This is a genomic window from Rhizobium sp. 05L429 (assembly GCF_056397645.1).
Genome location: NZ_JBFTNV010000020.1, coordinates 1 through 55,959 on the forward strand (window position 1 = coordinate 1; position 55,959 = coordinate 55,959).

Annotated in this window: 52 protein-coding genes and 2 pseudogenes (1 of these 54 only partly in view); 29 read left to right on the plus strand and 25 right to left on the minus strand. The window is 57.7% G+C overall.

Annotated elements, in window-relative coordinates:
* Positions 1–147: 147 nt before the first annotated feature.
* Entirely contained in the window at positions 148–1,512 is a 1,365-nt protein-coding gene (locus AC1DNW_RS20635) for an O-antigen ligase family protein (protein ID WP_115037137.1), read from the plus strand.
* A gap of 77 nt (positions 1,513–1,589) precedes the next feature.
* On the opposite strand, the gene AC1DNW_RS20640 is transcribed toward AC1DNW_RS20635, so the two are convergent.
* Entirely contained in the window at positions 1,590–2,711 is a 1,122-nt protein-coding gene (locus AC1DNW_RS20640; protein WP_477854210.1) for an endo-1,4-beta-xylanase, read from the minus strand.
* A 145-nt stretch (positions 2,712–2,856) separates the two neighbouring features.
* On the opposite strand from AC1DNW_RS20640, the gene AC1DNW_RS20645 reads away from it, so the two are divergent.
* A complete protein-coding gene (locus tag AC1DNW_RS20645) occupies positions 2,857–3,828 on the plus strand; it encodes a glycosyltransferase family A protein (protein ID WP_113296360.1) in 972 nt (323 codons plus the stop codon).
* 141 nt (positions 3,829–3,969) lie between these two features.
* Here the strand turns inward: AC1DNW_RS20645 and AC1DNW_RS20650 are convergent, their stop codons facing one another.
* The 4 genes from AC1DNW_RS20650 to AC1DNW_RS20665 form a co-directional block, all read right to left on the minus strand.
* Entirely contained in the window at positions 3,970–4,977 is a 1,008-nt protein-coding gene (locus tag AC1DNW_RS20650) for a polysaccharide pyruvyl transferase family protein (RefSeq protein WP_113296361.1), read from the minus strand.
* A 36-nt stretch (positions 4,978–5,013) separates the two neighbouring features.
* Positions 5,014–6,156 carry a glycosyltransferase family A protein gene (locus AC1DNW_RS20655; RefSeq protein ID WP_113296362.1) on the minus strand — a complete coding sequence of 381 codons (1,143 nt, stop codon included), beginning with the start codon at positions 6,154–6,156 and terminating at the stop codon, positions 5,014–5,016.
* A 58-nt stretch (positions 6,157–6,214) separates the two neighbouring features.
* On the minus strand, positions 6,215–7,675 hold the full coding sequence (locus tag AC1DNW_RS20660; RefSeq protein WP_113296363.1) for an oligosaccharide flippase family protein: 1,461 nt from the start codon (positions 7,673–7,675) through the stop codon (positions 6,215–6,217).
* Positions 7,676–7,994: 319 nt separating this feature from the next.
* Entirely contained in the window at positions 7,995–9,029 is a 1,035-nt protein-coding gene (locus tag AC1DNW_RS20665) for a glycosyltransferase family A protein (RefSeq protein ID WP_113296364.1), read from the minus strand.
* 288 nt (positions 9,030–9,317) lie between these two features.
* Between AC1DNW_RS20665 and AC1DNW_RS20670 the strand changes: the two genes are divergently transcribed.
* The gene (locus AC1DNW_RS20670; protein WP_477854211.1) at positions 9,318–10,226 is read left to right on the plus strand and encodes a metallophosphoesterase family protein; all 909 of its coding nucleotides are present in this window, start codon (positions 9,318–9,320) and stop codon (positions 10,224–10,226) included.
* 14 nt (positions 10,227–10,240) lie between these two features.
* Here the strand turns inward: AC1DNW_RS20670 and AC1DNW_RS20675 are convergent, their stop codons facing one another.
* From AC1DNW_RS20675 to AC1DNW_RS20690, 4 genes are all read right to left on the minus strand, one after another.
* Positions 10,241–10,729: a hypothetical protein gene (locus AC1DNW_RS20675; RefSeq protein WP_477854212.1), complete on the minus strand. Its 489-nt coding sequence runs from the start codon at positions 10,727–10,729 to the stop codon at positions 10,241–10,243.
* A gap of 432 nt (positions 10,730–11,161) precedes the next feature.
* Positions 11,162–11,815 (minus strand): hypothetical protein, encoded by a 654-nt coding sequence (locus AC1DNW_RS20680; RefSeq protein WP_113296366.1) that lies wholly within the window; start codon positions 11,813–11,815, stop codon positions 11,162–11,164.
* 94 nt (positions 11,816–11,909) lie between these two features.
* Positions 11,910–13,121 carry a polysaccharide biosynthesis/export family protein gene (locus tag AC1DNW_RS20685; protein ID WP_477854213.1) on the minus strand — a complete coding sequence of 404 codons (1,212 nt, stop codon included), beginning with the start codon at positions 13,119–13,121 and terminating at the stop codon, positions 11,910–11,912.
* Positions 13,122–13,372: 251 nt separating this feature from the next.
* Positions 13,373–14,824, minus strand: a complete 1,452-nt coding sequence (locus tag AC1DNW_RS20690; protein WP_477854214.1) for an O-antigen ligase family protein — start codon at positions 14,822–14,824, stop codon at positions 13,373–13,375.
* A gap of 128 nt (positions 14,825–14,952) precedes the next feature.
* Here AC1DNW_RS20690 and AC1DNW_RS20695 point away from each other — a divergent pair, with 128 nt between their 5' ends.
* The 4 genes from AC1DNW_RS20695 to AC1DNW_RS20710 all read left to right on the plus strand — a co-directional run bounded on the left by AC1DNW_RS20695 (position 14,953) and on the right by AC1DNW_RS20710 (position 20,235).
* Positions 14,953–15,735, plus strand: a complete 783-nt coding sequence (locus AC1DNW_RS20695) for a transglutaminase-like cysteine peptidase (protein ID WP_477854215.1) — start codon at positions 14,953–14,955, stop codon at positions 15,733–15,735.
* A 316-nt stretch (positions 15,736–16,051) separates the two neighbouring features.
* A complete protein-coding gene (locus AC1DNW_RS20700; protein WP_477854216.1) occupies positions 16,052–17,782 on the plus strand; it encodes a type I secretion system permease/ATPase in 1,731 nt (576 codons plus the stop codon).
* 10 nt (positions 17,783–17,792) lie between these two features.
* The gene (locus AC1DNW_RS20705) at positions 17,793–19,097 is read left to right on the plus strand and encodes an HlyD family type I secretion periplasmic adaptor subunit (RefSeq protein WP_477854261.1); all 1,305 of its coding nucleotides are present in this window, start codon (positions 17,793–17,795) and stop codon (positions 19,095–19,097) included.
* Between the two features lie 181 nt (positions 19,098–19,278).
* Complete coding sequence (locus AC1DNW_RS20710) at positions 19,279–20,235, plus strand: rhizobiocin (RefSeq protein WP_113508582.1); 957 nt, start codon at positions 19,279–19,281, stop codon at positions 20,233–20,235.
* Positions 20,236–20,312: 77 nt separating this feature from the next.
* On the opposite strand, the gene AC1DNW_RS20715 is transcribed toward AC1DNW_RS20710, so the two are convergent.
* Positions 20,313–21,353 carry a substrate-binding domain-containing protein gene (locus AC1DNW_RS20715; RefSeq protein ID WP_113508583.1) on the minus strand — a complete coding sequence of 347 codons (1,041 nt, stop codon included), beginning with the start codon at positions 21,351–21,353 and terminating at the stop codon, positions 20,313–20,315.
* 292 nt (positions 21,354–21,645) lie between these two features.
* Here AC1DNW_RS20715 and AC1DNW_RS20720 point away from each other — a divergent pair, with 292 nt between their 5' ends.
* The 6 genes from AC1DNW_RS20720 (at position 21,646) to AC1DNW_RS20745 (ending at position 27,791) form a co-directional block, all read left to right on the plus strand.
* The gene (locus tag AC1DNW_RS20720; protein WP_113296371.1) at positions 21,646–22,680 is read left to right on the plus strand and encodes a Gfo/Idh/MocA family protein; all 1,035 of its coding nucleotides are present in this window, start codon (positions 21,646–21,648) and stop codon (positions 22,678–22,680) included.
* Positions 22,681–22,691: 11 nt separating this feature from the next.
* A complete protein-coding gene (locus AC1DNW_RS20725; RefSeq protein WP_477854217.1) occupies positions 22,692–23,594 on the plus strand; it encodes a sugar phosphate isomerase/epimerase family protein in 903 nt (300 codons plus the stop codon).
* Between the two features lie 64 nt (positions 23,595–23,658).
* Positions 23,659–24,891: an ABC transporter substrate-binding protein gene (locus AC1DNW_RS20730; protein WP_113296373.1), complete on the plus strand. Its 1,233-nt coding sequence runs from the start codon at positions 23,659–23,661 to the stop codon at positions 24,889–24,891.
* A gap of 106 nt (positions 24,892–24,997) precedes the next feature.
* Positions 24,998–25,900, plus strand: coding sequence for a carbohydrate ABC transporter permease (locus tag AC1DNW_RS20735; RefSeq protein ID WP_113296374.1), 903 nt, complete (start codon positions 24,998–25,000; stop codon positions 25,898–25,900).
* Positions 25,897–26,724 carry a carbohydrate ABC transporter permease gene (locus AC1DNW_RS20740; protein WP_007823322.1) on the plus strand — a complete coding sequence of 276 codons (828 nt, stop codon included), beginning with the start codon at positions 25,897–25,899 and terminating at the stop codon, positions 26,722–26,724. The genes AC1DNW_RS20735 and AC1DNW_RS20740 overlap by 4 nt, the downstream gene beginning before the upstream one ends.
* A complete protein-coding gene (locus AC1DNW_RS20745; protein WP_477854218.1) occupies positions 26,721–27,791 on the plus strand; it encodes an ABC transporter ATP-binding protein in 1,071 nt (356 codons plus the stop codon). Before AC1DNW_RS20740 ends, AC1DNW_RS20745 begins: the two co-directional genes overlap by 4 nt.
* Positions 27,792–28,219: 428 nt before the next feature.
* Here AC1DNW_RS20745 and AC1DNW_RS20750 read toward each other — a convergent pair.
* Together AC1DNW_RS20750 and AC1DNW_RS20755 are read right to left on the minus strand one after the other, a co-directional pair.
* Positions 28,220–29,838: pseudogene (locus tag AC1DNW_RS20750) on the minus strand (DHA2 family efflux MFS transporter permease subunit).
* 1 nt (position 29,839) lies between these two features.
* On the minus strand, positions 29,840–30,985 hold the full coding sequence (locus AC1DNW_RS20755) for an HlyD family secretion protein (RefSeq protein ID WP_477854219.1): 1,146 nt from the start codon (positions 30,983–30,985) through the stop codon (positions 29,840–29,842).
* Between the two features lie 158 nt (positions 30,986–31,143).
* On the opposite strand from AC1DNW_RS20755, the gene AC1DNW_RS20760 reads away from it, so the two are divergent.
* Positions 31,144–31,590, plus strand: a complete 447-nt coding sequence (locus tag AC1DNW_RS20760) for a DUF2231 domain-containing protein (RefSeq protein ID WP_113508589.1) — start codon at positions 31,144–31,146, stop codon at positions 31,588–31,590.
* On the plus strand, positions 31,590–32,936 hold the full coding sequence (locus AC1DNW_RS20765; RefSeq protein ID WP_477854262.1) for a PQQ-dependent sugar dehydrogenase: 1,347 nt from the start codon (positions 31,590–31,592) through the stop codon (positions 32,934–32,936). The genes AC1DNW_RS20760 and AC1DNW_RS20765 overlap by 1 nt, the downstream gene beginning before the upstream one ends.
* Before the next feature lie 353 nt (positions 32,937–33,289).
* On the opposite strand, the gene AC1DNW_RS20770 is transcribed toward AC1DNW_RS20765, so the two are convergent.
* Positions 33,290–33,523 (minus strand): DUF6894 family protein, encoded by a 234-nt coding sequence (locus AC1DNW_RS20770; protein WP_113309657.1) that lies wholly within the window; start codon positions 33,521–33,523, stop codon positions 33,290–33,292.
* A 119-nt stretch (positions 33,524–33,642) separates the two neighbouring features.
* Between AC1DNW_RS20770 and AC1DNW_RS20775 the strand changes: the two genes are divergently transcribed.
* The 3 genes from AC1DNW_RS20775 (at position 33,643) to AC1DNW_RS20785 (ending at position 35,073) form a co-directional block, all read left to right on the plus strand.
* On the plus strand, positions 33,643–34,362 hold the full coding sequence (locus AC1DNW_RS20775; protein WP_477854263.1) for a Crp/Fnr family transcriptional regulator: 720 nt from the start codon (positions 33,643–33,645) through the stop codon (positions 34,360–34,362).
* A 46-nt stretch (positions 34,363–34,408) separates the two neighbouring features.
* Positions 34,409–34,630, plus strand: a complete 222-nt coding sequence (locus tag AC1DNW_RS20780; RefSeq protein ID WP_477836602.1) for a hypothetical protein — start codon at positions 34,409–34,411, stop codon at positions 34,628–34,630.
* Positions 34,631–34,770: 140 nt separating this feature from the next.
* A complete protein-coding gene (locus tag AC1DNW_RS20785) occupies positions 34,771–35,073 on the plus strand; it encodes a hypothetical protein (protein WP_477854220.1) in 303 nt (100 codons plus the stop codon).
* Between the two features lie 6 nt (positions 35,074–35,079).
* On the opposite strand, the gene AC1DNW_RS20790 is transcribed toward AC1DNW_RS20785, so the two are convergent.
* Positions 35,080–35,322, minus strand: a complete 243-nt coding sequence (locus AC1DNW_RS20790) for a DUF6074 family protein (protein ID WP_113296384.1) — start codon at positions 35,320–35,322, stop codon at positions 35,080–35,082.
* A gap of 224 nt (positions 35,323–35,546) precedes the next feature.
* Between AC1DNW_RS20790 and AC1DNW_RS20795 the strand changes: the two genes are divergently transcribed.
* Positions 35,547–36,326 carry a DUF1194 domain-containing protein gene (locus AC1DNW_RS20795; RefSeq protein WP_113296385.1) on the plus strand — a complete coding sequence of 260 codons (780 nt, stop codon included), beginning with the start codon at positions 35,547–35,549 and terminating at the stop codon, positions 36,324–36,326.
* A gap of 16 nt (positions 36,327–36,342) precedes the next feature.
* Here AC1DNW_RS20795 and AC1DNW_RS20800 read toward each other — a convergent pair whose 3' ends face one another.
* Together AC1DNW_RS20800 and AC1DNW_RS20805 are read right to left on the minus strand one after the other, a co-directional pair.
* Complete coding sequence (locus tag AC1DNW_RS20800; protein ID WP_477854221.1) at positions 36,343–37,263, minus strand: TIGR03571 family LLM class oxidoreductase; 921 nt, start codon at positions 37,261–37,263, stop codon at positions 36,343–36,345.
* 73 nt (positions 37,264–37,336) lie between these two features.
* Positions 37,337–37,648: a hypothetical protein gene (locus tag AC1DNW_RS20805; RefSeq protein WP_477854222.1), complete on the minus strand. Its 312-nt coding sequence runs from the start codon at positions 37,646–37,648 to the stop codon at positions 37,337–37,339.
* 256 nt (positions 37,649–37,904) lie between these two features.
* Between AC1DNW_RS20805 and AC1DNW_RS20810 the strand changes: the two genes are divergently transcribed.
* Together AC1DNW_RS20810 and AC1DNW_RS20815 are read left to right on the plus strand one after the other, a co-directional pair.
* Positions 37,905–38,051 carry a DUF1127 domain-containing protein gene (locus AC1DNW_RS20810; protein ID WP_113296387.1) on the plus strand — a complete coding sequence of 49 codons (147 nt, stop codon included), beginning with the start codon at positions 37,905–37,907 and terminating at the stop codon, positions 38,049–38,051.
* A gap of 565 nt (positions 38,052–38,616) precedes the next feature.
* A complete protein-coding gene (locus AC1DNW_RS20815; protein WP_113309594.1) occupies positions 38,617–39,510 on the plus strand; it encodes a helix-turn-helix domain-containing protein in 894 nt (297 codons plus the stop codon).
* 48 nt (positions 39,511–39,558) lie between these two features.
* Here the strand turns inward: AC1DNW_RS20815 and AC1DNW_RS20820 are convergent, their stop codons facing one another.
* Positions 39,559–41,688, minus strand: coding sequence for a TonB-dependent siderophore receptor (locus AC1DNW_RS20820; protein ID WP_477854223.1), 2,130 nt, complete (start codon positions 41,686–41,688; stop codon positions 39,559–39,561).
* 329 nt (positions 41,689–42,017) lie between these two features.
* On the opposite strand from AC1DNW_RS20820, the gene AC1DNW_RS20825 reads away from it, so the two are divergent.
* From AC1DNW_RS20825 to AC1DNW_RS20845, 5 genes are read left to right on the plus strand one after another with little or no spacing between them, the layout of a single operon-like run.
* Positions 42,018–43,034, plus strand: a complete 1,017-nt coding sequence (locus tag AC1DNW_RS20825; protein ID WP_477854224.1) for an iron-siderophore ABC transporter substrate-binding protein — start codon at positions 42,018–42,020, stop codon at positions 43,032–43,034.
* Positions 43,031–44,074, plus strand: coding sequence for a FecCD family ABC transporter permease (locus tag AC1DNW_RS20830; protein ID WP_477854225.1), 1,044 nt, complete (start codon positions 43,031–43,033; stop codon positions 44,072–44,074). Before AC1DNW_RS20825 ends, AC1DNW_RS20830 begins: the two co-directional genes overlap by 4 nt.
* Positions 44,071–45,111, plus strand: coding sequence for a FecCD family ABC transporter permease (locus tag AC1DNW_RS20835; RefSeq protein WP_477854226.1), 1,041 nt, complete (start codon positions 44,071–44,073; stop codon positions 45,109–45,111). Before AC1DNW_RS20830 ends, AC1DNW_RS20835 begins: the two co-directional genes overlap by 4 nt.
* A complete protein-coding gene (locus AC1DNW_RS20840) occupies positions 45,108–45,950 on the plus strand; it encodes an ABC transporter ATP-binding protein (protein WP_477854227.1) in 843 nt (280 codons plus the stop codon). Before AC1DNW_RS20835 ends, AC1DNW_RS20840 begins: the two co-directional genes overlap by 4 nt.
* Positions 45,947–47,011, plus strand: a complete 1,065-nt coding sequence (locus tag AC1DNW_RS20845) for a DUF2218 domain-containing protein (RefSeq protein ID WP_477854228.1) — start codon at positions 45,947–45,949, stop codon at positions 47,009–47,011. The genes AC1DNW_RS20840 and AC1DNW_RS20845 overlap by 4 nt, the downstream gene beginning before the upstream one ends.
* Positions 47,012–47,270: 259 nt before the next feature.
* Here the strand turns inward: AC1DNW_RS20845 and AC1DNW_RS20850 are convergent, their stop codons facing one another.
* Both AC1DNW_RS20850 and AC1DNW_RS20855 read right to left on the minus strand, forming a co-directional pair.
* Positions 47,271–48,200 carry a lytic transglycosylase domain-containing protein gene (locus AC1DNW_RS20850; RefSeq protein WP_113508602.1) on the minus strand — a complete coding sequence of 310 codons (930 nt, stop codon included), beginning with the start codon at positions 48,198–48,200 and terminating at the stop codon, positions 47,271–47,273.
* Positions 48,201–48,293: 93 nt separating this feature from the next.
* The gene (locus AC1DNW_RS20855; RefSeq protein WP_113296396.1) at positions 48,294–48,557 is read right to left on the minus strand and encodes a DUF982 domain-containing protein; all 264 of its coding nucleotides are present in this window, start codon (positions 48,555–48,557) and stop codon (positions 48,294–48,296) included.
* Positions 48,558–48,875: 318 nt separating this feature from the next.
* Between AC1DNW_RS20855 and AC1DNW_RS20860 the strand changes: the two genes are divergently transcribed.
* From AC1DNW_RS20860 to AC1DNW_RS20870, 3 genes and pseudogenes are all read left to right on the plus strand, one after another.
* A complete protein-coding gene (locus AC1DNW_RS20860) occupies positions 48,876–49,649 on the plus strand; it encodes a siderophore-interacting protein (RefSeq protein ID WP_477854229.1) in 774 nt (257 codons plus the stop codon).
* A gap of 208 nt (positions 49,650–49,857) precedes the next feature.
* Complete coding sequence (locus tag AC1DNW_RS20865; RefSeq protein ID WP_113296398.1) at positions 49,858–50,040, plus strand: hypothetical protein; 183 nt, start codon at positions 49,858–49,860, stop codon at positions 50,038–50,040.
* A 41-nt stretch (positions 50,041–50,081) separates the two neighbouring features.
* Positions 50,082–50,306 (plus strand): annotated as a pseudogene (locus AC1DNW_RS20870) (DUF2934 domain-containing protein); the annotation flags it as partial.
* An 18-nt stretch (positions 50,307–50,324) separates the two neighbouring features.
* On the opposite strand, the gene AC1DNW_RS20875 reads toward AC1DNW_RS20870, so the two are convergent.
* The 6 genes from AC1DNW_RS20875 to AC1DNW_RS20900 form a co-directional block, all read right to left on the minus strand.
* Positions 50,325–50,699 (minus strand): hypothetical protein, encoded by a 375-nt coding sequence (locus tag AC1DNW_RS20875; RefSeq protein WP_113296400.1) that lies wholly within the window; start codon positions 50,697–50,699, stop codon positions 50,325–50,327.
* A 66-nt stretch (positions 50,700–50,765) separates the two neighbouring features.
* Positions 50,766–50,984 (minus strand): hypothetical protein, encoded by a 219-nt coding sequence (locus tag AC1DNW_RS20880; protein ID WP_113296401.1) that lies wholly within the window; start codon positions 50,982–50,984, stop codon positions 50,766–50,768.
* A 170-nt stretch (positions 50,985–51,154) separates the two neighbouring features.
* Complete coding sequence (locus AC1DNW_RS20885; RefSeq protein WP_477854230.1) at positions 51,155–53,158, minus strand: aldo/keto reductase; 2,004 nt, start codon at positions 53,156–53,158, stop codon at positions 51,155–51,157.
* 36 nt (positions 53,159–53,194) lie between these two features.
* Entirely contained in the window at positions 53,195–54,280 is a 1,086-nt protein-coding gene (locus tag AC1DNW_RS20890; RefSeq protein WP_477854231.1) for an ABC transporter ATP-binding protein, read from the minus strand.
* Positions 54,281–54,291: 11 nt separating this feature from the next.
* Positions 54,292–55,128, minus strand: coding sequence for a carbohydrate ABC transporter permease (locus tag AC1DNW_RS20895; RefSeq protein ID WP_113296404.1), 837 nt, complete (start codon positions 55,126–55,128; stop codon positions 54,292–54,294).
* Positions 55,125–55,959 carry the 3' portion of a carbohydrate ABC transporter permease gene (locus AC1DNW_RS20900; protein ID WP_113296405.1) on the minus strand. Its footprint extends 26 nt past the window's final position, so 835 of the gene's 861 nt are visible here — the last part of the coding sequence; the start codon falls outside the window, past its right edge; its stop codon occupies positions 55,125–55,127. The genes AC1DNW_RS20895 and AC1DNW_RS20900 overlap by 4 nt, the downstream gene beginning before the upstream one ends.

Consider the following 55,959-nt stretch of genomic DNA (forward strand, 5'->3'; position numbering starts at 1 on the left):
TCACTATCTTATCGAGCGCAGGCTTATAAGATTTGCGCGTCGTATCGTGGAGCCGCGTAGAGAAATCCAGCCTACGGATCGCTATCCCGCGGAAAATGGCGAATCTAGCGGTATTAAATCGGAGCAGAAGGTATCGAGGGTCGAAGCATGAATGCTGCCCGGCAAAAGGAGGCTTCTCCCTATCGTCTTTCGCCGCGCGAGCTCGCACTCGTTTTTATCATTACGTTTCCTCTGATTGGCACGCTCTTTCCACTGGATTCGTACCTCGGTTGGAAATCTCCGGCGCTTGCCGCTGTTGTTATTAAGAGTCCGCTTAATACGACAATAATACTTACCGTCATATTGACTTATATTGTGTGGCTTTTCAGTAGAAATCCACAGAAGTCCATATCTGCCCTAAGGCGGAACTGGATATTGTTCGTTTTTCTTCTGTGGGCGTTCTGCACATCACGTTGGATGCCTGAGCCGGGGCAATCGTTCAACAGAACAGGGCGTATGCTCGTTTTTACGCTCTATGCCGTCTATCTCGTGGAATTTGTGCCGTATCGACGGGTTCTTCAGCTTCTCGCGATAAGCTTGTGCATTTCTTGTACGATTTCGCTCTTCATGATCGTCGCGGTCCCGTCGCTTTCCTATAGCGCGGAGGATTTGCGCGGTGCCTGGCGTGGCGCGATGATACACAAGAACGTTATGGGAGGCACGGCATCGATGACCTTCCTTGTTGCCCTTGTGTCATGGCGCATGAAGCTGCTGAACCCCTACCACATCGTGGCTATTGCCTGTCTGGCGACTTTTCTGTTGCTTATCGCGAATTCGGCAACAGCGCTTTTGGCTGCATTCGTCATCACAGCCATCCTCGCGTATCTGATCTATGTGGTTAACAGGGTTTCCTACCCCTTGGTGCTGCTGTTCTTCACCGGTCTTGTGGCATCTGTTGCGGGTGTCATAATTATATCAAGCGGCATCATTTACACCCTGCTCGGACGAGATGCGGGACTGACCGGACGTGCAGAGGTTTGGGAGTTCGCCTCTTTCATGATCGACCAAAACCCCTTCTGGGGTTATGGCAACGGTATCTGGGCGACGGATTTCTTCAAGCCGATCGTTTTGCAGGAACTGCATTGGCCCGCGCCTCACGCACATAATGCCTGGCTAGATTTTCGACTGCAGTTGGGATTGCCGGGCTTGCTGTTTGCGGTAGCGATTTGGGCAATCATTGCGATGAGACTGCTCTACGCAATTTCTATTCGGCGTATCCCCGAGATGGCGCTTCCAACAGCTATATTCATATTGCTGAGTATACGTTCCTATTCCGAGACGATCATCGTCGACCCTTCGTTGAATGAGACCTTTTGGCTCGCCTTCTCCTACGCTGCTTTTGCAGCCCTGCCGGTTCGCGAGCGACTTCGCCGTCGTCAACAGGCGCCTGCTCGCAGATCCTGGAAAGGGTCAACGTCTGTTATTCCCAAGCAGGCATTTGTGCACGAGCGAACGGTGCCACCTCTGAGTTGACGCGCTGCTGTCAATCACCGACTTCATTTTCTCAACTGATCGTTACGCCGTTATCAAGACGGTATCCCATCGCGAATTTAGCGTGAAGGCGCGTGGTCGAGCGCGTCAGCAATTGCATACCACATTGGTTTCTTGGCGAAATTGTCATCCAGCGGTAAGCAGCGCTGTCTCAAATGATCTTTTCTCGGCCAACCTTTATGAAGCCAGCTAAAGCGATCGGTCATACCCCAGGTGACAAGACCGACGACGGCGGGTTCGTCGAAAAGCACATTGAGGTATTGTTTGGTGTGGGCCGCGACGATTGTATCTCTCAACTTTATGTCGGGCTCGAGCCTGACGTCGCTTACATCGAGCTCCGTGGCACGTATCTTCATGCCGAGATCGGCGACCTCTGATAAAAACCGCCGATAGACGTTTTCATCGAATTCGGCGTCTGCGATCAGGTGGCTTTGAATGCCAAACCCGTCAATCGGTGCGCCCTTGGATTTGAGTTTTTCCAGAAATCCCAGGATCGCATCTCTTCGATTGCCCTGGCTCTGGTAGTAAACGCTATAGTCGTTATAGTACAATTTGGCCTTCGGATCGGCTTCTCGGGCGGCGTGAAAGCAATCCACGATGAAATCGATGCCGCCTTTATTATACGGCGTCCAGTTACGCAGGTTGTCGGGCCTGCCGTCTTCCGGCGCGATCGCCTCGTTCACGACATCCCATTCCATGACGCGTCCGCGAAAATGATTGATGATGTCGCGAGCGTGGTCGAGAACGAGTTTCTGGCCGTCATCGCCGGCAAGAATATCTTTCGTCCATACAGGAGGATTTTGATGCCAGACTGCTGTATGGCCTCTTAAAAGGAGGGTATTATCTCCGGCAAACTTGGTAATTCGGTCAGCGTTAAAATAGTTGGACTGGCGTGCCGTTGGCTGGGTGGGCCTCCATTTCATTTCATTCTCAGGAACTATCATTGCAGCGTCGCGTAGCACCGCATCCCGATAGGGCTTGAGGCTGAACAATGGTCCGGCGTTGACTTCCGTGCCGAAAACAAGGCCCCTCTTCTCGGCTCTCTGCCTCAGAGGTGTTTCGCTCGGCTCATCGGCATTGCTGACTTGAACGGAAGCGGTAGCGATCGCGGCGCCGGCAGCGAGGAGGAAAGTTCGCCGATCGATACGCCTTGCAGGCCAATGGCCGATATTATTGCGCATAAATTTCTCCGCCTGAAATTACCTATATTTTTCAGGGTCAATGTGTCAGGACAATGCCAAAGCCCAACGAATTTTTCCTTTCATAGGTGCCCCTTTTGTGTAATTTCAATTGGCAGAATGGCCTTGAAATAGCAGGAGCGTGAAGATGTCCGAAGCTGATCACCCGGTAGAGGTCTCGGTGGTAATATGCACCAGAAATCGGCACGACCAACTCGAGGAGACGCTGGATTCGCTGATGAAACTGCGGTCCAGTCATCAGTGGGAGGCGATCATTCTTGATAACGCTTCCACAGATCGAACGAAGGAAGTTATAGAGGCGTTTGCCAAGGTCTGCCCGAATGCACACTACGCATATGAGGCTCAGCGTGGACTGGGTGCAGCGCGCGATACTGCATGGCGATCAACGCGTGGCAAGATCGTTGCTTTTACCGACGATGACTGCATATTGCCGGCTGACTACATCGATCGCGTGGCGGAGGTCTTTCGTGAAGACCCGGAATTGGGCTTTATCGGAGGGCGTATCGAGCTCTTCGATCCGGACGATGCGCCGGTAACCATCGACCTGCGGGATCATAGGGTCGAAATTCCTGCCAATGCTTATGTTTCCGCAGGCATGCTTCAAGGCGCCAATATGGTGATCAGACGCGATGTCCTGGTCAAGACCGGCGGCTTTGACCGTCGCCTTGGTGCTGGTACGCCTTTCCCTTGTGAGGATATCGATGCCGTCGCGGCGGCAGTATGGGCTGGATATCGAGGCGCATACGACCCTCGTCCAGTAATTCTGCATCATCATCGTCGTAAGGCGGCCGATGTACCGGACATCCTGCTAAGCTACGATCGGGGGCGGGGCGCTTATTATATGAAGTATCTTTTGAAGCCTGAGACGCGCGCCGCCTATGTGCGCGGCTGGTGGGAAACGTCTGGCCCGGCGCACAGGCCTATAACATGGCGTCGCCTCGGACGCGAAATTGCCAGTGCAAGGGCATTCCTCGCACAGACCACGACCCGTTCAGAAAAGAGATTTTGGGGCAGCCTGCTCGGTTTTTCGGAGCATTTCGCAAAATTTGCTGCCGAGTTCGTGAGGATCGTCCGGTTTCAGAAGCGCGCACTTCCGTGATCAATAGGGAAGCGTAACCTTTTGGCGACACGCGGATGCGTGTTTGAGGCTCACTTAGTCTATGTGACCTAGCGCGCTTATGAGCCGCGCTAGGCCTTGCACTACATTCCTCGACGTTGATAAATCGCGCGCCGGACGGCGTCAGATCGCAAGGTTTTGCCGCTCCTTAAGGATGGAAATTGCCTCATCGAGCGACTGAGCGAAATAGCGGTTTTCGCTGAATGTCCCCCATGCCTTGGCAAAGCCACTGATCTTGCCATAGCTGTTATCGATGACGACGTGCGGGATATCCAGAAGGGTGCAAAGAATATGCCCGTGAAGGCGATCCGTGATGACCGTTCGCCCCTTCGACAGTAGTTCGGTTCCGGTCTTCAACCGAGCGCGCGCAACCATCTCCAGCAGATTTCCGCGGCGGTGATGCTTGTTACCTGGAAGTAACTGCCAGGGCTCGTGAGCATTGGCCGAGAGGTATGACTTGATCTTGTTGAGCTTCGAGTTGTCGGAAATTTCTTCGGGCCAGTCGACGATGAGAACTCGATCCTTCGAATATTGATGCTTCGAAATGTCGACACCGCGTGTCTCTTTGTCCTGCCGCAGGAGCATCAATAGCTCATGAGTAGGGGGCAGCCGATCTCGTTTCTCGATCATGAAAGCGCTGTCGGGGCACAGCCTGATATCCGCCTTGAAATTCTCCTTCGCAAAGTCATAGCTGCGCTGGTCGCGTACCAGCAGCACGAAATCCCTATGTGCTTCGCAGAGCGCTGCCATACTCGCAGCCTTTTCGGGCTGTTCATAGAATATCGTTTGAGGAAGCTGAATGACTCTTCTGTTTGGATAGCGTCTCAGGATTTCCTCGTGGAAATCATTGAATTCCGGCCAAAGATCGCCAAAATTTCCTCCGCCGTGAATGAAAATGGGACCGTCGCCGATTGCGCTTTCCATATCTGTCCAATTGGTGTGGTGGACTGACGAGATGTAAGCAGGCCGCAACGAAAACCGCTTAAAGAGATCGGATTCGCCGACATAAATAGCGCTGTCCCCTACGTTATTGTGATCGGGAAAGTCCACCAAAGCAAAGCGCCCATCCTTCGGCACCAGATCGCTCATAGTCGAAAGTATCGTCTTTTGCAGCTGAGACACGACGCTCATATTCTATTCTCCGTCGACAGAATTCTAATTTCTATTTCAATTTGTCAGGGCGGTGGATTGTTTGCGTTTAAAGAAGCTTTTCTTTAAATTGCTTACAACGGCTCGTGCGATGTTTTCCAACGAAGGTTGCAGCGCAAAGGCATCGGACAGCCTGCCCAGTTTCAACAGCCGTAAGGCAGTCTTGCCTTTCAGCCGACTGATCTCGCGCCTGTTCTGTTTGGAAAGGGCGGTTTGGCCGAGCGCTTCGCCGATAAAGGCACAATCCTGATGATCCGGGATATAAGGTCTATACTCCATCAAAGACAGGAGTTTTGCCGAAGTGGCGGCCTTAAGGTAGCTCTGTTCATCAGGGGAAAGAGATTGCCCGGCAAGCTCCAGTATGCTGCCAAGTGTCTTGGCGCGCTCATAGTCCGCTCGCAGACCGGGCGAAAAGTCAATATCCGGAAGGCCTTGAACGCGGCGTTTATGAGAAATTGCTGCAAGTTGAGATGCAACTGCTGCAACGCGACCATTGAGCATGGATGCGCTGGATATACTGCCGCTATGGATGCGGTATTCCCCGTGAATATCACGCAAATTATGCAGCCGACCCACGCCAAGCAGGCGCCAATAGAGATCCGTATCCTCCGCATGAACAGCGTAGCGGTACCCTCCGACCTTCCTTATCGCGTCAAGACGCACCATCAGGAAAGGGTGCATCAGATAAGGTTCCTTTGAAGGAAACCAGTCAGGGTCCGGTCGAACATCCCCATACAGTCTCGACTGGGTGCCGATCAGCTTTCCGTTCTGGTCGATATGTCGAATGTTTGAGCCTACCGCCACGCAGTCCTTGTTGTTCTGCAAGAAGTTGAGTTGCGCTTCAAAACGGTTGGGGTAGGCGAGGTCGTCGGCGTCATGTCTGGCGACAAATTCGGCGTTGCAAATTTCCAGACCGGCATTCAATGCCGATACTATCCCGCCGTTCCGCGTCGTTAGAACCTGAACTCGCTCATCGGCCTCCGCGATCTTGTTCAAGATATCCTGTGTGCGGTCGGTCGAGCCGTCGTTGACGATGATAATTCTGATGTCGCGGATGGTCTGAGACTGAATACTGGCAACAGCGGATTCAATAGTGGTCTCTGCATTGTAAGCAGGAATGAGAACGTCGATCTGAGGCATCCCCATCGATGTGCCAGTCATTCTCGATCTCCTCTTTTGCGTGAGCAGGTTGAACTTGTCCGGCGAGCGTCGTGATTGCTTATCTGCGGACTGCGTTGCGAAGAAACAGCACGTTTTCACGGCCGATATCAAAGGCAAGTACTGCGACGGACACCGCATATGCAGCCGTGAAAATTGCTCCGAATAATAATAGGCTGTATACGGTATTCAATTCGCCCAGGCCTCCCCATGTGCGGGTAGCGTAAACGGCAAAGAAAGCTGCCGCGCAGGCTAGCATTGGTACGCCGACGGGTCTGATCATGGCCTTCCAGTTCAGCGACAGCGCGCTCAACGTGGCACCAAATGAGAATGGTGTGAGGCATACAAGGCTTGCGCAATAGATCATTGCAGTGCCAGCCACACTGTCCATCCGTATGAAATAGAGGGGAGGCAAGACCAGAACAGCCTTCAGGATGACGAGCCACAACAGGGTCTGCGGACGGCCGAGTGCAGTCAGATACGATGCGTTGATGAATTGTACGCAGTGGATGCCGCCCATCAGCAGTAATGGAACCATCACATGTTCGGCGCCGGCCCATTTCTGGCCGAACATAATGTGGTTGACTTCAGGAGCCAGTGCGGCAAGGCCGCAGAATACCGGCGTTCCGAAGAACGCGCCGATCGATGAACTGCGCAGATAGAGACGTTGCAAACGCGCCTTGTCGTCCGAAACTTTGGAGAGCATCGTCAATCCCACATTGGAAATGCTGGATTGAAGCAGCTGCAGCAACAGCTGGTAAAGGCGCGAAGACACAGTAAAGAGCGCAAGCGCCGCCGGACCGTAGACAAGCAGAATGACGAAATCGATACTTCTCAGTGTAAAAAAATCGATGAGCCGCTGACCAACGACATTAAGACCGAACTTGCTAAGCCCGGGCATCGTGTTCCAGTTCAAATCACCGTTTGGTTTCCAAACGGGCTTGGCCCATAACCAGATCACGCTTGTCAGCGTCTGAGCGGCAAACTGCCCGATCAATGCCCAGGTTCCAAAGCCCATGAGCGCCATGGCAATGCCGACAACGCCGCCAATAATGATTCCGGCAAGCGTGCGCATGGCCAGAGCGCGGAACTGAACATGACGTCGATACATCGCGTCCTGAAAGCTTGCGAGTGTGAGGAATGGGCAGATCGCAGCGGTTCCAATCAGGTATGGCGCCAATCCTTCGACGTTCATCAGGTGTGCAATGTCTTCGGACAGGAAAGCGGCAATACATGCGAGAGCCGTTGAAACTATCATCGACGCGTAGAATGGTATGTTGACGTCGTGCTCCTTCAGACCCTGCTTCTGAATGAGAGCGTCGCCGTAACCGAATTCCGCGATCAGCGAAAGCATCGACATCACAAGGAACGCTGAGGATGCAATGCCGAATTGTGTCGGTGCGAGCAGGCGAGCGAGCAGGACAAATACAACCATGCTCAAGGCACGGCCACCCCAATTCTGGAACAATGACCAGAACATCGCGCTTACTGCACGGCGACGAAAGTTACTCACATCATTCATGAAGGCCACTCTTGCCGGGACGTTTCTGGTGAAGTTCGGGCTGAAAGATGCTTTTCTGGCAAAATCGGATGACCAATTGATTTTCCCGCATCAATCTTCGCCTCCTTCCATCGTCATCGCATGATGCCTAACAGGTGGGTGGCGGAGGCGCCAATTACGCGCCACCATATCGAACAACGTGTCAAACTCAAGATCCAACGGCAAACTCTTTTTGCAGAGCAATATATTTTTTGCAGAGCAATATATTCTCATCCATCATGGATCAACCTGACAGCAACCACCAATTTCGGCGCTGCTTCCGGAAAATTGGCCCACAAGTTTATTTCTTCGCATATTCGTTGCCAAATTGCCGCCATTGCCGATCTCGGTCGCCTTCCAGATCCGGGTTTATGCGGGTGAGGAAGCGCCGCATCTTTTCCCCCAAACCGGGGGAGAGAGTGCAGAGGAAGCGGTAGAGGGTCCAGCGGCTCAGCAGGGTCTCCGTGTAATATCTGGAGAAGATTATCCTCAACGCCGTCCATCGCCTGCGTGCGCGAGCGGCATCGAGTGCGGCGGCAACGGCAATCCGCTCCAGAAAACCATCCCGGGCTTTCTCATCGGTGGCCGGAAGCTCGAGCGTCTCAATGTACTCAAACAGCATGTCTTCACGGCGGTTAATGGTCGTCGATTGGGAAATCGAATCCGGATTGAGCCGGTACTCGGAGACGAAGGTGTCAATATAAGCGAAGGAGCGTTGCGCAGCGGCAAGAGCAACACGAATGCCGAAGTCGGCATCGACGGCGTGGCCAATTACTGTCTCCGGGCGATAGCGCACTTTTCGCGCCAACTCCGTCTTTATGAGGAAACCGTTGTTGGGAAGCTGTTGCTGAAGGGCTGCCGAGAGGTTCGATCTTTGCAAGCCGGCAAGTTCGTTCACACGGGAATAGCGGAGATTCCAGCGTTCTGTACGATCTAGTAATATATTTCCGGCATGATCTATCAAATGCTGCTTGCCGTATAAGCATTGCGCCTCCGGATACTGCAGCCATGCCTCGTAAAGTGTTTCGATCGCGTTGGTGTCCAGCCGATCGTCGTCATGCAGGAATATGAGATATTCCGAATTTGTGGAGTCGATCAACCAATTCAGATTGGCCGCCTGGCCGATACTCTCGGAATGTTTCCAGTATTTTATACCGATGCCGGTCTCTCGCGATAATCGGTCCACGAGTGCGACGCTTTTTCTGTCATGTGAATCGTCGCCAACCAATATCTGTGCGGGAGATATGGATTGGCTCACACAGCTCACCAACGCCGCTTCGAGAAGTCGCGGGCGATTGCAAGTCGGTATGCAAATGGAAACGCCGAATTCACGCACGCGATATTTCCTGCTTCGTGGTCGGTTATGTCTAGGTTTTTGATTCGCGAAGTAGAGATCATCATATACGCGGCACGATCTGCCGAAGCTTCTTATTGTTGCTCGAAATTACAGGCATCAACCTTTCATGGGGACGGATTTGATCATAGCGACAACTTAATTTTTACGGTGAAATACAAGGATGGCGAAAAAAAGTTTAAAAGCATTCGTTGAATTTTGTTCGATTGCACCTTCCACCAGAATTGCCGACAAACAGCCCGCGCCAAATCGAGGCCAAGGCGCGGCAATATGGCCACGACTATGCGTCTCCAGAACCTGGCCAAGGCCATAAACTCCAATATGTTAGTGACCATGAACGAAGCATCAGACATCGATAGCAAAATCAGTCGCAACAGTTCACGGGCCGGTGCCCTCGGCTGGCTGCAGAAATTGCTGGGGAAGGACGCGCCGCCGTCGAATGGAGCAGCTGAAAAGAGGCGGGCAAGGTTGAGTTTCGAACCGGACGAATTCCCCGTCATCTACGCAATCGGCGATGTGCATGGTTGTTATGACCAGCTGCTTCATGCGGAGCAGCGCATTCGCGAGGATGCTGCCATTCACGGAGAGCGTGCACTCGTGGTGACGCTCGGCGACTATGTGGATCGCGGACGTCGTTCGCGAGATGTGATCGAGCATCTTTGTCGGTCGGGGGATGAGGGGTTTAGTCGGGTTACACTGTGCGGCAATCACGAAGAGGCCTTCCGGCGGCTGCTGGAAGATCCGGGCACTTTTCCTGGATGGCTGCGTTTTGCAGGCCCGGAAACTCTATCGTCGTACGGGGTCGATGCCGCTTATCTGATGAGGCACGGCGGAGTTGCTGCGCTGGATCGCGCTTTGCGAGATGCTGTTCCGGTCGACCACCGGAAGTTTCTTCAAGAAATGCCGTCGATGTTGACGGTTGGCGATATCGTCTTCGTTCATGCTGGCCTTAGGCCAGGTGTGCCGTTGCCAGAGCAGAGGGATTCGGATCTGCTTTGGATGCGTGAGCCATTTCTGACGCGCGGGCCGGAATTACCATTGTTGGTGGTTCACGGGCACACGCCTGTACAGCGGCCCTTCTTTGGAAACGGGCGCATTGCCATCGACACCGGTGCTTTCGCGACAGGCAGGCTTACCGTACTTCGTATAATGAACCGTCAGGCAGTCGTGCTTAGCTGAGTTAGCGTCGATGCTTAAGGCAGCTTGTCGAGATTGAGGCCAAACCACGCGAGCGAAGTCTTCCTCTCTGCAGTCAGCTTTGCGCCGGCAGTCTTCACGTAGGGCAGCAGGGCCGGGCTGATCCTGGTCAAGGCCGGTCCAACCTTCCGCGAATCTCCGAGCTTGAGCAGAAGGCTCACGTCGCTCTCAACGGAGAGGTGGGCGTTTTCGAGCGTTGTGGCGTTGAGGCGATTCCAGAAATAGAGGCGGGCGAGAAGTGCGAATTCATCGGCCGGCGCGAGCCGAGCAGACATATTCAGCAACCGGGCAATCGCCTTGGGTTCTTGAACGATGATGGCACGAACGATCGCGAGTCTGAGCCAGAGGTTGCTTTCGGTCGGCATGCAGGACACGGCGTGGCGCATGTAGCTCTCGGCATCGTCGGCGGCCTTCACCCAGGCATCATAGCCGGTGATTTCGTTAGCTGCGTCAAGCCGGTTCAGCACCAGGGTCGTGCCCGCCATGACTATATCTGAACGGCAATAGTCTCCGGATACAATCGCGTCAGTCTTCGCAGCCGTTTTGATGAGCGTTTCCAGGCTGACTTGTTCCGACTGCTCAAGCCGCTCAGCAACAAGAAAGATATCGGCAAAGCGTGCCGACTGCTTGATGTCGGCGATAGCAAAAATGAGGAGTACGACTGCAGTCAGAAGAAAAAGAACAGATAGCGGAGAGGGAAGTGAAAGCGCTGCTCGCGTCAGCACCCTTTGCTGCGCGTGTCCGCTTACTCTGGCGCGTTGCCACATATCCTACCGGCTCGACCTGCTGCAGGAGCGACCTGCTCCACTGCCGACAAAATTCGCGCGAGGTAGGAGCCGTTCTCTAGACGATGAAAGGGAGAGGAGAGGCTGAACAGCCTCTCCGGAAATGCGCTAGTGGGCCTTTAAAGGCCTGGATTAGATGCTGCCGCTGACAGATTGATTGCGGATAATCGTAAAATTGCCACTGCCCGCTGCACCTGATTGGAGCGAGCCCTGGCCCTGTACAGCGCCGCCGCCGGCTTCATTGTCAGCCGGGCCGCCCAGACCTGTGGCGCCCGGACCACCAATGTCACCGCCGCCTGCCGGACCTGCACCACCTGCACCGCCGAGCGCCGCGACAGCAGTCTGGCCGGTCAGCGAAGCTTCGAATGCGGTACGGAAGCTGCCGAGCGCGGGGTTGCTCAGAATTGCTGCTGCAACCGCAGCCGCAATCTCGTCGGCGAGATCGGAATGCTGCGGACGGCAGACGTTGACGGCGCGACCAAGGCCGGCACCAATGGCTGCTCTTTGTGCGTCTGTGGTAGCCGGAGCGGCCGCCAGCGTCAGCAAGTCCGCCGTGATGTCGGTTTCAGTTGCCGTGAGATCACGAACCGAGCCGATGAGCAGGCTGTCGGACGGATTGCCCGTAAGAATGCTTGCCGGGGTCGCCTTGAAGGCGTCCATCTGCGAGCCGCTCGCTGCGCCCGGACCCGAAAAGCAGTTGCCTGCAAAAGACGACGTTGCAAAGCAAAGCGCGCCAAATGCAAAGGCGGCAGCACCTTTCGCTATGTTCTTGCCTGTGTTTACCATACCCAGCCTCCAAAAGATAACAGAGCTTATAACATAAACTCCGTTGAGCACCAGTCCGTTCAATGTAAGGCGCTCGAAGTATTGCTCAATATATTTAATTTCCGAGCTCTCGGACGGCCTCGCGCGTATCGAGGGCATCGTTAGAAACGCCCCTGACCGTGGAGGTCACCGAGTTCAGAATGTCGAGGAACTTCACAAGCTCAACAGTATGAGCGTTGGAGATATACATGACGTCCTTGTCCGTCATGCGGAACTCCTGAACTGCAAACAAGGTCGCTGGATCGCGCAGATTCGCCCGGAAGATGACTGGTACCTCGTCGCCCTTGAAGCGACTGGTATCGATGTTCAGGCGCTGAAGAGTGCTGCGGGCGACCTTGCGATAGACCACGACTTCGCGCGGATCTGCGCGGGTATCCACGAGGCCGCCGGCCTTCGCCATGGCTTCGCCCAGGGTCAGGTTCGAATCCTCGAAGTCGATTCGATTGTTGACGCCGGATGCGCCAAGCGCGATGAAGGTTCGGCGCTCGTGTTCGACCGAAACGGTGTCACCCGGCGCGAGATAGATGTTCTCTGACGGGTTCTTCAGCAGCGTTTCATAAGCGATAGACGCAGTCTTGCCGCGACGCTGAAGCGTGACGTTGGTTTCGATGTTGGCAGTCGTGAGGCCGCCTGCCGCCGAAATAGCATCTAGGATGCGATCACCGGCCGGTGAAAGAACGATCTTCTGCGGATTGTTGACGTCTCCGACGACAGCGACTTCCGAGGAGCGGCTGGTTATCGTCGTGAGAACGACCTGGGGCTCGATCGCACGGCTTGCCAGCTTGTCTTCGATATCCTGTTCGATTTCTTCCTTCATCCGACCGGCTGCGGGAACGCGGCCGGCATAAGGGATGCTGATCGTACCAGCCTTATCGATCGTCTGCTGGGGCAGGGTGATGTAGTTACCCGGACGGCTGCCCGCATCTGACGGAATGAAGAGGCCGCCTGACTGCGCTTCGAAAATCGAAACCTGCACGACATCGCCGAAACCGAGCGGAATGTCCGGAGCGCCACCGCGACCGCCAGCGAATCCGCCGCGCAGAGAGCTTGTCGGGATCTTGTCAAAATAGGGCAGAACACCTTTGTTCAGATCGATCAGAACATAGTCGATGCCGACTTTTCGGTCCGGTGTCGTTACCTTAATTGTTGCATCGCGGTCGATGTCCGTATGATCCGGACCGGATCTGGGGAGAGACGTGCAGCTGGAAAGCACGATCAGCATCGATACAACGATGCCGCTACGTCGAGTTACAGGAATGCCCATCATGACCCTACTTAATAATAGCTAGAAACTGTTTAGCGCAGTGACAACTTAAGAGACAAGTAAATATCCGACTCCGTCAGGTACTCCATACCTAACAGAAGGTTATTGTGGCAAGGGGGCAACATGGATTGTCCCGGTTATGGTAAATTAGCATGCGTTGATACGTGAAGATTCTGCGGTAATTCGAATGCAACCAAAACGAATATTCCGATCTTCTTTAATGGCAGCTTTATGTATCCATCGCCTTTAAACCGTCATATTTCAAAGACTTCGACTGAACGATCGATTCGTGAGCTGTTTGGCACGTCCTTTTTGTTTTCGCTGACTCTTTCTTCGCGCCCGCAGCAAATTGAGATGACCGCCGCCAGAAATGCCATGAAAAAGATGGCAAAACCGGGAATCTGAATCGAGAAGTCGACGGCAGAATGTGACGCTGTCAAAAGGGTTCCGGCGCAACCCAAAATAGAATAATGCCGCAGCCGATGGCGTGCTCGGTAGCCGGTCCAGAAGGCCCTTATGAGCACAAAAAAAATCAGGATAGCTACAATGGGGAATATTATCCCGAGGGTCAGGAAGCCTTCGAGGTAGGAACTATGGGCCCTGTCGACGATGCCGCCGATCCCGCAGTCGGGTGACCGGTAGGCTGAATAGACCGCGCGGAATGTGCCGAAGCCGGTTCCCTGAAGCCAGTTCTGCGAGATGGCGTGTATCGTATCGGACCATATGCAGAAGCGGCCGTCATCTGTGCCGCGTTGGTCAGCGCGCAGGATCGCTCTGCCGCCGAAAATAGCGCTAAAGATAAGGATAAGCACAATTGTGCCGGCTGCCAGCAGCCATTTTCGTGTCACGGAGCCGGCAGCCCTCGAGAAGAGCCTGGAACGCCTGCTTTTCCATTGGCTGACGAGATAGGGGATGTAAAAAACGGAGCCAAGACCCGTCACAACCAACCCCGCACGGGACTGGGTCAGCATCAGCGCTGTCAGGCATGAAAGGCCGAGCGCGGTGAACAGCCAGAAGCCGAGACCTTCGCTGAAGCTGCCCGAGGGCGCGGACGAGAATCCAAAATGAGCGCGTCCGTTTTCAGAAGCGAATGTCGCAAGCAGCAGAAATCCGAGCCCCAGGAAGGTCGCAGCCGTATTGCGGTTGACGAAGACCGCGGTCAGGCTGTCGAGATAATAGCGTTTGGCATCTGTCAGCAACATCTTCGGAAACATTAGGAACTGCCCAAGCCCGAACAGCGAGATCAGGCCTGCGCCGATAGCGAGGACCATAAGAATACGGCGAGCCCGTCTGTCTGTGTCGGCAATGATGAGGCCGGTCAGAAACGTCATGACGGGCAGTGCGATCTCCAGGAGAGACGCGAGCGTATCAGCCGGCGCCACGGAGATCGTATCTCTCGAGGCTTTAGCGAGATTATCTGCATCCCTCCAGATCGGGCTGACGAGTGAGGTCCACGGCACCTGGATCGTCTGGATGACGATCCAGGCCGACGTGATGATGAAGAGCAATAGGGCCCAGATAAATACCCAGCGTCCGCGCCGGGGTTCTCCGAAAAGCAGCAGGGCCGCTACGCCCAATGTGAACATGCAGATCGCGACTACCGCGAAAGGCGTTGCATCCACCAGGCCGAAGGGAATGACTGCAGCCAGCACGAGAGCGCTGTAGAGGCCAGCAAATATGGTCTTTAATCTATCCGTCACAGCCACGGCGAAAACTTTGATGAAATATCGGTCGCCCCTCCGGCGCCGCTGCGCCTGTCTCTGCAAGAATTAAGCGAATTTTGCAACCCCGTCCGCTTCGGGTGCGACATTCGCACCCGAAGCGGATGCCGTGCATGCGATCACCCCGAAAAGCGCGTTCCGTTAAAATTGTTCCGATTGGTTTAAAGCGAAGGAGATTCCTCCCCCGTATCATCCTGATCATCGGTCGAAGCTGGATAGAGTTTCGGACGCAGGACCAAAAGCCGGGTTCCAACCGGCATGGATATATCGACCGCGTGGCGGTCGCGAAACGGGGTACGAAAATGTTTAAGCATGCACTGGTTACGGCGGTGGCGCTTGCATCTCTGTTTACGATTCAGCCTGCCCAGGCAGCTGGTCCCGGCGGTTTCGCTCGCGGTCTGAAGACGGCGCCGGCGGTTAGTTATATTTCTGAGAAGCGCAGGACTGCCGCGCCTTTCGCGCATGTTATGTTTTGCGCACAAAATCCGAACGAGTGCGCTGCTCGCGGCGGTGCTTCCGAAGTTTCTTTAAGCGTCTTTGCAGACAAGCAGCTTCGCGCCATCAACGCCTCCGTTAATCGCACAATCCGTCCGGTCAACGACTTGCCTGGTCAGGGCGATGTCTGGCAAGTGAACGTGAAGTCGGGCGACTGCGAGGATTTCGCGCTGACAAAGCGCGACCATCTGATTGCGATGGGCTGGTCGCCGAAGGCACTGCGTATCGCTATTGCAAAGACGCCTTATGGCGAAGGCCACGCGGTTCTCGTCGTCAAGACCGATCACGGTGATCTGGTGCTCGATAACCGGACGAATGCGATCAAGACGTGGAAGGATACGGATCTTCGCTGGCTGATGATCCAGTCGGGTGACAACCCGCGGATATGGTATGAACTTTAGTGCCTTTTAAGTTTTGCCTGGATTGAAGGAATCCGGGGAAAATACGCGGCTGCATAAAGGCAACTGTCTCAAAGCGATAGTTATCTCGCCGATTCTCGGATCATTTCCGGATTGATGCAGCTTATTGCGGAGCCTGCGCTGATGGCGAAATTGTATAGGGCGATATACTTCATTAGCGGTTGTAAAGCTCTCCTAACAAAAAACCGTTGATAGCGGCGACCCCTAAAATGAACATTGGATGACTTTTCCAATGCAGTAAACCTGTGTATCAGAAACTGCGTAATGCATTATCTTGATAAACAGGTTGATATATAAAGTGTCCCTCGCGCGAACATGGCATGCGTTCCTTGCTGTTGCGATTGCAAGTGGGTTTATTAATCTGCTGCATTTGACCGGTTCACTGTTCATGCTCGAGGTGTATGATCGCATCCTGCCGAGCAAAAGCATACCATCTCTGATTGCTCTTTGTGCCCTTGTCCTATTGCTTTACGCGTTTCAAATGGGGTTTGATGTCGTTCGAGGTCAAATGCTGACCCGCGTCGCAGACATTCTGGACCAGCAACTGGAAGGGCGCATGTATAAGGCGCTGCTCAAAATGCCCTTCTCCGGAGAGGTCAGGGGCGACGGTCTGCAGGCACTTTCTGACCTCGACCAGATTCGTGGGTTTTTGTCGAGCAACGGCCCCAATGCGCTGTTCGATTTTCCATGGCTGCCATTTTACCTGCTCATTTGTTTTATGCTGCACCCCTGGATCGGCGTCAGCGTTCTTATCGGTGCGGTTATCCTGGTCGCCATAACGGTGCTGACGAACTGGTCTACCGCATCTCTGAATGAGAGCGCTGCGAGTGCCCGTGGCCAACGCAACATGTTTGCAGGTGGTAGCGTCCGTAACGCGGAAGCCATTCAGGCCATGGGCATGTCAGGCACCATGATGGTGATATGGCGTGAGCTGCACGGCCGGTACAAACGGCAGAGCCGGCGAGGCGCCGACATCTTGGGCGTCTACGGTGCTGCGTCGCGTGTGGCGCGCATGATCATCCAGTCCGGCGTCATGGCCGTGGGGGCAATTCTCGTGGTCAATGGTGACGCCACGGCGGGTAGCATCATCGCCGGCTCGATCCTGTCGGCAAAAGCCCTCTCTCCCGTGGAACAGGCGATCGGTAACTGGCGCGGCTTCACATCAGCCCGGCAGGGCTGGAAGCGCCTTCAGAAATTCTTTGAAATCGCGCCGGAAACGGAGGCGGCCCTGTCCTTGCCCCGGCCGGCATTCACCTTCTCGGTTGAGAATCTAACCGGTTCACCGCCCGGCGCGTCCGCACCCACGCTGATGGACGTTTCCTTTGAGCTTCACGCTGGAAGCGCCCTCGGGGTGATTGGACCGAGTGCGTCCGGAAAGTCCACGCTTGCCCGTCTCATTGTCGGCGCTTGGCCAATACGTCACGGCAAAGTGCGCTTTGATGGTGCAAGCCTTGACCAATGGGATATGGACGAGCTTGGTCAATATCTCGGCTATCTGCCGCAAACCGTCGAGCTGATGGCCGGTACAGTGGCGCAGAATATTGCTCGTTTCCGGCCTGACGCGACCGCCACCTCGATTATCGATGCGGCGAAAGCGGCGAATGTTCATGACCTCATCCTGAACTTGCCGGATGGCTACAAGACCAAGATCGGTTCCAACGGCGAAGCGCTTTCCGCGGGGCAAAAGCAGCGCGTTGCGCTGGCGCGCGCGCTTTATGGGGATCCATTCCTGGTCGTGCTGGATGAGCCGAATTCCAACCTCGACGCTGAAGGCGAAAACGCTCTCAGCAACGCGATCGCCAATATCAGGGCAAGGGGCGGCATTGTGATTGTTATTGCCCATCGGCCAAGCGCGCTTGCCAACGTGGACCTGGTTGCGGTTATTGCTGCCGGAAGATTGCAGCGGTTCGGCACAAAAGAAGAGATTTTCGGGCAGGTGCTGCGTCAGAATATCCGGCCGGTCACATCCGACCATCAGCCGCGAGCAATCGAAGATGCCGGGTCATCATCGGCTGCCAACGATGTATGATGAGGCCGCTATGCGTTTACGAAATATAGCAAAATTTCCGCTTGCCAAGCAGATCGCGGCGGTCATTTTATTGGCATTTGGCTTGGTCATCGGCATTTTCGGATGGGCGATGACCACCGAACTTTCCAGTGCGGTTATCGCTTCTGGCCGTGTCATCGTCGAGGGTAACACGAAGAAGATCCAGCATCTTACTGGTGGCATAGTTAGCGAAATCGACGTGAAAGAAGGCGACAGGGTAAATGCCAATCAAGTGCTCGTCCGGTTGAATGGAACCGTTGTGCAGGCCAATCTTTCGATCGCTGAGAATACGCTCGCGCAGCTCTATGCGCGCCGTGCGAGATTGCAGGCAGAGGCGTCCCGTGCATCTGAATTGATGGTTCCCGAAAAATTGTCGGATCTCACGACGTCCAAGTCGGCAACAGCGCTGGTTGCAAGCGAACAGAACCTATTTACCAGCCGCAAGAATGCGCTTGAAGGGATGAAGAGACAGGTCGCGACCCGCAAGCAGCAACTGAATGACGAAGTCGATGGCCTGACGGTCCAGATCAATGCAATTTCCGATCAGGTCAAGCTGGTTGATGAGGACATTGAGAAAGTCGATACGCTTTTCAAGAAGGGGTTGACCACGCAGCAGCGGCTCAATGACTACAAGCGACGCAAGTCAGAGCTTGAGGGGCAATTGGGGCAGGGTATTGCGGCTCGCGCGCAAACCGAAGGCAAGATCGGTGAACTCGATCTCCAGCTCTTGCAGCTAGACGAGGACCGGCAATCGGAGGTTTCCAAGGATCTGACCTCCGTCGAGGCGAGTATCGCGGAATATGAGGAGCGGCTTGCCGCAACAAAGGATCAACTCGCTCGCCTGGAGATCCGGGCGCCGATCGCCGGCCGCATTTATCAACTCAGCGTTCATAATATCAATGCGGTTGTGCAATCGGGTGAGGTTCTGATGCTCATCGTCCCGGAGCATGACGAATTGCAGGTCGAGGCAACCATCGCACCGAAGGATATCGACCAGATTTATAAGGGACAGCCGGTCGATATCCGGTTTACGGCATTCAACCAGGCAACGACGCCTGATATTGCAGGCCAGGTTTCCGTCATCTCGCCGGACCTTCAGACGGACCCGCGAACCGGTGCAACATTTTATACTCTGCGGATAACGCCGGATATGGCCACTCTGAAGAATCTGTCCGAAGGATCACTTTATCCGGGCATGCCTGCCGAAATTTTTATCAAGATCTCCGACCGGACGGTCATCTCGTATTTTGCCAAACCTTTCAAGGACAGGTTGAGACTGGCGTTTCGCGAAGAGTGATTTCAGGAAGCCTATCATTGTCCCAAAAACGGTCCGACCAAATATCTCTTTCGTCACTGTTACAGACTTGCCAAAATCTTATGCTTATCTATTAGTTAAGTTAGGCGTTTGTAACTGCTGAAGTTAGTGAATCGGGCGTCGCAACTAAAAGCTTTATTCGAAAAAGCAATGGAGAACACTCATGGCAGGTTTTACAGTCACATTCGGTAACGGTGGCGCCTCTAACGTTTCGGACCTTCTGAGCATCGAAGCCCAGAATTCCAACGCTCTTGACGGCAGCACCGAGCATCATGAAACGACAAGCCCCAGCGGATCGACTTTTGACGTCGATTCTGTAGTGGTCGGAGGTCCCGGCAATGAGGTTGCCGTAGACTACGATCAGAACACGAATTCCTTCAACTTTGATGTTGTCGGCAAGTGGAATTCGGTCAGGAACGTACTGGCGCAATCCGACAGTGCTGAAAATGTCTATTTCAAGGATTTTGTTCAGGCCGACGTCCATCTCGGTGGCAACGCCTCATCGACTGTCGAGATTCTGAACGTGAAGCGTGCAAACGTTTCGACCGGTGCCGGCAACGACACGGTTACCATCTCGCTGGTAACGAATGACAGCAGCTGGGTAAACGCTGTATCCGTAGATAGCGGCGCCGGCAACGATACGATCACGATCAAGTCGGGTGTCGGCTTCAAGGATGGCAGCGCTGCCGGAACGGGCGGGATCACCGGCGCGACTGCCTTCAACGGCGGCAACGGTTTCGTTGATGGCCGCTACACAACTGTTGACATCAAGGCCGGTGCTGGTAGCGACACGATCGATCTTTCGGACACCCATCTGAAGTCCTCGACAGTCGATGGTGGCACCGGTGTCGATCACATGATCGCCAGCAGCGGCGCGGATACGTTCGTATTCCACCTCGGTGACATGGCCAAGTCTCTGATCACGGATACTATCGACGGGTTCAACGCGACCATGGATAAGCTCAAACTCGTGGGCACTGTGGAAAGCGATTGGACCTCGACAGACTTCGGTGGTGACGCTGTTGTAAAGTATGTCGGTGCTGACGTCGCTCATAAGGGTGAAACGATCGTGCTGAGCGGTGTGGACGCTAGCGGTTTCCACGGCTGGTTCACCGCATAACCATCTGAAATAATTTTTCAGTTCAGGAATATGCCGCCGTAAGGCGGCATATTCGTTTCATGACGTGAAAAGAATGTTTAGCAGTTCAGATCAAAAGCATCACTCTCGCCAGGAACGAGTTCCAACGGCCAGATCCGATTGCTTGTAGCGTTGTGATAGATCTCCGAGTAGCCAGACATGCTCGCAAGCAGAGTTTCGGCGAGTTCAGCACCGAGGTCGCGTAGCGACATCCTGAAGCAGGTTAGCGTCGGTTGCAGAAATTTGGCGCGCGGTTCCTCGCGGAAGCCGATAACCGCGAGGTCGCGACCTGGGACAATGCCGGCTTCCACCAGGCGGCGGTAGAGGCCGATCGCCATCAGTTCGTAGATCAGGATGATGGCCGTCGGTCTGTCTTCGATCAACAACAGTTCATCGCCCGCCTGGTAGCCGCCCTGTTCGCTGGATTTCACACGGATCACCAGCTCCGGATCATATTTGATCCCGTGCTTTTCCACAGCCTTTCGATAGGCATCGACGAAGACATAACCGAGATTGATTTCGCCCGACGGCGCGGCGATGGCGATGCGGCGATGCCCTTTGGCAACGAGGCGGTCGACGGCGCAGGCTGCGACGCCTTCGAAGTCAAGGTCGATCCAGGTGAAGTTGCCGCCGCCGGAAGAGCTTCGGCCGAGCGCCACGAAGGGGATCTTCGCCTTGACGAGCAGATCGATTCGCTTGTCGATACGTTGGGTTGCGGAGATGATCATCGCATCGACGACCCGGCGTGCCACCATACGCTTCAGATATTCATAAGGGTCTTCGTCACTGGGGCAGGGGAGCATGACGAGATCGAGCTTGTGGCGCGATAGCACGCTCTGCAGCCCGCCTGTCACGCCAAGGAAGAAGTTGTCGCTGTTCTCGACCGTTTCCTTGCTGGTCTCGATCATCAGGCCAATAACGTTGGTCGTGCCCTGACGAAGGCTGCGGCCGGACTGGTTGGCGACGTAGCCGAACTCTTCGGCGGCAGCCAGCACCCGCTTGCGTGTCTCCTCATTGACATCGGCCTTGCCGTTCAGCGCGCGGGAAACCGTCCCGATGGATATGTCGAGATGTTTTGCGAGCTGACGAATACCTTTCATCTGAGGCGATCTTTCTTCCGGAATACTGGCCATCCAATCTTATTGCCATGGGAAAACGTTTACGGAAAGCGTTTGCCGCAGCGGCGGGATGTCATTTTGCGGGGTACTCAAAAAAACCTTTTGCTGCATTGCCGAAGGTTTTGGCCTAAGCGCCCGTTCGCATTGTGATTTTTCGCAGCATTTAGCTGGAATGCCCGGCCATTGACAGCAGTAAACGTTTCCGCTTAGTATCGTAAACGTTTACGGAAGGCGTTTTCGGGAGGAAATCTGAAGCGCACCGCTGGAGGAAATCGTGAAATTGAATGCCATTCTGTGCGGGTGCGGAGCTATGTCCAAAGGCTGGCTGCGCGCGATCAAGGAAACACCTGATCTTGCCGAAGCGATCGAGATCGTCGGGCTCGTCGACGTCAACCCTGCCGCCGCCGAAAAGCTCGCCGAGGAATTCGGCTTGAGCGCGGCTCGCATCGGCAGCGATCTCGCCACCGTCATTGCCGAAACCAAGGCTGACATCGTCTTCGACGTCGTCATCCCGGCCGCCCGTTTCAATGTTGTTTCGACAGCCATGAAGGCCGGCTGTCACGTGCTCAGCGAGAAGCCGATGGCAACTTCGCTTGCCGAAGGGGCAGCCTTGATCGATCTCGCCGCCGAGACCGGCAAGATCCACGCGATCATCCAGAACCGCCGCTTCATTTCCGGTGTGCGCCGCCTGCGTCGCTTCGTCGAAAGTGGGGCGATTGGCGAGCTCACCGGCATTCATTGCGACTTCTTTATCGCCCCGCATTTTGGTGGCTTCCGCGAAGAGATGGATAATGTCCTGCTGCTCGATATGGCGATCCACACTTTCGATGCGGCCCGCTACGTAGCAGGCAAGAAGCCGCTCGCCGTCTATTGTGTCGAACGCAATCCTAGGGGTTCCTGGTATCGCCACGGTGCTTCAGCCAACGCCACCTTCGAATTCTCCGACGATGTCGTCTTCACCTATCGCGGTTCCTGGTGTGCCGAAGGCGAGCGCACGAGCTGGGAAAGCCAATGGCGCATTGTCGGCTCGAAGGGAATGCTGACCTGGGACGGTGAGGATGGGTTCAACGCAGCTACCTCCGGCAATGAACCAGGCCTGCTTCATGGCTTTTCACCGATCGAGGTTCCGGCGCCGGAACGCGCCGAAGAAACTCACGGCCATGCCAGTGTGATCGCAAGCTTCGTCGAGGCGATCCGCACGGGCAAGCGGCCGGAGACGGTCAGTTCCGACAATATCAGAAGCCTCGCCATGGTCTTCGGCGCGATCGAAAGCGCCAGGACCGGGCGCCGTGTCGAAATTTCAGCATAAGGACAGATGACGTGAGCAACCCCGCCAAAGCCATTCGCATCGGTACCATGGTCAGCGCCTCCAAGGGCGGCGTCGACAAGCGCATTGCCCAGATCGCCGATATGGGTTTCGAAAGCTTCGAGCCCTTTTTCTGGCAGACCACCAACGGCCAGGATCTCGCCGAACTCGGAAAGCGCAGTGTGGAGGCGATCGGCGATCGCGACATCACCATTTCGACGCTCGGCATGTTCGGCAATCCGCTTGAGGAAACCGACATCGACCTGCAGACGCTGCAAGGCTGGAAGGATTGCATCGACAACGCCCATCACTTCGGCGCCACCTGCGTTGCCGGCTTTACCGGTCGTGTCAGAAACAGGCCACTGACCGAGAGCCTGCCGCGTTACAAGCAGATCTGGAGCGAGCTTGCCAAGCGTGCCGCCGACAAGGGTATCAAGATCGCCTTCGAAAATTGCGCCATGGATGGCAACTGGGCGACCGGCGACTGGAACATCGCCCATAACCCAGATGCCTGGGAACTGATCTTCAACGAGACGCCCGACGACAATATCGGCCTGGAATGGGAGCCTTGCCATCAGATGGTCTATCTGATCGAACCGCTGCCGCAGATCCGCAAATGGGCAAGCAAGATCTTCCACGTCCACGGCAAGGATGCGACGATCCGCTGGGATGTGATCAAGGAACATGGCATCTTCGGCAAGGAAAAGTTCGTCTTCATGCGCACGCCGGGCTTCGGCGACAGTAACTGGACCGACATAATTTCCGAACTGCGGCTTTCCGGCTGGTCCGGCTCCATCGACATCGAAGGCTGGCACGATCCGGTCTATCGCGATGCCCTGGAAATGACCGGCCAGGTCTATGCACTGAACCATTTGAAACATGCCCGGGGCGGTGATTTCGTCATCGATCCGGTGTGAGTGACTATGGCCGGCACGGAGGACATGCCGGCCATCGCAAGGATAACCACAAAGGAGGAGAACCATGGCTATCCGCAAATTTGCAATTCTGGGCGCGCTGGCGCTTGCAGGCGTGTCTCTCTTTACCCTTTCCGCCAAGGCGGAAGACGTCAAGCTGACGCTCTGGTCGCTGGACAAGGACATCCAGCCGGCGCCGAACCTGGTCAAGGAATTCAACGACCAGCATAACGGCATCACCATCGAATATCGCCTGATCCAGTTCGACGACGTTGTTACCGAAGCGATGCGCGCCTATGCCACCGGCCAGGCACCCGATATCATCGCCGTCGACAATCCCGAGCATGCGCTGTTTTCGTCTCGCGGTGCCTTCCTTGATATCACCGACATGATCAAGAATTCGAAGGTCATCAAGCCTGAGAATTATTTCCCAGGGCCGCTGAAATCGGTCGAATGGGACGGCAAATATTTTGGCGTGCCGAAGGCGACGAACACGATCGCGCTTTACTACAACAAGGACATGTTCAAGGCAAAGGGCCTCGATCCGAACAAACCGCCGCAGACCTGGGACGAGCTTGTCGAGGATGCTCGCAAGCTGACCGATCCGGCCAAGAACGTCTATGGTCTCGCCTTCTCGGCCAAGGCCAACGAGGAAGGGACCTTCCAGTTCCTTCCCTGGGCGCAGATGGGCGGCGGCAGCTATGAGCACATCAATGCCGATGGCGCCGTCAAGGCGCTGGAAGTCTGGAAAACGGTCATGGACGAGAAGCTCGCCTCGCCCGATACGCTGACCCGGGGCCAGTGGGATTCGACCGGCACCTTCAATTCCGGCAATGCTGCCATGGCGATCTCCGGTCCCTGGGAATTGGACCGCATGATGAAGGAAGCCAAGTTCGACTGGGGCGTGACGCTGCTGCCGGTGCCGAAGGAAGGCGCTGAGCGATCTTCCGCCATGGGCGACTTCAACTGGGCGATCTTCTCGACCTCCAAGCATCCGGCCGAAGCCTTCAAGGCGCTCGAATATTTCGCTTCGCAGGACGACAAGATGTTCAAGAATTTCGGCCAGCTTCCGGCCCGTTCCGACATCTCGATCCCCGAGACTGGCGAGCCGCTCAAGGATGCCGCTCTGAAGGTCTTCCTCGAGCAGCTGAAATACGCCAAGCCGCGTGGTCCGCATCCGCAGTGGCCGAAGATCTCCAAGGCGATCCAGGATGCCATCCAGGCCGCACTCACTGGCCAGATGAGCCCGAAGGATGCGCTTGATCAGGCTGCCGACAAGATCAAGGCAGTGCTCGGCTAATGCCCGCATCACCGGATGGCCTTCGGCCATCCCACCCTTTTCCTCCCGGCAGGGGCTGTCTTCCGCGGAAGCGCCAGGCAGCCCCGTTCGGAGCATCGGAGGACCCATGAGAAGGATCCTTTCCAGCGTCAGGGATGGCCGCGGTTTCGATATCGTGCTGGTCGCCTTTCCGCTCGGCTTTCTGTTCCTGATGGCAGGCCTGCCGCTCATCTACAATGTTGTGATGAGCTTCCAGGAGGTTGACATGTTCAGCCTCGGCACCTTCTCGCGCCCGTGGGTAGGCTTCAAGAATTACACGGATCTTTTCGCGCAGCCGGAAACGCTGCCGATCCTCTATAATACCGCGATCTTCGTTGTCGGTTCGATTGCCGGACAGTTCCTGATCGGCTTCGGTCTGGCGCTGTTCTTCTGGGTCAATTTCCCCGGCGCCTCCTGGCTGCGCGGCCTCTTTCTCGTCTCCTGGGTGATGCCCGGCCTCGTCGTCGGCGCGATCTGGAATTGGATTTTGTCGGGCGATTTCGGCGTGCTGAACTTCATCCTGAAGGAAAGCGGCATCATCTCCAGCAACATTTTCTGGCGCTCGGATCCGCATTATTCGCTTTATGCCGTCATCATCGCCAATATCTGGCTCGGCACGTCGTTCAACATGATCCTTCTGTCGGTAGGCCTGTCCGGCATTCCGGGTGATCTCTATGAGGCCGCCGAGCTGGACGGCGCCACCGCCTGGCAACGCTTCTGGACCATCACGCTGCCGATGATGCGTTCAACGATCGGCGCCATCATCGCACTCGGCTTGATCTTCACGCTGCAGCAGTTCGATCTCTTTGCCGCCATCACCTCGGGCGGGCCGAACAACTCCTCCAACGTTACGCAATACTGGGCCTGGGATTTGTCCTTCCGCCAATATGATTTCGCCAAGGGTGCGACCATTTCCGTCATCATGATCGTCTTTGTGATGTTCGCCTCTGTGGTCTATGTCCGCTCGACCCGACACGAGGTGCGCGGATGAGCGAGACTGCACGCAATCGCCTGATGCTCGTGATCGCCATCATCATGGCGGCGATCTACCTTTTCCCGCTCTATTGGATGTATATCACCGCGCTGAAAAGCGGCTCGGAGATGTTCGCCACACCACCAAGCTTCTGGCCGGCTTCGCCGCAATGGAGCACTTACGCCTATGTCTGGGAAAGCCGGAACATGGGGCTCTATCTCTGGAATTCGCTGGTGATCGCGATCGGCGCGGTCGTCATCATAACCGTGCTGGGTGTCGGCTGTGCCTACGTGTTGGCCCGCTACCGCAACATCTGGGTTGATATCGGCCTGTTCCTCATTCTGATGCTGCAGGTCCTGCCGGCATCGCTCATGATCACGCCGATCTTTGTCGGTTTCTCGCAGATCGGCATGCTGAATTATCCACGGCTTGCTGTCATCATCGCCATTGCCGCAAAGAGCATGCCCTTCTTCGTGGTGCTGGTGCGCGCCACCTTCATGGCGGTTCCGATGGAGCTCGAAGAGGCGGCTCTCGTCGACGGCAATTCGCGCGTCGGCGCCTTCTTCAACATCGTGCTGCCGCTTGCCCGCAACGGCATCCTGGTCAGCGCCATTCTCATCTTCATGCAGGCCTTCGGTGAGTTCGTCTATTCCAAGTCGATGATCCAGGCCGCCGAGCTTCAGCCGGCAAGCGTCGGCCTCAATTCCTTCATGGGGCCGAACACCAATGAGTGGAACAACATCATGGCCTATGCCACGATGTATGTGACGCCGATCCTTGCCATCTTCGTTCTCTTGCAGCGCCGCATCGTATCCGGCCTTACTTCGGGAGCCCTCAAATGACCGCTCAGATCGAGCTTGCCGGCGTCAACAAACACTATGGCGCCTTCCATGCGCTGAAGAACATCGATCTCTCCATCGCCAAAGGCACATTCGTCGCGCTCGTCGGCCCCTCAGGCTGCGGTAAGTCGACGCTACTGCGCTCGCTGGCCGGCCTGGAAACCATTTCCGACGGCAGCCTGAAGATTGCCGGCGAGCTGATGAATGGCGTGCCGCCGCGTAAACGCGATGTCGCCATGGTATTCCAGTCCTACGCGCTATATCCGCATATGACCGTTGAGGAAAACCTCACCTACAGCCTGCGCATGCGCGGCATTGCAAAGGCGGAGGCGAAGAAGGCAGCCGAGGAGGTCGCGGCCACCACAGGCCTTTCGCATCTCTTGAAGCGCTATCCACGTGAGCTCTCAGGCGGCCAGCGTCAGCGCGTCGCCATGAGCCGCGCGATCATCCGCCATCCGAAGGCCTTCCTCTTCGATGAGCCGTTGTCGAACCTCGATGCGGCCCTGCGTGTCCATATGCGTAAGGAAATCCGTGCGCTGCACGATCGTCTGCATGCGACCTCGGTTTATGTGACGCATGACCAGATCGAGGCGATGACAATGGCCGACCATGTCGTCGTCATGCGTGATGGTATCATCGAACAGCAGGGCCGGCCCCTCGACCTTTACGACAAGCCTGCCAATAAATTCGTTGCCGGTTTCATCGGCTCGCCAGCGATGAACTTCATTCCGGCAATCGTCGGAGAAGACGGAAAGAGCCTGACGCTCGATCTCGGCACGGTCAGGCAGCATATCGCCATCGACCATCAACTCCAGCCCGGCCGCGGGGTTACCGCCGGCATCCGCCCGGAGCATATCGGCATTATCAATCAGGGGCAGGGGAGCTTCGACGTGCCGGTCGCAGTCGTCGAATCCACGGGGTCCTCGACCTTCATCACTGCCGCGACGACGCCTGAACTGACCATCGTCGAAACGGGCAGGGGATCGGTTCACCCTGGTCAGGCAATCGGCGTAACGGTGGATCCGGCGCTGGTGCATCTCTTTGATGAGACCAGTGGCGTCAGAATTTGAGATCTGGTTTCGGTCTGATCGGTTCCCGCAGCAGCCTACTGCGGGACGCTGCGCGACCATGACTTGTCAGGGATAAATCTTATTGCCGTATTCTCGGCAGCCATGATCGTCGGCCGAGCCATTGCCGTACTTATCGGGCGAGCGAAGCCGGCGCAGCTTGCTTGGCTGCCACCTCAGTATCGTGCGGGCGTTCGCTAGAGTTTGCCCACACGGCCACAGCAAGTCCTGCGACGATAAAGTAGGGCAGTTTGCTTGAAAGCTTGAGCTTGCCGGAAACGGCATTGCCGCGGGTGCATTCAAAGCCGGACATTTCTGGGGGCATCAGTACCTGTCTCGTGTGAATATCACGCTACAAACATAGTACATGCAACGATTCGAATGAACCCCCAGATTAGGGGATATACAAGAAGTTGCCGACATCGGGCAGATCAGTGTCCGCCCTGGTGGCCCGAACCCTTACCAAGGTCGATCTTGCGCAGGATGAAAGCGAGTGGCAGAACTGCGAGCGACAGCCACATCAGCCTGTAGAAAACGTCGATATAGGCGAGATAACTCGCTTGGGTCTGCACCTGCTGGCCGATCCAGGCCATGGCCTGCGATTGCGCATCGATCGCTCCGGCCCCTCTATCTACAAAATATTGCGTAGCGCCCTGCAGGGCATGACTGTAGGCAGGATCAGACGGAATGATATGCTCCACCAGCCGGCTTTGATGCCACTGTTCCCGATGGGCAAGCACATTTGACGCGATCGCAACGCCGATTGAGCCACCTGTATTGCGCGCGGCATTGATGAGGGCCGATGCCTGGTCCGTCTGGTCGGGCCGCAGGCCATCATAGGAGGCTGCGGTCATCGGGATGAAGATCAGCGGCAGGCCGAAGCCGAGATAGATGCGCGACCAGACAAAGAAACCGAAGTTCAGATCGGCATTGAGGCGCGTCATGCCGAACATCGCGGCGGCAATGATCGCTGTGCCGATGGCGATCAGGTATTTCGGCTGGATTTTGTTGGAGATTCGTCCGGCCACGAACATCATGAACATCATGAACATGGTGACCAGGCCGCCGGGCGAAAGCGCAAGGCCGGCCCAGGTCGCCGTATAGCCGAAGTTCTGCTGCAGGACCTGCGGAATGAACTGGGTCGTGGCAATCAGGATCGCGCCCGTCGCCAGCATGACGATGAAGCAGGAACCGAATTGCCGGCTTGCAAGCAATCGGACGTCGACGACGGGGTTGGCAGCGTTCATTAGCCATGGAATCGAAAGCACAAAAGCTGCAACGCAGACGGCCGTCATGGTGATGATGAAGTTCGAGTCGAACCAGTCCTCCGTCTGGCCGCGATCAAGAACCAGTTCGAGCGCCCCGAGAAAGGTCGCGACCAGCAGGAAGCCGATTATGTCGAAACGCACGCCTTCTCGGCGCATGCGCTCGCGTTCCCGCCGCAATGTATCCGGTTCGTCGACGAGGAAGTAGACGAGGATGAAGGCAAAGAGGCCGACCGGTCCGTTGATCAGGAAACACCAGTGCCAGGAGAAATTATCCGAGAGATAGCCGCCAAGCGTCGGTCCGACCACTGGAGCGACGACCACGGCGACGCCAAACAGGGCAAACGCCTGGCTGCGCTTCGATGGCGGGAAGGAATCGGCCAGTATCGACTGGGAGATCGGCACCATACCGCCCCCGCAAAGCCCTGGATCATCCGGAAAATCAGCAGGGATTGCAGATTCCAAGCAAGGCCGCAGCAGAGAGAGGCGATGGTGAAGGTTGCAAGGCACAGAAGGTAAAAGCGCCGCCTGCCGTAACGCTTCGCAATGAAGCTGCTGGCGACGAGAATGATGGCGTTGGAGACGAGATAGGTCGTTACGACCCACGAGGCTTCGTCGGCGCTAACGGCAAGCCCGCCGGAAATATAGCGCAACGCCACATTGGCGATCGTCGTATCCAGAACTTCCATGAAGGTGGCGAGAGAAACGACGAGCGCAATCAGCCATGGATTGGTAACGCTGGCACCCAATGTGGGACTGCCATCGGCCGTTGTGGCGTCACTCATGTCAGTTCCTCGGCCGCACGGTCACGGTCGGCACCACGGACATGCCGGGACCGATCGCAACGTCCCTCGGCCAGTTGTCGATGACGATCTTGACCGGCACACGCTGGGTCACCTTCACATAGTTGCCGGTGGCATTTTCCGCTGGAAGCAGCGAGAAGGCGGTGCCCGAACCGGGCTGGACGGAATCGACGCGGCCACGAAGGACATGATCCGGATAGGCGTCGATCGTCACATCGACAGGCTGGCCCGCGCGCATATCCGTCAATTGGGTTTCCTTGAAATTGGCCGTTACCCAGATTTCGTCGGGCACGAACATGGAGACTGCCTGTCCCGCCTGAACATACTGCCCTTTGGAGCCGCTGAGCTTCACGACACTGCCCGGCTGCGCGGCCGTGATCGTCGTATAACTCAGGTTCTGTTCGGCGGTTTCGACCTGGGCTTCCGCCTGATGCAGACTGGCGACGGCGCTTGCTCGCTGCGCCTCGGCGGCCGCCTTGTTCTTGATGGCCGAGGTGACGCTTGCCTGCGCCTGAGCGGTACTTGCCTTGTTTTGGCGAAACGTGGACGCTGCCTGCTGTGCTGTCTGCTCGGAGCCGGCGCCGCTTTTCACCAATTGCTGCTGCCGGTCGTTTTCATCCTGCGCATACTGAAGGGCGGCTTCTGCCGAGATCTGCTGCGCCCTGGCCTCGTCGATCGCTGCGGCTGCGGCGGCAATCTGCGCTTCGGCACTGGAAATGGCAGCCTTTGCGACGTTGACCTGACCGTGCGCCTGATCCAGCGCGATCTGGTAGTCGCGGGGATCGATCTTGGCGATGACTGCGCCGGCGTCGACATGCTTGTTGTCGGAGACGGGAACATCCGAGACATAACCCGAAACCTTGGCGGCGACCGAGAAGCTGCGGGCATCGATGAAGGCGTCGTCTGTGGTCTCATAGGGATGGAAATAGATGAGCCAGATGAAATAACCCGCGACAGCAAGAGCAATCAGCGCAAGCACGATGAGAAGCGTCGCGAACGGATGGCGCTTGATGATGGAAAGGCGCTTCTCGGTTTCCTCGTCCTTCCCGACGGCCTTGGCCGGAGCTTCATTTCTTGCGGGATCGGAAGGTTGCTCTTGCCTGGTTGGGGCGGGCTGGTTTTGGGGCACAGCAATGCCTTTCGTTTTGAAAACCTGAAACCAACGCCGGATCATCGACTTCGGTTCCGGTCAAAATGCCGCAACCCCCTTTTGGCGCTGCACTTGCGGGAACAATTGCAGGTGGTGAAGGTTAAGCAGACGCTGGGCGACCTTTACGGATCAAGATCATGACGTCTTCGACTACGCGCTCCTATCCCTCCATCGTGGCGCCACCCCTGCGCTCGGTCCCCTTGCATTTTTCTGCCGCCTGCCTTGTCGGCGCGCTGCTGACCGACATCACCTATTGGCGAACGGCGGAGATGATGTGGAGCAATTTCTCCGCCTGGCTTCTGGCCTTCGGGTTGTTGCTTGGCGGATTGGCCGCGATTGCGATATTGATCGACATCTTCATCGGGCGGCTGCCGCTGCGCAGCGGGGTGGGCTGGCTTTACCTCATCGGCAATGTGGCGGCCTTCGTGCTATCGCTCTTCAACGCCTTCATTCATAGCCGCGATGCCTGGACATCTGTTGTGCCGACAGGACTGATACTCTCGATCGTCACAACTGTGCTGATCGTGATCAATGCCTGGCTCGGCTCGACCGTTCTGCGCCAGCGTACCGGAGGGCTCGAATGATGACCCGCTCTCCTGCTTTTTTACGCTCCAGCGCTTTGGCCTTAACCTTCCTGTGCAGCAGTGGCGCACTTCTCGTGGCATGCAGCGACAACGAGCCCGATCCGATGAGCGAAATCGGCCCCAATGCCAAGTTGCCGGAACAGTCGCAATATCTCGTTCCGCCGATGCATGTCGCCTCGGTCATTGGATGGAAGGAGGGCGAGACGCCGAAGGTTGCCGACGGACTGCAGATCAAGGCGCTGGCAACGGGGCTGAAACATCCGCGCTCGGTTTATGTGCTGCCGAACGGTGACGTCTTGGCGGTCGAATCCATCGCGCCGCCGGCCGCATCGATCAAGCGACCCAAAGATCTTATTATGGGCTGGATTGAATCCATGGCGACTTCTGGCGGCGGCTCCAGTCACGAAGGCAGCAATCGCATCACGTTACTGCGGGATGCCGATGGAGACGGCGTTGCCGAAGTCAGGGAAACCTTCCTGGACCATCTCAATTCGCCCTTCGGTGTGGCCCTTGTCGGCAATGATCTTTATGTCGCCGATACCGATGCCATCAGGCGCTATCCCTATCAGCCCGGCGAGACGAAGATCGCAGAGGCCGGCACCGTGCTGACCGAGCTCCCCGGCGGGCCGATCGACCATCACTGGACGAAGAGCCTTGTCGCCAGCGAAGACGGCAACAAGCTCTACGCTGGCGTCGGTTCGAACAGCAACATCACGGAAAATGGCATTGAGGCGGAAAAGAACCGCGCCGCCATATTGGAAGTTGACCGGCAGACCGGCAGCTTCCGGATCTTTGCCGATGGCCTGCGCAATCCCAATGGTCTCAGCTGGGAGCCGCAGACCCACGCACTCTGGACGGTTGTCAACGAAAGGGACGAGCTTGGCCCGAATCTTGTTCCCGACTATATGACCTCCGTCAAGGAGGGCGGCTTCTATGGCTGGCCATACAGCTATTTCGGCCAGAATGTCGATCCGCGCGTCATGCCGCAAAGGCCGGATCTCGTAGCAAAAACACTCGTCCCTGATTATTCGCTGAGTTCGCATGTCGCGCCGCTCGGCATGGCCTTTTACACGGGCGACAACCTGCCGGCGCAATACAAGGGCGGCGCTTTCGTCGGCGAACACGGAAGCTGGAACCGCCATGAGTTCAATGGTTACAAGGTTGTCTTCGTGCCCTTCCAGAACGGCCAGCCGAACGGCAATCCACAGGATGTCGTTACAGGCTTCCTTCAGGGCGACGACCAGACGCATGGCCGGCCGGTCGGACTGGCTGTCGACAAGTCCGGAGGACTGCTGATTGCCGATGACGTTGGCAATACGGTTTGGCGCGTCACGGCGGCGAAGTAGACCCACGCCCCGTCATCCCATCGCAAGGCTCCTGCTGTCGAAAGCAGCAACGTTATGACGGCATTTTTGTATCAGAGGTCGTTGATCGTCGCCTTCTCCCTGCTTCGGGAGCGAAAGGTCGCGTCGAGGGATTGTTTCATCCGGGATCGCGAGGTGGTGCGTGCGAAGGGACTTGCCGCATTGCGCAGACATCTGCGGGGTTGGATGTCTGTTGTGTCAAATTTAAATGCTGGCGAATAGACCGCCAGCTATGGTCCCGCGACATGTATTGTCATGCATGTCATGTCAGGGGGCGCGAATTTGGCAGTAACCACCAGCTATTCACCGGTTAGCCCGCTTCTTGAGGGACGGAATCACTCTAGCCATTCGTTGGAGAAGGCAAGGCTCGCCACCGAGATCGGCCGTTCTTCGGACCGCACCGTCAGTGATATGATCGTCCTTTCTCCGGCCGGCAACTCATCGCGTGCAATATCGACAAGGATTCGGGCCATTTCTCTCAACACGTCGGCCCGCGACGCCAGTTCCATTCCCTCGTTGTCCCTGATCGGGCCGTCACCATTGTGAAGGTCGAAAAAGTATCGGGCCATCTGCTCACCCCATTGAAATATTTCATCATGAAGTGCCGGCCACTGAAATTGTTCCCTTTATCTGCGCTGTCGGAATGCCATCTGTCTTCAACCATCCCCTCGAACTGGGAAAGCTTCTCGTGATCGAGCCGCTTCTTCTCAATCTGGAGAGTCATGATGTGCTTTCCACAGCCGAGATCGAGCTGCTACGCTCGATTGTCGGCCGGGAAAGATCTGTGGCCGCTGGTGAAGATCTCGTATCCGAGGGAAGCAGGCCCAATCATTCGACACTGCTGCTGGATGGATTTGCTGCCCGCTACAAGCTTCTGGAGGATGGAACCCGGCAAATCACAGCCTTGCAGGTTGCCGGCGATTTCGTCGATTTGCATGCCTTCCCGTTGAAGGTGGTGGACCACGGTATTCTGGCGATCTCCAACTGTCGCATCGCCTCGGTCGATCATCAGGAACTGAAGGCGATCACGGAAACCAATCCGCATCTGACGCGCCTGTTGTGGCTTGATACGCTGGTGGACGGGGCGGTGCACCGCGAATGGATCGTTGCCATGGGGCGCCGCTCGAAGAAGGCGCATATTGCCCATCTCATCTGTGAGCTTTACATGCGGCTTCGCACCGTACGCCGGACGAACGGGCCGAGCTTCCAGCTGCCGCTGACGCAGAACGCCATGGCAGACGTTCTCGGCGTTTCTCTGGTTCACTTGAACAAGACGCTGCAGTCGCTCAGGAAAGAAAAGGCCTTTACCTGGGAGGGGAGGGTGGTCAACATTCTCGATTGGGACAAGCTGCAGAAGATTGCCGGCTTCGACGCTGGGTATCTGTCGCTGTCGATTGAAGCGCGGTGAAAATATCTGTGCCAAAAGCCTGTCCGCTCCAACGTGGGAACACATCATGATCAGCCGTCACATCAAGCCTCGCGACGAAGCACTGACGTCGGTTGACCTCGCCAAATGCCAGAATGTGCTGGATGTGTTGAAGGCCGAGTTCGGGCTTGCCGATGACGATGAGGAGGTGAGCCGTTCGGCGGCGATCATCATCGAACTCTACCGTCAGGGCGTGCATGACGAAGAGCAATTGAAGACGCTGGTCTTTGCCACTCGCGGCAAGATCTGAGCCCAGCGCGTCTTCAATGTGGATGGATCGATCTGGTTTGCCGTCCGCCCAAATCCTACCTTTATCGCGCCCCATCAGCGCTGATGTTGCGATTGAAGGTCGCAGGCGCTGCTGTTAACCCGCCCGCATCAGGAGGTCCTATGAGAAGTTTGATTGTAGCAGCCGCTGTTTTGCTCCCCACGGCCGTCTTTGCCGTCGAGGCTGTGGAGGTCAATGCCCGCGACCATTCCTGCCGCGAGCTTGCGCAGATTATCCAGCAGAAAAAGGCAGTCTTTATTCGCATGGGTATAGGTGGCAGAAGCTTCCGATACCCGCCTGCGCAGTGCCGGTTAGGCGACAAATATAGCGTGGCCAGATTGCGGGCCGCCAACGGGCAGATGTGCGTGCTCGACTACGAGTGCGTTTACGACCCGCAATCCTTCTACAACCGTTTTCCTAAATAGTGCTTCTTATCGCTCCGCCGCGGCGGCGTAGACGACCTGAAGCTCCCTCTGCACTGCATCCATGAAGAGAGAGGCCTGGCGCGACAGTTCAGTATCGCTGCAGCCCTGTTCTCTCAAATTGGCCGCCAACCCGGCCATCTCCGACCGCCAGAAGCGGTTGGCGGCCTCGCCGTGAAGGTTCTGGAGGGCCTCGGCGCAGCGCCTTATCTCAGCTGTGCGGCGGTCGGCGGGAAACTGCAGAAGCGGCATGCTATCTCCGTCATTGCTGGGCGAATCGCCAAGTGTCCCGCAGAATGGCTAGGAGTTCTTCACAAGTGGTGAAGCTGGTCGCAGAGATATGGCTCCTCATATGTGGCCTTTCGCTCAAGGGCAGCCGACATCACCGAAAATTGACAGGATGCTCTCTGGCAGCGGTCGCCGCCACGCCAAGCTATGTTAGAGTTCTCAGGATAACGCAGTGATGGGAAGTGATGATGCTGACAACACTTGCGATACTCGCGAGCCTGTCCGGCGGCGCCGCCACGATCGCGCAATCGAGCCAAAACGAAGTCGACGCAGAATTGGTGCTGGCCGTCGATACGTCCCGCTCTATGGATTACGAAGAAGTCCGCATTCAGCGCGAGGGTTATGTCGAGGCGCTACGGCACAAGGAGTTCCTCGACGCCGTGAAAGGAGGGCTGACCGGGCGGATCGCCATCAGCTATTTCGAATGGGCCGGCTATGTCGTGCCAGGCTCCGTCCTCGACTGGCAGGTGATCGAAACGGAAAAGGATGCGCTGGATTTCGCCGACAAGCTGGACGCGAGGCCGATCGCCACCCAGCGCCGCACATCCATATCTGCAGCGATCGTTCAGGGCGTCGCGATGCTTGCCGCCAGCCCCTATAAAAGCAATCGGGAAGTGATCGATATTTCCGGAGATGGTCCCAACAATTCCGGGGATCCCGTCACGCCCGCCCGCGATGTGGCTTTGGGGGCAGGCATCGTCATCAATGGCCTTGCCATCATGCTGCGACCATCCGATGTGCCCGAGGGGCTCGACAAATATTACGGTGACTGCGTGATCGGCGGCCCCGGCTCCTTCGTTTTGCCTGTCCATAAGATCGAGGATTTTGCCGTTGCTGTTCGCCGGAAGCTGGTCTGGGAAATCAGTGGGCTCGAACCGCCGGCACAGATCCGCAAAATTGCGATGAACCAGCCGACAACGGACTGCCTTGTTGGCGAGAAGCTTTGGCAGAATTTCTTCGACCGCTAGCCTCCCACCCCAGAGACTATCGAGACGCCTGCAGGTCTGCAGCCTGATGCAACCGTGGCAGAACTTCCCGTGCGATGATCTCAAGATCGCTGAGAGCCTTGCGCCCATTGACGAGCAGGTTGAAAGCAACGTGGTGAACGCCGAGATTGCGGAGGGCGGCGAGAACTTGGAGCAATCCCTCTGGTCCGGTTCGATATCCGAGATTGATCTCGTCGATATGGTCTGATGGCATATCCAGGAGATCAAGGGCCATGGCCTGACCCAGGCCCCGGAATTCGGTGTTCGTGCGCTGTACCGCCCCATGCCAGAGGGCTATCCGGTCCTTCTGTACGCCAAGGGGCCGGTGATAGGTCATCCAGGCGCCGGCGTTCCTGGCGATCCATTCGAGTGATTGCGAGGACGAACCCACGGCGACCAGTGGAATGCGACGCCCGCTGCGCGGACGGATATCGAACTGGTCCTCACCTGTCTGCGAGCCGACATGGCCGTCAAGCGCATTGACGAGTGCAGCCCAGTGGGACCGAAACAATTCGCGCCGGTCGTCGACATTGCGGTCGAAGGCCGCGAACTCCGACGGACGGTCGCCGGAACCAAGGCCGAGAACGAACCTGCCCGATGATAGGATGTCCATCGACAGGGCCGCTTTGGCAACATGAAGCGGATGGCGCAAGGGTAGAACGATTGCGCTGGTCGCCAATGCGATCGACTGGGTGGATGCGGCGAGCGCACCAAGGAGCACCCATGGATCGGAATGCCCGACGGGATCCGGATAGGTCGGACTGTTCAAGGGGACGTCTCGAACCCAGATTGCCGAGAAGCCGAGCTCATCGGCGCGGCGCGCAAGCTCCAGCTGAAGGCCGAAGTCGATGTCGTGCCGCTCTCGCTCCTGCATGGGGAGAACGACACCGATCGTCAGCCGTGAATTTTTAAAGAGCATCAGTCATTTCCAGCGCTGCCCGCCTGCACTTGGGTCATCCGGGCAGGCTTTTCAATAGGATGAGACACTGCTGCTACCAGAGGGCGACCGGTGCCCTCGCGAGAAACTGTTCGAGGGCGGAAGCGACCGCGGGGGCGAAGGCCACCATCTCCTCATGGGCGGCGAAGACGAGCAGCCCCAGCAGCGAAATCACCGATCCGACTTCCAGGGCGGACATCGGTTCGGCCGCGGCTACTGGAAGGCTCGTAGGTAGAGCGACGATGGGTGGCCGGATCGCATTCTGTCTGTTGTCGTTTGCGGGATGGAACAGGCGGACAGGACGAGGATGGGCGAGACGGGATTTACTGCATATTCCAGGATAGGTTTCGCAGACTGAGCTAGACATCGAATGTGCCCCTGATCGGCTTCGGAGGATTTAAGGGATCACGTGGGGCTTCGCCAGGCCTCCTTCAACTATACTCTCGGATAGGAAATTGCCTCAGAAGAGGCCATCGGCCTGCCTAGCCATGCATTTAATGCATGGGCGAACTGTAGTCTGAACGCTACTCATTCTCGCAGCCCCATATTATATATTTCTCATCAAAGCGAACGAAGCGCCGCTACCTGGCAGCTGTCGCTGGACCCACGGAAAGGGGATTAAAATGAGCATCGCACGCACTTTCAATAACTGGCGCAAGTATCGTCAAACCGTTACTGAGCTTGGCCGTATGTCGAGCCGTGAGCTCAACGACCTCGGTATTGCACGTGGCGACATCCGTGACGTTGCACGTGCAGCTATCGGTCGATAATTCCAGTTCTTAATGAATGCCTAACGCGCTCGCCTGACGAAGGGGAGCGCGTTTTTCGTTTCGCTTAAGCCTTTCGTTTAACGCATAGCGCATGGCAGGTTTGCAAATCTATGCCTGGAAGACCGGCAGCAATCGACCTACATCCCAGTTCAACGAAGTGATGAAACTCCTCCCTCGTCGCTTTGTCCGAGACGTGGCTTACCTCCTCCCAAGCCAGCGTCTACGTGGTGGCTCCTCCTTCGGCCGCCACGCGTCATAAAAGGCGTCTGCTGGATCTCTCCTCCCCCGGCAGGCGCCTTGTTTTTTAGGCAATAGCCTCAGGCACCAGTCGTCCCGACAAGCTGATTTTCAAGGTTCCGCGATCACCACCAAGGATTGGTGGGCACGCTGTGTCTGCATTGTATAAACATGATAATTGAACTCATGTTATTTTTGGCTTAGAAGCCGGTATGAAAAGCTCGCGATCGCCCACAGATGGCCATCAGGGCAATGGCTGCAGCGGGGTGTGTCCCGTACTTCTGACAGGCACGACGTCATTCGTGTCGAGCAAGGATGGATCCCTACGTTGAGTTTCTGGCATTCCATGGTTTGGCACACTGAAGGCATTCGGGTCACGGCGCCGGCCAAATGGCGTCAGTTCGACGGGCTCGTCAGCGTCTTCTGGGAAGCCGAAAGTCAATCCGGGGCGAGGGGCTATTATCTCTCAGACGATCCGCGCATCATGATTTTCTTCAGCGATGTCTCATCGCAGATCCGCATGTCGAACCGGGATGGCGATTTTCCGCAGCATTACAGGCCTATGACGCGAGCGGTCTATGTTCCGCCTGGCATGCCGATGTGGACGACGAGCGGCAGCACGCATCGCTTCTCGCACCTCAATCTGCATATGCACAAAGACCGGCTGCTGCGATACCTCGCGCCTTCGGTCGGTAATTCCGCGGCGATGACGGCATTGCGCAACCCGGTCGAAGTGCAGGATACCGGAGCCATCGAAACGCTTGGCCGGCTTGTCGTCGACGAGGTCGCCAGCCCGTCGAAACACGAGATCTATGGTGAAAGCCTCGTCGGCAGTATCGTCAGCGGTCTGCTGGATATTCCTCTGCAGGCAGCCGAACAGCCGAACGGGCGGCTGACACAGGCGCAGATGAACAGGCTGATCGCCCGCGTCGACGGGCCGAGTGACTGCCGTCTGACCGTAGCCGAAATGGCAGAGACGGTCGGCCTGTCGGAAAGCTGGTTTTCCAATGTCTTTAAGCACACGACCGGCAAGACGCCGCTGCAATGGCAGCTCGGCAAACGTATCGACCATGCCAAACGGCTGCTCACCGAAAGCGAGCTTGCCGTTGCCGATATCGCCGTGCAGCTCGGTTTTTCCGATCAGGCGCATCTGACCAAGGTCTTCCGCCAGATCGCCGGCGACACACCCGCTGCCTGGCGACGGATGCAGCAGCTCCGCTAAAACCAAAAAAACAATCCCGCCCGCAAGGATGCGGACGGGATCGGCCGATTACCAAGTCTGGCGCAACGTCGCATAGATCGCGCGGCCCGGATTGTAGAAATCCGCGCCAAAGCCGCCATAGGCGACATGCTTCTCATCAAAGAGGTTGCTGACATTCACATCGAAGGATGTGTGTTCCTGGATCTTGTAGCTGAAGGCGGCATCGAAGGCGATGTTGCTGCCCGTCGACTGGGTGTTTGCGTCGTTGAAGTAGTAGGAGCCGGTATAACGCGCGCCGAGGCCGAAGTTCATGTCGCCGCGGAAGCCGTTGCCGGGGATGCCGTAATTGACCCAGAGCGAGGCGGTTTGATTGGGCACGAACGACATTTCGTTGCCCTCGTTGCCCAGCGTGCCATTCTCGACGATATCCGAGACCATGTAGGAATAGGCGGCTGTCAGGCTGATATTGTCGGTGACTTCAGCCTTGGCCTCGAGATCTATACCGCGCACGCGAACCTCGCCAATCGTCTCCTGGAAGCCGGTCGCCGGATTTGTGCGAGTGATGTTGTTCTTGGTCAGGTCATAGACTGCCAGACTGAAGAGGGCAGGGAATTCGTCGGGCCGGTATTTTACGCCGACTTCCCATTGTTCGCCGCGCTCGGGATCAAGCGTCAGCGAGGCTGGCAGCACCGATTCCGCGTAGCTGACATAGGTCGCCACCTGATCCGTGATCTTGTAGCTCAACGCGGCGCGCTTGGTGAACTCGCTGAGATCGGCGTCAGTCGTCGAGCCCGCCATGTTGTTCTGCTGCTGAAGGTCGAGCCAGTCGTTGCGCAGGCCGACTGAGGCGGTCAGCTTGTCGAAGAAGGTCAGGTCCTGCTGCAAGTAGAGGCCCGTGGTCTTCTGGTCATTTGTCAGGCTCTGGTAGAGCGGAACCGAAGTCGGTGCGCCGGTATAGACGGGGTTTGTCCAGTCGATGCCGGGCGCGCCGCCGAAATAGCCGTCATTGTCGGATCGCAGATTGTTGTACTGCAGGCCGACGAGGCTGCGGCTGTCGATGTCCTCGAAACTCGTCTCATATTGCAGGCGGGTATCGATGATGAAGTTCTCGGCCGCCTGGTCATTGGCGAAGAAGGCGCGGTCGGCGATGGTCGAACCGTTCGTCGGCGTTGCCGAGATGTAGGCATAGCCGAAATTGCTCTTGGTATTGCTGTAGCGCGCATTCGAGCTGAAGGTCAGGCCAGAGCCGAAGTCATGATCGAACATGACGCTCAGCGTGTTTCTGTTGACGTCGCGGTAGTTAAAATCAGGCTCGCCGAAGAAACGGCTTCTGGCAAAATCCGAGCCGACCGGATGGCCGCCGCTGCCGGGAACGCCGTCCTTATCCAGATGGTCATAGACCACAGTCAGGTTGGTGTCGGCGCTCGGGCGCCAGGTCAGGCCGCCCATGAAGAAGTTCTCGTCGTCCTGCGAGTAGTCATATTCCTCGTCGGCGCGCTTCACTTTGCCGGTGATGCGGTAGGAAAAGGTATCGTCCTCGGTGATGTTGTCGCCGAAATCGACGCCGGTTTCACGATGATCGAACGAGCCGCCTGTCACATAGGCCTCGCCGAAGCGCTCGCTCTTCGGCCGCTTGGTCACGAAGTTGACCGCGCCGCCGGGATCGGAAACGCCGAAGGTGGTGGAATTGGCGCCCTTCAGCACCTCCACACGCTCGAAGGCGAAGGGCTCTTCACGGATCCCGCCGAAGGGGTCGCCGAGCGTCAGGCCGTCGCGATAGGTATAGGCATCGAAGCCACGGATCTTGAAGTAGTCGAAGCGGTCGTCCGAGCCATAGAAGTCGGTCGTGACGCCGGATGCATATTGCAGAACCTGTTCGGTATCTTGGGCGCCGCGCTCCTGGATTTCCTTTGACGTAATGACGGAGACGGAGGCCGGCGTATCGAGAAGATCGGTCGCCATGCCATTGCCACTGATGGTCTTGGTCGCGACGATCGATTTCGAGTCATTGTCGGTATCAAGGCCGCTGCCCTGGATGACGATCGGCGCGAGAGTGGTGACCGTATTGGAATTCCCGCTGTCCTGACCGAGCACCGCGCCAGGTGCGAGGGCGACAAGCGCGGTGCAACCGAGAAGGACCGCATTCCGGTAGCGGAGGAGGGTCTGTCGCGAGTGAGCGCTTGTTCTTTCGATGTCCATGTTCACGTTCCAGAAGTTGGTGTCGCCGTTGCGGCCCTTCGACAGGGGGTGCCGAATGGAATGCCGGTTTGGGGGTCGGTCTGAACGGCATGTCGGCAGTCGGTGTGAACGAGAGATTTACCCACGGACCGGCAGTCGGAATGGTTGGTTCGATGTCCCCTGCGACTGCTACTAACTTGAGCGCAGTTGTCCAGTATTGTAAATTTCCCGGGTTTTGTAGGATCCTACGGAAATCTCAGCGCTGTAGCCCCGAAGCGGCGCCATGACCGTTGACGCAACTAGATTAACCTGAAAGTGGAGGTCAACTTAAAACTGGCGGAGTTTGCACAATGCTGCGCTTTTTGCTTCTGGCCGCAAAACTGGCGGTAACCTGTGTCTGGCTGATTGCCGCTACGTCCGGCAGCGTTTGGGCTGACGCGAGCACGGTCTATCCTGTTACCATCAAGCATGCCTTTGGCACGACGGTCATTAACAAGACGCCGGAGCGGGTCGCGACGGTCGCCTGGGCCAATCATGAAGTGCCGCTGGCACTCGGCATCGTGCCTGTCGGTTTTGCGGCTGCCAATTTCGGCGATGACAACGGTGACGGACTGCTGCCCTGGGTGGCCGACAAGCTCAAGGAGTTGCATGCCGAAAAGCCTGTCTTGTTCGACGAAGGCGATGGTATCGATTTCGAAGCGGTCGCCGCCACCCGGCCGGATGTGATTCTGGCCGCCTATTCCGGTCTCAGCCAGTCGGACTACGATACGCTGAGCCAGATTGCGCCGGTCGTTGCCTATCCGGAGGCGCCCTGGTCGACCGACTGGCGCGAGATGATTCGCCTCGACAGTGCCGGGCTCGGCATGGCCGCAGAAGGCGAAGCATTGATCAAGAAGATCGAGGGCGAAATATCAGAGACCGTCGCCGGCCATCCCGAACTGCAGGGTAAATCGGCGATGTTCATCACCCATCTCAACGCGACCGATCTCAGCACCGTCAATTTCTACACGACCAACGATACGCGCGTGAAATTCTTCGCCGATCTCGGGCTGAAGTCTCCAACGAGCGTCGTCGAAGCCTCGGTTCCGGGGAAATTCGCAGGCTCGATCAGCGCCGAACGCATCGATTCGTTCGATGATGTCGATATCGTCGTCACCTACGGAAACCAGCAACTGCTCGAAGCGCTGGAGAAAAATCCGCTTATGGCCAGAATGCCGGCTGTTTCAAAGGGCGCGCTGGTGACGCTCGGCCGCAACCCGGTCGGCACCGCCGCCAACCCGACGCCGCTGTCGATCTCCTGGGTCCTCAAGGATTACGTGGCACTGCTCGCAGACGCCGCCAGAAAGTCTCTCAGCAAGCCCCAATGATCGTACGCAGTCCAAAATCATCGTCCCGGTCGCCCATATCCGCCCGGTCAAACCGGATCCGCAGCCTTTGGCTTCTCGGGCTCGCCGTGGCTCTTGCGTGCCTCTGTGCGCTCTCGGTCACTGTCGGCACGCGCGATATAGACTGGGCGGATATCTCTGCGGCGCTCGCCGGGCATGCGGACACGATCGGCCAGGCGGCAGTAACGGTGCGCATTCCGCGCACGCTGCTTGCCGTCACCGCCGGTGCTGCCCTTGGCCTTGCCGGGGCGATCATGCAGGGGGTGACGCGCAATCCGCTCGCCGATCCCGGCATTCTCGGCGTCAATATGGGCGCATCGCTCGCAGTCGTCGTTGCTGTCGCCTGGTTCGATATCTCCTCGAACGAAGCCTATATCTGGACGGCGATCCTCGGGGCCGGATGTTCGGCGGTCTTCGTCTATACGATCGGTTCGCTCGGACGCGGCGGCGCAACGCCTCTGAAGCTGGCGCTGGCCGGTGCGGCAACGTCAGTTGCCTTCGCCTCCATGGTCATTGCCGTCGTGCTGCCTCGCAACGATATCGCCGGCGGCATCCGATCCTGGCAGATCGGCGGCGTCGGTGGGGCGACCTTCGAACGCATCCTGCCCGTTCTGCCGTTTATCGCGGCCGGCTTCCTCATCAGCCTCCTGTCGGCGCGCAAGCTGAATTCTCTGGCGCTCGGCGATGAGCTGGCGGCCGGTCTCGGCGAGCGCGTGGCGCTATCGCGCGGCATTGCAGCGCTCGGTGCCATCCTGCTTTGCGGGGCGACGACCGCGGTCTGCGGGCCGATCGGCTTTCTCGGCCTCGTCGTGCCGCATCTCTGCCGGCTGCTGGTTGGCGTAGATCATCGCTGGCTCCTGCCTTTTTCCGCAATCGGCGGTGCTTGCCTGCTTGTGGCAGCCGATGTCGTCGGGCGCATTGTTGCAAGACCCGCAGAGCTCGATGTCGGCATCGTGACGGCACTCATCGGCGCGCCCTTCTTCATCACCATCGTCCGGCGCCAGCGAGTGCGAGAGCTATGACCGTGCTTGTCTCCTCCCTCGATCGCATCGTTAACAACCGTCGCCGCAGGGCGCGCCGGCATTTGCTCGTGGTCGCCTTACTGCTCTGCCTTGTTGTGGCGATCTTTGCGCTCACTCTGTCGCTCGGGCAATCCTTCACGCTCCCCGTAGACGTGATCCGCGTGCTGCTGGGCGAAAACGTGCCGGGCACAGCCTTCACCGTTGGTCAGCTCAGGCTGCCGCGAGCAGCGCTTTCGACGCTTGCGGGCCTGAGCTTCGGGCTCGGCGGCGTCGCCTTCCAGATCATGCTGCGCAATCCGCTTGCGAGCCCCGATATTATCGGCATCAGCTCGGGTGCAAGCGCGGCTGCCGTCTTCGCCATCGTCGTGCTGTCGCTGAAGGGGCCAGTGGTTTCCGTCCTGGCCGTCGTCGCCGGTCTCGGAGTGGCGCTGATGGTCTACGGACTGTCATCTCGCAACGGGGTGGCGGGCACACGGCTCATCCTTGTCGGCATCGGCGTATCCGCCATGCTGGAAAGCGTCATAGCCTATATCCTGTCGCAGGCGCCGGCCTGGAGCCTGCAGGAGGCGATCCGCTGGCTGACGGGCAGTGTCAACGGAGCCCAGCTTGGCCAGGCGACCCCACTGCTTCTGGCGCTTGGCATCTTCGGCGGGCTGCTTCTCAGCCGCGCGCGCGACCTGGAGGCCTTGCGGCTCGGAGATGACACCGCGGCCGCCCTCGGCGTCGGTGTGTCGCGCACCCGCATCATGATCATCGTTGCTGCCGTCGGCATGATCGCCTCGGCAACGGCGGTGACAGGCCCGATCGCTTTCGTCGCCTTCCTGTCTGGACCGATCGCCGCCCGCATCGTCGGAAATAACGGTTCCATCCTCATTCCCGCAGCACTTGTCGGTGCCGTGCTGGTGCTGGCTGGCGACTATGCCGGGCAGTTCCTGCTGCCGAGCCGATATCCGGTCGGTGTCGTCACCGGTGCCCTCGGCGCCCCTTACCTGATTTTCCTGATCGTGCGCGTCAACCGGATCGGAGGCTCGCTATGACCATCCATACGCTTACAGCCACCGGGCTTTCCGCAGGCTATGGCGAAGACGAGATCCTGCACGGGCTCGATCTCGCCGTGCCGCCCGGCAAGATTTCCGTCATCGTCGGGGCGAATGCCTGTGGCAAGTCCACGCTGCTGCGCGCCATGTCGCGGCTGCTTTTTCCGCGCCAGGGACAGGTGTTGCTCGATGGCAAGTCGATCCACCGCACGCCGCCGCGCGAACTTGCGCGTACGTTGGGCCTGCTGCCGCAATCGCCCATCGCGCCTGAGGGCATCACGGTCGCCGATCTCGTCAGCCGCGGGCGCCATCCGCACCAGAGCCTGTTTTCCCGCTGGACCCGCGCCGATGACGAGGCCGTCGATGGTGCGCTTGACGCCACCAAGACCTCGGATCTTGCGGAGCGGCCGGTGGATGAACTCTCGGGCGGGCAGCGCCAGCGCGTGTGGATCGCCATGGCGTTGGCGCAGCAGACGGAAATCCTGCTGCTCGACGAGCCGACCACCTTTCTCGACATCAGCCATCAGGTCGAAGTGCTTGACCTGTTGATTGATCTCAACCATGCGCGCGGCACCACCGTCGTCATGGTGCTGCACGACCTCAATCTGGCAGCACGCTATGCCGACCATCTCGTCGCCATGACGGAGGGTTGCGTCCATGTTTGCGGCTCGCCGCAGGAGGTGCTGACGGAAGACAATGTGCGGCAGGTCTTCGGCCTCGAAAGCCGCATCATCACCGATCCAACATCCGGCCGGCCCATCATGCTCCCGATCGGTCGTCACCGGATGGCAGCAGGCCAGAGTGAACTGCAACAGGCATTCGATAAGGATGACAGATGACCACAGCTCATGAATTCAAGCTCTCGGGCGTCGCGCTTCCAAGGGATGCCGCAGCCATGCTCGGCGAAATCTGCGAGCACTTCGTCGAACACGCCGAGGTACAGCGCGGGGACGACCTCGCGCTTCTGAAGAGCAAAGCGGGCACTGCCGAAATCCGCATTCAGGACCGCAAGCTGCTGATCGAACTTTCCTGCCCCTCGGAACAGGCGTTGCAGATGAGCCGCACGATGCTTGCCGAGCATCTCTTCTACTTCGCCGGCGACGATCCGTTTGAACTCACCTGGTCTGATCCCGCAGCGCTTGCCGTGTTGCCGAATATCCATGAGGTGACCGTCGTTTCGGCCGAGAATGTCACTCCGCATATGCGCCGGGTGAAATTTGCCTGTGACGACGTCACGCCGTTTATCGGCGGTGACATGCATGTGCGCCTGCTCGTGCCGCCGAAGGGCAGAACCCCGGTCTGGCCGGGCCTGCGCGCCGACGGCCGCGTTGCCTGGCCCGAAGGCGAGGACGAACTCTTGGTGCGCGTTTATACGATCCGCACCGTCGATATCGAAATGCGTGAACTCTGGATCGACTTCCTGCAGCATCCCGTATCAGGCATCAAAACGCCCGGCGCCGATTTCGCCCGCGATGCCGCGCCCGGCCAGCAGGTAGCTCTGCTCGGTCCCGGCGGCGGCAATCTTCCGGTGGCACAGTTCATCCTCCTTGCCGGCGACGAAAGCGCGCTCCCCGCCATTGCGCGCATCGCGGAGGAGGTACCTGCCAGTACACGGCTGCAGGCAATCATCGAGGTTGCAGACGAGACGGAGGAGCAGACCCTGTCATCTGCCGGTTCACTCAATGTGCGCTGGCTGCACCGAAGGCACTATGCCGATGGCGCCAGGAGCGTTCTGCTGGAAGAAGCCAAACAGGCGGTTGCCGCCACGGAAGGTGAAAGCTTCGTCTGGTTTGCCTGCGAGAAGGAGGATGTGCGCGCCATGCGGACTTTCCTGAAGGCGCGTCGGCATGACAGGAAGAGCATGTACGTCGCGTGGTACTGGGAACGGGAAGCCGACTAGGTTGGGAATGCATCCTTTGACGGCTGCCGCGAGGGACGGCCGGGCGCTATCGGATCGCTTGCCGGAAATGTCTCTTCGAGCGACTCCTCAAGAAAGTCGTCCTGTTCCTGCCCGGCGTTTTCGGTGTCTGCAGGCTTGCTGGTGGGTTCAGTAGTTTTGATCATCTCAATCCTCTTGATGTCATGCCTCCCGAACCTAGCAGCCCTGATGGTGCTCCGTCACTAAACTGTGGGATAGGTCGAGGCGCAATGGCTTGGGATCAGCGATTCCGGAAGACCGTACAGGCAACGCCGGCACCGCGGATCGTACTGCAAAGCTTGGTCGCTTCGGCGCGGGTCTCGCGCCCAATTCGGGCAGCATAGCGCGGGCGATAGCCGAAGTTCCCGCCTCTCTGGCGCACGATCACCGCGCGTTCCGCATTCAGCGGTTCGGGAAGCTTCGCCACCGATACCGTGAAGAGCCGGTCCGCGACGGACGGATTGTAATGGGCGGCAAGCTGCACACCCCATGGTGCCCAGTCAGCCGATCCGGTCAGGACGGGCTCGTTCATCTGCCGCGTCTCCGCGAGTGCCACGCATGCCTCGCGGAACGGCATGCCATCCCGCAGGTCCGGAGCGGCGGTTTCCGGAGGCTTGTCCCGCCAGGTTTCGACAGACTGGCCGGTGATCGCGAACACATAGTCGCGGGTCTCGATCGGCAGGCGGCCGGAGGAGAGAAACCGGCTGAGACCGGATTCACCGGCATTGTAGGCAGCCGCAGCAAGTCCGAGATTGCCGAAACGAAGCCTCAGTTCGTCGAGATAGCTGGAAGAGGCTTTGAGCGCCTGGACGACATCGAAGCTGTTTTCCAGCGCTCGCAGCCGGGCGGTGCCGGGCATGAATTGCGCAATACCCTCCGCGCCCTTCGGGCTGACCGCTTCCGGGCGGAACAGGCTTTCGCGCCAGATCAGGCGGGCAAAGAAGGCAGGCGGAATGTTACGGATTGCTGCGAAACGGTCCATGATCGCGCATAGATCGGTATTGAAATGATCTTTTCGAATGCAGAGTGTTTGTCCGTCACCAGCGTCACCCTGGTATAGGCAAGCGGCTTCCGGAGCGGCCGGCTCGGCAACGCTGGCCCCGGGCGACATGATAGCCCATGCGGCTGAAATTAGCGCGGTAGCCGTCGAGCCTACGTGACATCTCATCATCACCAAACCTTGCCTGACGATATCGTCGCGGTTTTCAGGCAAGACGGCAAGCTTTCTTCGTCAGTCCCGCGGCTTGGCCACGGGCGACGGGCCTCAGTGCACAACCGTCAAGATCGCTATGCCGGCTTCGGCTGCCGCGCGGCGAATGGCGTCCTGCAGTTCGCCGACATCGATCTGCCCGGTGATCGCATCGGCGCAAGCCTTGACGGCCACGACATATTCCTCGCCGTCCTCGGACGGCCAGTCCGTTATCAAAACCTCGGCTGCGTCTCTCAACGTCCTAAGGACTCTGTATTTTTCCCGGCCACCTAGCATCAGCACAAGAGGGGGAAAGCGCTCGTATGTGTTCCATTCCATTACACTTGGTCTCCCCAACGTAAGGATATTGGTAACGTTGCAAGAACCATACCGATCGGATGTGAAGATCGTGCATTCGACAACTTTGGGGTTGCGGGTCGAATTTGGCGTTCAGGCAACCTCACAAAATGGAGATAACAACTCAAGTTTATATTGCGTCTGGTTTCAGCCTTCGTTAAGGAAGTATCGTCATTGGCCCGATGCGTTCCGGCCACGTAAGCGTTAACGTCACTCAACGCGTATGATCGAACGGCTTTGCGGCTTCGATCTGCGCGACTTTGTCCTGCGGATCGTTTCCCGAAGCCCCGGAAGGACATCATGGATAACGAGCAATCCACCAATCACCAGTTCGCCGCGCCCGTGATCGAGCGGGTCCGCCACGAATTGCGACGCCGTCTGCTGACGGTAGAGAGCGTCACCGATATCACGCCCAGCATGCGGCGTGTCGTGCTGAAGGGTGAAGATCTCGCCGATTTCGCAAGCCTGGCACCCGACGACCATATCAAGATCATCGTGCCCGGTGCCGATGGCGTCGAGGAACGTCGGGACTACACGCCACGTCGCTATGACAACGCTGCCCGCAGCCTGAGTATCGACTTCGCCTTGCATGAGGCCGGTCCCGTTACGCAATGGGCGATCGACGCCAGGCCCGGTACCCCACTCGAAATCGGCGGCCCGCGTGGTTCGGCCGTTGTCGCCGGCACGGTGAAGAGATGGCTTCTGATCGGTGATGAGACGGCGCTACCCGCCATCGGCCGGCGAATTGAGGAGAGCGGGGCCGGCACGACCATTACGACAATCGCTGCAGTCGCCGCTCCCGAAGAAGAGCAATCCTTCGAGACATCCGCGGCTCTAACGACGCGCTGGGTTTACCGTCCTCTCTCCGATGCGACGAATGCCGAACCGCTGATCGCTGCTTTGGCAGGGATCGACATCGTTGCCCAGACATTCGTCTGGATTGCGGCTGAGGCGTCGGTGGTGCGGGCAATCCGCGCCTATCTCACCGATGATCGCGGATATCCGCTAAGCTGGATCAAGGCGTCGGGCTACTGGGTCAAGGGCAAGGCCGATACGACCGAGAAGTTCGGATAGCAGAGAGGTTATGGTGTTCAAGAGCTTCTGCTTATCGCTCCTGGAGTGGCTCCGCTGAGGAAGGGCCGCCCAGCTTCGTCCCCACCGTGTTCCCATCGCCGCCTGTAGGCGGCGAAGCCGTCCGGCAAGTCGCAACTCACACGCGTTTTTGCCTGTGCGGCGGAACATCGGGCGGATGGCGGTGTTTTCTGAGCAAAGGAGATAGGCCATGGGCACAAACGACACCAACGCCAAAGCCGAACAGCGCCGTCCGAAGGACGTCGGACCGATTGCAGAAGCGCCGAATCGAGCGGACAGGGGATCGATCGCTCCGCCGACGGTCCAACCGGCGGGCGCAAAGGATGAAAGTGAGCGACCGATCGTAGATCCGGTAACCGGGGTCGCTCTCTGAGAAGGCATGCCGGCGACAGTACGGCGATTGGAGGCAAGGCGATGGCCAGGGACAGGGAAGAAGCAATTCGTCAACGCGCCTACGAGATCTGGGAGCAGGAAGGCCGCCCGGAAGGCAATGCATTTCGCCATTGGCTGCAGGCATCAGATGAGTTCAGCGAAGATGACGAACATGAGACATTGCAGGAGTTGATCGACGAGGATGATCGCGACGATGCCGCTCTGCTGCAAGGTGCAGGTGAGAGCGGCGATATTCACTCTCGTCGCTAGTCGCGTATAGGTAGATTATTTCTCCGCTCGTTCTAGAAGAATTCGCGCCTCCTCGAAGCGGCGCTTGCGGTCGCCATCGTCTTCATTCGCCGAATAACAGGTATTCGACACGCAGAACCGTGCCAAATGATGCGGCCTGTCGGCCTTGTCGAATTCGCATTCAAACGTATCCGTCATGTCGCCCGGAGCGGTTCCTGTCCGGGTGGAGTAGGTCATCCGCACCCCCGGTGGCTTGAGTTCCGGAAAGGACTGTACGGAGCCGATCGAAAGCTGTTCCGTCATGAAGAAACCTTTGGCGACTGCCTGGCAGGTCGCCTCGAGATCGGGGGATTGCGCGAAAGCTGCTGCCGGAAACAGGATAATGCCGAATAATACTAGACGTTTACGCAAGGGCGTCTCCTTCTGATCTCGTTCAGAATGAGGTAGAGCCAATACGGCAAAAACAAGTGGGGCACCTCAGGCGGCGCCAGAAAAATCTTCCGACAGCAGGCCCAGCAATTCGTCGCGATCCCTTACGCCGAATTCGAACCAGTCGACAAGCGCTTTCGCCCTTGTCATTCCCAAGTCGCTGTCACGCCGGCAACGAGCGGCTGAGCACCATTCCTGATGAATGCCGTCGAGAAAGTTCATCACTTCCGACGTCAGCACTTCCTTCGGCCAAACCGTTCGCGTCATCGCCTTGCTCCCTCGTGCAGCGCCACATTAGATGACCTATGGTTGAGGGCAATGGCGAGAATGCAACACCGGTGGATTTGTTGTCATTCGTTGCGGCGCCGTTGCGCGACAGAAAAGCGGCAGGCGCTCAGGCCTGCCGCTTGTTGTCACGTAGCTTCTGGGAGAGGCAATCAGCCCTCCAGCCACTTCACCTGTTCGGGCGTCAGCTTGATGTCCAATGCCGAGAGGCTGTCTTCCAGCTCGGCGATCGTGCGCGGCCCGATCAGCGGGATAACGGGGAAGGGCTGGGCAATGACATAGGCTAGCGCGATGTGAATCGGATGCCGGCCGAGTTGCTTGGCAAGTTCGATTGCCCGGTCGCGCCGTTCGAAATTGCGATCCGAATACCAGCAGCGTACGATTTCCTCGTCGTCGCGCTTGTCGCGCCCGGCCCGTTCGGTGAAGAAGCCGCGGCCCTGGCTCGACCAGGCGAAGTTCGGGATCTGCTTCTCGTTCAGCCACGTCTTCCACTTATCGTCGGAGGCGGCAACGCAGCCGGCCCAGATCGGATCGAGCATTTCGGCAAGCGAGAAGTTGTTGGAAAGCACCGCAGGGGCTACCTTGCCGCTCCTCTTCGCATAGGCGATCGCCTCGTCGAAACGCTCGCGCGTCCAGTTCGAGCCGCCGAAGATGCCGCGGATTCGGCCGCGCTTGACCTCGGCATCCATGGCATCGACGAACTCGCCGACCGGCACGTCGGTGTTGTCGCGATGCATGAAGTAGATATCGACATAGTCGGTCTTCAGGCGATTGAGCGACTGGTCGAGCTGTTTGCTGATGATGTCGGGATAGCAGAGCGGTGAGTGCGCGCCCTTGCCGATCAGGACGATCTCCTCACGCGGAACCTGGCGGCTGGTATGCCAGTCGCCAAAAATGCTTTCCGTCTTGCCGCCGCCATAGACGAAGGCCGTGTCGAAGACATTGCCGCCGGCTTCGTAGAAGGTATCGAGCGTCAGCGATGCGGCGGCGAAATTCGGGAAGAATTCGAATCCGAGGGTGACGACGGAGGCTGGTTTGACAATGCCTGGAATCTGGCGCTGGGGAATGGAATTGCCCCGCCGGACGGCACCCCCGGCGATATTCGACGTCCGCTTGGCGGCTTTCTCGACGGCGTATTCGAGGCCGACAGAGGCGCGCCACTGGTCGAGCACCTTGAGGTTGTTGATCGAATCCGCCCAGCTCATGCCCGGCGCGCGGAATTCCTTCTCGCCGGCGCGGATGGCATCACCGGCCGCATCGGCCTCGAAGGAATAGAGCCAGCGATCTTCCTTGATCTCGATTGTTTCCTGCTCGGCATTCTTGAAAACCTCGATCTTGCCGACGCCCCCCTTGTGACCGGACGCAAACCAGAAATCCCTGACCTCGATGCGGCCCTGCGAACCGATGATACGCAGCACGTTGTCCTGCTGCGCCATGATCGAGCATGAGACTTCGGCGATGATCTCGTTCGGGAATTTGAGTACGGCGGAGGCCCACTCATCGACGCCGGACTGGCCGAGATGGGCGACACCCGAAACCTTTTCCGGATCGAGGAAGGGTTTGCCGGCCGCAGCACCCGCGATCAACCGGGCCATGGAAACGGGATAACCGCCAACGTCGAGGATGCCGCCGCCGGCCGTCTCATTAGCAAACAAGCGATGTTCCGGCTTGTAGGTGCCCATGCTGAAGCCGAACGAGGAGCGGATGATGCGGATTTCGCCGATCGTGCCGCTCTTGACGAGCTCAACCAGCTTCTCGGTCTGCGGATGCACGCGGTACATGAAGGCTTCGCCGGCAAAGACGCCCGCCTTCTTCGCCTCGTAATAGATCGCCTCGGCATCATAGGCCGAGAGCGCGATGGGCTTTTCGACCAGCACATGCTTGCCGGCATGGATTGCCTTGATAGCCCATTCGGCATGGCCGGTGTGGGGCGTGGCGATATAGATCGCATCGACTTCCTTGTCGACCAACAGCGCCTCATAGCCGTTGACGATACGCGCACCCGGAAAACCCTCGGCAAGGCCCGGTTTGTTGGGGTTGCGGGTCGCAATCGCCACGAGCTTGCCGGTGCGCGAATGCGCGACGCCATCGGCAAAGGTGCGGGCGATGGTGCCGGGGCCAATGATGCCCCAGCGGATCGGTTTATCTGAAGTCATGACTATCCTCTTTCGTCTTTCAGTCTTGGGATCACGTTATCGGAGCCGCTTGCCGGCGGCATCGAACAGGAAGGTGCGGGCGGCGGGTAGCGACACCGTCAGCGTCTCCGTCTTGCCGAGGCTGCGGGATTCCGGCTGCTCTATGATGAGCTGTTCGGCGCCAAGGTTCGCATAGATGTAGCTGGTATTGCCGAGGTGCTCGGCGACATCGACGGCAACCGTCAGATCCGCTTCGCCCTGACCCGCCACGCCGAAATGCTCTGGCCGGATGCCGAGCGTTATCGCCGCGCCTGATGTTACGGACGGGTCGGAAAGTGGTACCTTCAGCCGAACTGTCTTATCGCCGGTAAGCACGACCGTTGCCTTGCCCGCCTGCACGTCGACTACCTCGGCCTCGAGAAAATTCATTTTCGGCGAACCGACGAAGCCGGCGACGAACTGATTGGCCGGATCGTCGTAGAGATCGAGCGGCGCTCCGATCTGCTCGATATTGCCGGCGCGCAGAACGACGATCTTGTCGGCGAGCGTCATCGCCTCGGTCTGGTCGTGGGTCACATAGATCATCGTCGTGCCGAGCTGCTTGTGCAGCCTGGAGATTTCCACGCGCATCTGCACGCGCAGTTCCGCGTCGAGGTTCGACAACGGCTCGTCGAAGAGGAAGACCTGCGGTTCGCGCACGATGGCCCGGCCGATCGCCACGCGCTGACGCTGGCCGCCGGAGAGTTGCCTCGGCCGACGCTTCATCAGTTCCGTGATCTGGAGGATTTCTGCGACATGGCGCACGCGCCGTTCCGTATCGGCCTTCGGGTTGCCGTTCATGCGCAGCCCGAAGCTTAGGTTCTCCTCGACGGTCAGATGCGGATAGAGCGCATAGGACTGAAAGACCATGGCGATGCCGCGATCGGCCGGCTCGACATCGTTGACGAGGCGTCCACCGATCTTCAGTTCACCGCCCGTAATGTCTTCGAGACCGGCGATCATGCGCAGTAGGGTCGATTTACCGCAGCCGGAGGGGCCGACGAAGACGACAAACTCGCCGTCCTTCACGTCCAGATCGGCGCCATGAATGATTTCAAGCGCGCCGTAACGCTTGACGATATTGTTGAGTGAAAGCTCTGCCATGGGCTCCCCGATTATTTGATTGCGCCGGCCGCGATGCCGGCGATGAAGTGACGTTGTAGAGCCACGAAGACGACGAGGATCGGCGCGGTCAGCAGTACTGAGCCTGCCATGATGCCGCCCCAGGAAACTTTGGTGAGGCCGATCAGCGTCCCCAATGCCACCGGTGCCGTCATCATCCCCGGTTTGGAATTGATGAGTAGCGGCCAGAGATAGTTGTTCCACGAGGCGAGGAAGAGGATGATTGCCAGTGCCGCCATCGTCGGCCGCGCTAGCGGTAAGGCGATACGCAGGAAGATCTGCCATTCCTTGACCCCTTCCACACGGGCCGCATCGAAAAGATCGTTCGGCATCATCGAAAATGATTGCCGCATGAAGAGCACGCCGAGCGAATTGAAGAGCGGCGGCACGATCAGTGCCACCCAGGTGTTGGCCAGCCGGAACTCGCGCGCCACCATGATGAATTGCGGAATGACGACCACGGAGAATGGCAAGGTAATGGTGCCGAGAATGATGGCAATGACGATAGAGCGGCCGACAAAACGGTAGCGCGCCAGCGCCCAGCCAGCCATCGAGGTCAAAAGCACCGAGAGAACCGTGTAGATAATCGCGACGCCGACTGAGATCGTCATTGCGCCGATGAAATCCGTATCCGCCTGCAGGTTTTTGAAGTTCTCGATGAAATTGGTGGAAGGCCAGAGCACGATCTCAGGGCTGAAGATGCCGTTATCCGGCATGGTCGAAAAGACGAACATCATCCAGAGCGGAAAGAGCCAGATTATCGCGAGGGGTGCGAGTACCGCGTGAAGGGCGATCTGGCGCAAAAGCAAGGATTGCGATTTGGATCTCATTTGGGATCCCTCCCTACCCACAGATTGAGAAGCGAGATCACCACGGCCAGTGCCGCCATCGTATAGGCGATCGCCGAGGCGTAGCCGAAGTTCAGCGAGGTAAAGCCCTGGCGGTAGAGCAGCAGGCCGAGGGTTTCGGTACCGCCGCCAGGCCCGCCTCTATTGGTGATCAGGAAAGGTTCGGTAAAGAGCTGCATGGTGCCGATGACCGACAGAACGACACAGAACAGGATAATCGGCTTCAGGAGCGGCAGGGTGATATGGAAGAATTGCTGGATCTTGCTCACCTTGTCGAGCGTGGCGGCCTCATAGACGTCTTCAGGAATCGACTGCAGGCCGGCAAGGATGATGATGGCGTTATAGCCCGCCCAACGCCATGTGACGGCGATGATCAGCAGGGCCATGGCTGCATTTGCGTTGTCGAACCAGGAGACCGGGCTGAGTCCAATGGCTGAAATCAGCTTGTTTATGATGCCGAAATCGAGGGTGAACATCAGCCGGAATACTGCGGCATAGGCGACCTCACCGACGACGACGGGCGCGAAGAAAGCGAAACGGAAGAGCGGGCGCGCCTTGAGTAGAGGTGAATTGAGGAGCACAGCCATCACGGTCGCAAGAGCAATCATGACCGGCACCTGGATCACCAGGATGATCAACGTGTTGTAGAGCGCATTGTAGAAAGCCGGGTCGTAGAAGAGCCGGCCCCAATTTGCCTGAAAACTATATTTCCAGGGATTCACGCGCGTGTTCTGGAAGGAAATCAGGAACGAATTGACGATCGGCCAAACCCAGAAGGTGGCGAAGACCAGAAGATAGGGGGCGAGGAACGCA

What these genes read in the sequence shown, in the direction of transcription:
- AC1DNW_RS20635 (WP_115037137.1), top strand. Translation starts at nt 148, where the DNA reads ATGAATGCTGCCCGGCAAAAGGAGGCTTCTCCCTATCGTCTTTCGCCG.
- AC1DNW_RS20640 (WP_477854210.1), bottom strand. Translation starts at nt 2,711, where the DNA reads ATGCGCAATAATATCGGCCATTGGCCTGCAAGGCGTATCGATCGGCGA.
- AC1DNW_RS20645 (WP_113296360.1), top strand. Translation starts at nt 2,857, where the DNA reads ATGTCCGAAGCTGATCACCCGGTAGAGGTCTCGGTGGTAATATGCACC.
- AC1DNW_RS20650 (WP_113296361.1), bottom strand. Translation starts at nt 4,977, where the DNA reads ATGAGCGTCGTGTCTCAGCTGCAAAAGACGATACTTTCGACTATGAGC.
- AC1DNW_RS20655 (WP_113296362.1), bottom strand. Translation starts at nt 6,156, where the DNA reads ATGACTGGCACATCGATGGGGATGCCTCAGATCGACGTTCTCATTCCT.
- AC1DNW_RS20660 (WP_113296363.1), bottom strand. Translation starts at nt 7,675, where the DNA reads ATGAATGATGTGAGTAACTTTCGTCGCCGTGCAGTAAGCGCGATGTTC.
- AC1DNW_RS20670 (WP_477854211.1), top strand. Translation starts at nt 9,318, where the DNA reads ATGGCCACGACTATGCGTCTCCAGAACCTGGCCAAGGCCATAAACTCC.
- AC1DNW_RS20675 (WP_477854212.1), bottom strand. Translation starts at nt 10,729, where the DNA reads ATGGCGGGCACGACCCTGGTGCTGAACCGGCTTGACGCAGCTAACGAA.
- AC1DNW_RS20680 (WP_113296366.1), bottom strand. Translation starts at nt 11,815, where the DNA reads ATGGTAAACACAGGCAAGAACATAGCGAAAGGTGCTGCCGCCTTTGCA.
- AC1DNW_RS20685 (WP_477854213.1), bottom strand. Translation starts at nt 13,121, where the DNA reads ATGATGGGCATTCCTGTAACTCGACGTAGCGGCATCGTTGTATCGATG.
- AC1DNW_RS20695 (WP_477854215.1), top strand. Translation starts at nt 14,953, where the DNA reads ATGCGATCACCCCGAAAAGCGCGTTCCGTTAAAATTGTTCCGATTGGT.
- AC1DNW_RS20705 (WP_477854261.1), top strand. Translation starts at nt 17,793, where the DNA reads ATGCGTTTACGAAATATAGCAAAATTTCCGCTTGCCAAGCAGATCGCG.
- AC1DNW_RS20710 (WP_113508582.1), top strand. Translation starts at nt 19,279, where the DNA reads ATGGCAGGTTTTACAGTCACATTCGGTAACGGTGGCGCCTCTAACGTT.
- AC1DNW_RS20715 (WP_113508583.1), bottom strand. Translation starts at nt 21,353, where the DNA reads ATGAAAGGTATTCGTCAGCTCGCAAAACATCTCGACATATCCATCGGG.
- AC1DNW_RS20730 (WP_113296373.1), top strand. Translation starts at nt 23,659, where the DNA reads ATGGCTATCCGCAAATTTGCAATTCTGGGCGCGCTGGCGCTTGCAGGC.
- AC1DNW_RS20735 (WP_113296374.1), top strand. Translation starts at nt 24,998, where the DNA reads ATGAGAAGGATCCTTTCCAGCGTCAGGGATGGCCGCGGTTTCGATATC.
- AC1DNW_RS20740 (WP_007823322.1), top strand. Translation starts at nt 25,897, where the DNA reads ATGAGCGAGACTGCACGCAATCGCCTGATGCTCGTGATCGCCATCATC.
- AC1DNW_RS20745 (WP_477854218.1), top strand. Translation starts at nt 26,721, where the DNA reads ATGACCGCTCAGATCGAGCTTGCCGGCGTCAACAAACACTATGGCGCC.
- AC1DNW_RS20760 (WP_113508589.1), top strand. Translation starts at nt 31,144, where the DNA reads ATGACGTCTTCGACTACGCGCTCCTATCCCTCCATCGTGGCGCCACCC.
- AC1DNW_RS20765 (WP_477854262.1), top strand. Translation starts at nt 31,590, where the DNA reads ATGACCCGCTCTCCTGCTTTTTTACGCTCCAGCGCTTTGGCCTTAACC.
- AC1DNW_RS20770 (WP_113309657.1), bottom strand. Translation starts at nt 33,523, where the DNA reads ATGGCCCGATACTTTTTCGACCTTCACAATGGTGACGGCCCGATCAGG.
- AC1DNW_RS20780 (WP_477836602.1), top strand. Translation starts at nt 34,409, where the DNA reads ATGATCAGCCGTCACATCAAGCCTCGCGACGAAGCACTGACGTCGGTT.
- AC1DNW_RS20785 (WP_477854220.1), top strand. Translation starts at nt 34,771, where the DNA reads ATGAGAAGTTTGATTGTAGCAGCCGCTGTTTTGCTCCCCACGGCCGTC.
- AC1DNW_RS20790 (WP_113296384.1), bottom strand. Translation starts at nt 35,322, where the DNA reads ATGCCGCTTCTGCAGTTTCCCGCCGACCGCCGCACAGCTGAGATAAGG.
- AC1DNW_RS20795 (WP_113296385.1), top strand. Translation starts at nt 35,547, where the DNA reads ATGCTGACAACACTTGCGATACTCGCGAGCCTGTCCGGCGGCGCCGCC.
- AC1DNW_RS20800 (WP_477854221.1), bottom strand. Translation starts at nt 37,263, where the DNA reads ATGCTCTTTAAAAATTCACGGCTGACGATCGGTGTCGTTCTCCCCATG.
- AC1DNW_RS20805 (WP_477854222.1), bottom strand. Translation starts at nt 37,648, where the DNA reads ATGTCTAGCTCAGTCTGCGAAACCTATCCTGGAATATGCAGTAAATCC.
- AC1DNW_RS20810 (WP_113296387.1), top strand. Translation starts at nt 37,905, where the DNA reads ATGAGCATCGCACGCACTTTCAATAACTGGCGCAAGTATCGTCAAACC.
- AC1DNW_RS20820 (WP_477854223.1), bottom strand. Translation starts at nt 41,688, where the DNA reads ATGGACATCGAAAGAACAAGCGCTCACTCGCGACAGACCCTCCTCCGC.
- AC1DNW_RS20825 (WP_477854224.1), top strand. Translation starts at nt 42,018, where the DNA reads ATGCTGCGCTTTTTGCTTCTGGCCGCAAAACTGGCGGTAACCTGTGTC.
- AC1DNW_RS20830 (WP_477854225.1), top strand. Translation starts at nt 43,031, where the DNA reads ATGATCGTACGCAGTCCAAAATCATCGTCCCGGTCGCCCATATCCGCC.
- AC1DNW_RS20835 (WP_477854226.1), top strand. Translation starts at nt 44,071, where the DNA reads ATGACCGTGCTTGTCTCCTCCCTCGATCGCATCGTTAACAACCGTCGC.
- AC1DNW_RS20840 (WP_477854227.1), top strand. Translation starts at nt 45,108, where the DNA reads ATGACCATCCATACGCTTACAGCCACCGGGCTTTCCGCAGGCTATGGC.
- AC1DNW_RS20845 (WP_477854228.1), top strand. Translation starts at nt 45,947, where the DNA reads ATGACCACAGCTCATGAATTCAAGCTCTCGGGCGTCGCGCTTCCAAGG.
- AC1DNW_RS20850 (WP_113508602.1), bottom strand. Translation starts at nt 48,200, where the DNA reads ATGATGAGATGTCACGTAGGCTCGACGGCTACCGCGCTAATTTCAGCC.
- AC1DNW_RS20855 (WP_113296396.1), bottom strand. Translation starts at nt 48,557, where the DNA reads ATGGAATGGAACACATACGAGCGCTTTCCCCCTCTTGTGCTGATGCTA.
- AC1DNW_RS20860 (WP_477854229.1), top strand. Translation starts at nt 48,876, where the DNA reads ATGGATAACGAGCAATCCACCAATCACCAGTTCGCCGCGCCCGTGATC.
- AC1DNW_RS20865 (WP_113296398.1), top strand. Translation starts at nt 49,858, where the DNA reads ATGGGCACAAACGACACCAACGCCAAAGCCGAACAGCGCCGTCCGAAG.
- AC1DNW_RS20880 (WP_113296401.1), bottom strand. Translation starts at nt 50,984, where the DNA reads ATGACGCGAACGGTTTGGCCGAAGGAAGTGCTGACGTCGGAAGTGATG.
- AC1DNW_RS20885 (WP_477854230.1), bottom strand. Translation starts at nt 53,158, where the DNA reads ATGACTTCAGATAAACCGATCCGCTGGGGCATCATTGGCCCCGGCACC.
- AC1DNW_RS20890 (WP_477854231.1), bottom strand. Translation starts at nt 54,280, where the DNA reads ATGGCAGAGCTTTCACTCAACAATATCGTCAAGCGTTACGGCGCGCTT.
- AC1DNW_RS20895 (WP_113296404.1), bottom strand. Translation starts at nt 55,128, where the DNA reads ATGAGATCCAAATCGCAATCCTTGCTTTTGCGCCAGATCGCCCTTCAC.